A 54,974-nucleotide genomic window follows, 5' to 3' on the forward strand; every position below is an offset into this window, starting at 1 on the left:
ACTCACCGGTCTCCTCCAACCGGGCCGCGAAATCCCGCATGTACTGCACGTGCGCGGTGATCTCCTCCGGCGCCCACTGGTCCATCGGCACGTCGTTGACCGCCGCCGGAGCACCGCGGTAGTGCTTGAGCAGCAGATACTTCGCCATGATCGTCTCCTCGGTGTGGTGCGCCCATTCTGGCCGCGTTCGCACCGGGGACGGAGCCGATCGCGGGTTCTCGACACCGACGCCGATTTTTTCGGCGAACACGCGAAAGGCCCCCTCGCGCTGGGCGAGGGGGCCTTCCACAGGGGATCTACGGGGAGATCAGAACGCCGACTCCGGGACCTCCATGAGGTCGTTGTCGGCGGCCTCGACGACCGCGCGGCGCGCGGTCAGCTCGGGCAGCACCTGCTTGGCGAAGAACGACGCCACCGCGATCTTGCCCTGGTAGAACGCCTGGTCCTTGGCCGAGGCGCCGTCCAGCTTGGTCAGCGCGATCTCGGCCTGGCGCAGCAGCTGCCAGCCCACCAGCAGGTCGCCGGCCGACATCAGGAACCGGACGGTGTGCTGGCCGACCTTGTACAGGTTCTTGACGTCCTCCTGCGACGAGGTCAGGTAGCCGATCATCGAGCCGAGCATGCCCTGCACGTCCTCCAGGGCGCGCTTGAGCAGTTCACGCTCGTTCTTCAGCCTGCCGTTGCCCGCCTCGGACTCGATGAACTTGGTGATCTCGTTCGCGATGTAGCCCAGCGCCTGGCCCTTGTCGCGGACGATCTTCCGGAAGAAGAAGTCCTGCGACTGGATGGCCGTGGTGCCCTCGTACAGCGAGTCGATCTTCGCGTCGCGGATGTACTGCTCGATGGGGTAGTCCTGCAGGAAGCCGGAGCCGCCCAGGGTCTGCAGCGACTGCACGAGCTGCTCGGTGGCGCGCTCGGAGCCGACGCCCTTGACGATCGGCAGCAGCAGGTCGTTGACCCGCTCGGCCAGCTTCTGCGACTGCTCGTCGCCTTCGCCGGTCCACACCTGGTCCTGGAAGGACGCGGTGTAGAGGTAGACGGCGCGCAGGCCCTCGGCGTAGGCCTTCTGCAGCATCAGCGACCGGCGCACGTCCGGGTGGTGCGTGATGGTGACCCGCGGCGCCGTCTTGTCGGTCATCTGGGTCAGGTCGGCGCCCTGGACGCGCTCCTTGGCGTACTCCAGCGCGTTCAGGTAACCGGTGGACAGCGTGGCGATGGCCTTGGTGCCGACCATCATCCGGGCGTACTCGATGACCTGGAACATCTGCGCGATGCCGTCGTGCACCTCGCCGAGCAGCCAGCCCTTGGCCGGGATGCCGTGCTGGCCGAAGGTCAGCTCGCAGGTGGTGGAGACCTTCAGGCCCATCTTGTGCTCGACGTTGGTGACGAAGGCGCCGTTGCGCTCGCCCAGCTCACCGGTGTTGGTGTCGAAGTGGAACTTCGGCACGAGGAACAGCGACAGGCCCTTGGTGCCCGGCTTGGCCTCGATGCCCGGACCCTCGGGACGGGCCAGCACCAGGTGCATGATGTTCTCGGTCATGTCCTGGTCGGCGGAGGTGATGAACCGCTTCACGCCGTCCAGGTGCCAGCTGCCGTCCTCCTGCAGCACGGCCTTGGTGCGGCCGGCGCCGACGTCGGAACCGGCGTCCGGCTCGGTGAGGACCATCGTGGCGCCCCACGCGCGGTCGATCATGATCCGCGCCCAGCGCTTCTGCTCCTCGGTGCCGTTGCGGTCGAGGATCATCGCGAAGTTCGGGCCCGCCATGTACATGAACAGGGCCGGGTTGGCGCCGAGGATCAGCTCGGCCGCCGCCCACTGCACGGTCGGGGGCAGGCCGAGGCCGCCGAGGTCGTTGGTGAGGCCCAGCCGCCACCACTCGCCGTCCCAGAGCTGCTGGTAGCTCTTCTTGAACGACTCCGGCAGGGTGGCCGAGAACGTCTTGGGGTCGTACACCGGCGGGTTGCGGTCGGCGTCGGCGAAGGACTCGGCCAGCGGGCCGACCGCGAGGTTGTTGAGTTCCTGCAGCGCGCCGCGCGCGGTCTCCTCGTCGGAGTCCGCGAGGACCCCCTTGCCGAGGCGCTCCTGGACGTTCAGGACCTCGAACAGGTTGAACTCGAGGTCTCGCACGTTGGACTTGTAGTGGCCCATGTCGTCGCTCCGTTGTCGATCGGGTTTCCGGCTGGGCGCATGCTGGTCCCCTACTGGCCGGTAACATCAGGATATTACCTGTGGGTAACCGCGGCAAGCGAAACCAGCCTGTTGTGACACACGGATCGGCTAGCGGGAGCGGTACTCGACCACCCCGGGAGCCGTCGAACCGGGCGAAACCCGCTGCTCCGGGCCGTCGTCGGGCTGGGCCACCAGTATCCCGGCGCGGAAGGCGATCGTGACGGCGTGCGTCCGGTCACGGGCGGAGAGCTTGCGCAGGATGCTCTTCACGTGCGTGCGCACGGTCTCCACGGACAGGTAGAGGACCTTCGCGATGCCCGCGTTCTCCAGTCCCTCCGCGACGAGCTGCAGGACCTGGTACTCGCGGCGGGACAACGGCATCTGGGCGCGGCGCACCGCGGCGGCGCTGGCGGACTGGCGCGCCGCGGACACGAGGGTGGCCAGCGACGGGTCGACGTAGCGGCGGTCGAGGTAGGCGCGGCGGATGCCCTCGACCAGCCGGCGCGACTCGGCCGAGCGCGGGATGGCGGCGTGCACGCCGGCCGCGATGGCGTCGTGCAGGAACGCCGGGGTGCGGTTGGCCTCCCGGACCAGCGCGATCACGATCAGCGCGGGGTCGCCGGCGATCAGCAGCTTGCTGAGGTGCCCATGGGGGTCGAGTCCGGAGTCCACGAGGATGACGTCGGGGTGGATCTGCTCGGCGAGCTGCAGCGCGCCGTGCGGGTTGATGGCCTGTCCCGCCCAGTGCATCCCCTGCGTGCGCTGCACGAGCCCGGACAGGCCCTCGCGGTAGATGGGCACCGGGTCCACAGCGGCGACACCCACGCTGCGGCCGGCCGGCGGTCCCTGCGGCACCCTGCTGGGGTCGTTACTGCGCGTCATCACGAAAAGAACCTCGTCTCGGCAAGGCCGGCCGTGGGAGCAGCACCGCCAGGACGGTCCGCCCCCCTCGACGTCCGCCCGGGCTTCCGTGGCGCCTTGACCCGATCCTCCCTGCTGGAACCGGCCACGACCGACACCCGTCAATTGTCTGACCCGTCAGGGCCGTCCGCGTGACGCGGGTTCACCCGCTTGTGTCGCGCACTACTCTGAGTAAACCGAGTTCCGCAGTTCGGCGAATGCTTCGGCGAGTGTCGTCGGGGTCCAGTGTGCGTTGAGACCACTCGGATTGGGCAGCACCCACACGCGTGTTTCACCGAGCGGGTCCGGCTGGCGGCCCACTATCGCCTTCGGACGGTCGAACGCCGTCCGGAACGCGGTGATGCCGACGACCGCGAGCCAGCGCGGCCGGTACTCCGCGACCTTCGCGGCGAGCCGGACGCCGCCGGCGCGGAGCTCGTCGCCGGTCAGCTCGTCGGCGCGGGCGGTGGCGCGGTTGACGACGTTGGTGATGCCGAGGCCGAGGTCGAGCAGTTCGTCCTGCTCACTGGGGTCGAACCGGCGCGGGGTGAAGCCGGAGGCGTGCAGCGCGGGCCAGAAGCGGTTACCGGGGCGGGCGAAGTGGTAACCGGTGGCGCCGGAGTAGAGGCCGGGATTGATCCCGCAGAACAGCACGTCCAGGCCGGGCCGGAGGACGTCCGGGATGGTCGTCCCCGCCGCTGCGGCGAGCTGTTCTCTGGTGGGTCGGGAGGAAGCCATGCGAAGCCGGATACTAGCCGTCGCCGTCGACTGCCACGACGCCGAAGCGCTCGCGCGGTTCTGGTCGCGCGCGCTCGGCTACGAGGAGATCCGGCGCTGGCGGGACGACAAGGGCGTCGAGTACGTGAACGTCGGCTCGGACGACCAGGAGATGCTGGTGTTCCAGCCGGTCGGCGAGGACAAGGTCGTCAAGAACCGCCTGCACCTGGACCTGGCGCCGGAGGGCGGCAGCCAGGCCGACGAGGTCGCGCGGCTGGTGGAGCTGGGCGCGCGGGTGCTGTCGGACGACGACGGCCTGCCGTGGGTGGTGCTGGCGGACCCGGAGGGCAACGAATTCTGCGTGCTCCCGCCGCGCGAGGCGGGCTAGGCTGTCCGGGTGTTCTGCGTGTGCGTGGCCTTGGACTGGTGGGCGCCGTCCGTGTGACGGCCGTTGTGACACCCACTTCGAGCCGTCTTCGGACGGCCGTGCCCCCGAAGGCGGCTCCCTGCCCTGGAGCCTTCCGTGGAACCCCCGATCGAAGTCGGCGCCGACCTGCGCCCTGACGTAGCCGTCCGGCTGGCGTCGCAAGGTGTCCGCCTGCTGTGGCGCGACGATTTCCCGGCCGCCCGCCGCCTGCTCGCCGCCATGGGCAAGCGCTTGCCCGCGCGCTCGGCGGATTTCTACCGCTACCGCCAGTCCAGGCGGAACCGGGCGCGGGTGCTCGGCATGCTGCTGGTCGAACTCGGCCCCGACCTGCGGATCGACCTGCCGCGCGCGCCGGACGTGCGGGACGCGGTCCGGGCGGCCGGTGGCGCGCCGGGACTGGTGCCGCTGACCGAGCTGCTCGGCATGCTGAGCGCGCACGAGTGGCGGGTGAAGGGCGTGCCCGTGCCGGAGCTGGACGCGCGGATCCACCCGCACTACGGCGTGTTCTCGCCGACCCGCCAGGACTACGTCTCGCTGGTGGCCCGCGCGCCGCTGCCCGCGGTCCGCACCGCGTTCGACGTCGGCACGGGCACCGGGGTGCTCGCGGCGGTCCTGGCGCGCCGCGGGGTGCCGGAGGTGGTGGCGACGGACATCTCCCCGGTTGCCGTGGCGTGCGCCGAGGAGAACGTGCGGCGGCTCGGGCTGCCCCAGGTCCGCGTGGTGGAGGCGGACCTGTTCCCGGCGGGCCGCGCGGACCTCGTGGTCTGCAACCCGCCCTGGCTGCCCGGCGCGGCGCACTCCCCGCTGGACGCCGCCGTGTTCGACCCCGGATCGCGGATGCTGACGGGCTTCCTCGGCGGTGCGGCCGCGCACCTGGAGCCCGGTGGCGAGGCGTGGCTGGTCCTGTCCGACCTGGCGGAGCTGGTCGGCCTGCGCACCCGCGCCGAGCTGCTGACCCGGTTCGCCGCCGCGGGCCTCACCGTGGTGGACCGGCTGGACGCGCCGCGCCGGCGGTTCCCTGGCGGGGACCCGCTCGCGAAGGCGCGGTCCCGGGAGGTGGTGTCGCTCTGGCGCCTGCGGCCCTGACCGGCCGACACTGGCCGCATGGACGCCACCACCGCCGACGGCTCCCCGGTCGAGGTCTACCGCCTGCTGCCCCCGGCAGGCGAAGCGGAGATCGTGCACCGGGCGGCCCCGCCGGGCGCCGCGGTGCTCGACCTGGGCTGCGGCACCGGCCGCATCGCCCACCGGCTGGCCGAGCTGGGCCACCCGGTCACCGCGGTCGACGACTCGCCGGAGATGCTGGCGCACGTCCGCGGCGCCGAGACGGTCCAGGCGAACATCGAGGACCTCGACCTCGAGCGGCGCTTCCCGGTCGTCCTGCTGGCCAGCCACCTCGTGAACCAGCCGGACAGCGCCGCCCTGCTCGCGACGGTGGCGCGGCACCTGGCCGGTGACGGTGTCGCGCTCGTCGAGTGGCACCCGCCGTCCTGGTTCGACACGGTCACCGAGGGCGGCGGCCGGCTCGGCGAGGTGCTGGTCAGCCTCTCCGGCATCAGTCGCGACGGGCCGCTCCTGAGCGCGACTGTCCGCTACCAAGCGCGCGGACGGTCGTGGGAGCAGCCGTTCACGGCTCGCCGGCTGACCGAGTCCGAGCTGCGGGTCCGCCTCGCCGAAGCCGGTCTCCGCTTCTCCCGCTGGTGCACCCCGGACCACCGCTGGTTCGCCGCGAAACGGACGGAGGTGGCGGATTCACCACGACCCGAGTACGGTATGTGATCTGCCACACAAGCACGACGCCAAAGGAGGCGGCGTGGAATTCGCGATCGTCCTCGGGCTCGTAGTCCTGGTCTTCCTGGCGGCCGGCGTGGTCGTCACCTGGGAGGACCGCCGGGCGGCCAGGCGCAAGGCCCACCAGCGGGCCGCGGCCCTAGCGCGCCTCGGTGAGGTGGACCCGCTCGCGCCGCGCAGGCTCGCGGACCGGCTGGACGGCTGACCGCAGCACCAGGAACAGCGTGGCGGCGATCCAGCCGAGCGCGGCGCCCGTGGTGTTGGTGATCAGGTCGTCGACGTCGAAGATCCGGTACTGGAACGGCGCGGTCCCGAAGTTCGCGGTCAGCTGCGTGATCTCCACGGCAAGCGAGATCGCGAAGCCGAGCAGCACGCCCCCGGTGAACCCCCGCTTCCACAGCAGCCGCGCGAACAACCCCAGTGGCACGAACAGCAGCACGTTCAGGGTCATCTGCTCGAAGGCCGTCGTGGACAGCGCGTTGATCCCGTCCTCGACGGCCTCCCGCCGCGCGTCCGCGATCCACTGGAACGGCACCAGCTGGATGGTCTGGGCCAGCCGCCGCCCGCCTGCGTTCGGCAGCGGCAGGAACGTCACGGCGAGCGCGAACGACGCGTAGGCGATCAGCGTGGCGGTCGTCACGACGCGGCCCGGCACGATCCGCCCGAACCGGACGTGGTGCAGCACCAGTTGCGGGACCAGCACGGTCCCCCAGATGGCGAGGAACCCGATCAGTCCGAAGTGGAGTGCGTTGACCTGCGCTGTCGTCATGCTTCGACGTTATGGCGACCACCTGGCCCGCCGAATCGGCCGAGAAGCCCGGCGACGATCACCGGCATCGGCCGAACGGCCGACATTTCACCGGCCTTCCACCTTTCGGGCCTGGTGGTCGTTGCGCCGCGGAGGTTAGATCGCGCCGGTACGCCCCTGACCGGAGGAAAGATGTCCCCTTCACCTCGCGTGCTGCGACGCTGCGTAGCGGCCACCGCGGCGGCGCTGGCCGCCGTCGCGGTTTCGGCCGCGCCCGCATCCGCGGCCCAGCCGTCCGGCACCACCGACGTCCGGCTGATCACCTTCAACGACTTCCACGGCAACCTCGAACCGCCGTCCGGCTCGTCCGGCCGGGTCACCCTGCCCGACGGCTCGACGGTCAACGCGGGCGGCGCGGCCTACCTGGCCACGCACGTCAAGCAGCTGGAGAGCGAGGTCAAGAACTCGATCCTGCTGTCCGCGGGCGACAACGTCGGCGCCTCGCCGGTGGCCTCCGCGCTGTTCCACGACGAGCCGACGATCGAGTTCCTCAACGAGATGGGCGTGCGGGCCTCCGTCGTCGGCAACCACGAGTTCGACGAGGGCTACCAGGAACTGCAGCGCATGCAGTTCGGCGGCTGCCACCCGGCCGACGGCTGCCAGTTCCGCGACAGCTACGGCGGCGCGGACTTCCCGTTCCTCGGCTCCAACGTGTACTTCGACAACGGCGCGCCCGCGCTGCTGCCGTTCACCGTCGAGTTCTCCGGCGGCCAGCCGATCGGCGTCATCGGCGCCACGCTGAAGGACCTGCCGACGGTCGTCTCGGCCGAGGCCATCAAGGGCCTGAAGTTCGGCGACGAGGTCGAGGCCATCAACCGGACCTCCGGCTGGCTCGACCGGCTCGGCATCAAGGCCCAGGTCGTGCTGCTGCACCAGGGCGACAACACGCAGGGCGGCGGCCCGGACTCCTGCACCGTGAGCCCCGGCCCGGCCAGCCAGATCGCGAAGGGCGTCTCGGCGAGCGTCGACGCGATCTTCACCGGCCACAGCCACCAGCAGTACAACTGCTCGATCGCGGACCCGGCCGGCAACCCGCGCCCGGTGATCCAGGGCCTGTCGTTCGGCCGCCTGCTGTCGGTCGTCGACCTCAAGATCGACAAGCGGACCCGGGACGTCGTGCGCGGCGCGACGGTGGCGCACAACGAGATCGTCACCCGCGACGTCACGCCCGACCCGGCCGTGGCCAAGCTGGTCGACGAGGCCGTGACCAAGGCGGCGCCGATCGCGAACGAGCAGATCGGCGCCATCACCGGCGACCTGAAGGCGGCCGGCGCCGCCTCCGGCGAGTCGGCACTCGGCGACGTGATCGCCGACGCGCAGCTCGAAGCCACCGCCGCGAACGGCGCGCAGATCGCCATCACGAACCCGGGTGGCATCCGCGCCGACCTCAACTACGCGTCCTCGCCCGCGGGCGAGGGCGACGGCGTGGTGACCTACGGCGAGGCGTTCACCGTGCAGCCGTTCGGGAACATCATGCAGACCATCACGCTGACCGGCGCGAACCTGAAGAACGTGCTCGAGCAGCAGTGGACCGCCACCACCACGCGGATCCTGCAGATCTCGTCGTCGCTGCACTACACCTACTCGGCGTCCGCGCCGGTCGGGTCGAAGGTGCGGGACATCACGGTGAACGGCACGCCGGTCGACCCGGCGGCCACCTACCGGGTGTCGGTGAACAACTTCCTCGCCGGCGGCGGGGACGGCTTCACCGAGTTCACCAAGGGCACCGACCTCGCCGGCGGCCCGGTGGACCTGGACGCGCTGATCGCGTACTTCGGCGCGCACTCGCCGGTCACGCCGCCCCCGGCCGACCGGATCACCGTCGTCGCGTAGTCCCGTTGCCGGTGTGCGGCTCGGGTTGCCCGGGCCGCACACCGGTTTTCGCCCGTTCGACGTCAGGACTGCGGTACAGGACCTCCGGGATCTGGGCCAGTTCCGAGCGGCGCAGTTTCCCGCCGAGCCCGTAGAACTCCTGGAAGCTCATGATCAGCGGCCGCCACCGGTCCGGGTCGATCCGGTCGGTCGTGCCCGGCACGCGGATCTCGTCGTGCACGTGGACCTTCTGCACCCGCAGTTCGAAGCACAGGATGCTGCCGAGCTGCGCTTCGTCGTCCGCCGCGACCGGGTGGATCGCCTCCACGACCGCCTCCATGGCCACCGGGCACTCCGCGACGCGCGGCGGTGCCACGGTCGACGACGGCACCGCGGTCAGGCCGGCCACCCCGAACTTGTCCGCCTCGTAGCGGTATCCCCGGCGCAGCTTGGATTCCGGGACCTCGGCGGTGCCGGTGGTGCGGGCGAGCCGGTCGACCGCGTCGACCTCGCGCACGGACGGCAGGTTCAGCACGCACTCCCTGGTGCGTCGCAGGTTCCGGGCGGTCTGCGACCGGGCGCCGATGCCGATGATCGCGCGCCAGCCCAACCAGAACGCCGACGAGATCGGGGCGAGGTTGGGGGTGTCGCCGGCCGTGCTGACGAGCACCACCGGCGTGCCGAAGTACAGGATGTTCGGCTCGATCTCCACGTGTGTCACGGTTTCAGCTTCACGATCCACCGATGGCGCCGCTGGCGGGAAACGGACGCGTCGTTCGCCACGGAGAGCGATCCCCGGTCGTCCCATTGAGCGATATTCGTGTTGGCCCGTATCGATTGCTCAAGCCGCGCGTCTAACCAGACGACATGACTTGAATGACGGAGGTGGAACGGGTGACCTCGGAGCGGGCACGGCCGGACGAGACCGACCTGCTGAGCCTGCACGAGGCTATCGCGGAACTGCACGCCTCGCAGGGCGACTTCCGCACGGCCTACGAGCACCTGAGGACAGCGCTGGGCATCGCGCGCACCGCCCGTCCGCAGATCCCTGAGCAGTTGCGCCGTGAGTTCGACCGCCTCCGCCGCGAGCGCGCCCAGGCCCGTGAGGAAAGCCTGCGGGACGCGCTGACCGCGGTCTACAACCGCCGTTACCTGGACAACCGGCTCGCCGACCTGCTCGGGGACGCGCGGACCCCGTTGGCGGTCGCGTTGATCGACATCGATCTGTTCAAAAGCGTCAATGACACGTTCGGTCACTTGATCGGTGACCAGGTGTTGCGGCGGGTGGCCGAGTTGTTGCGCGAAGGCGTGCCCGCGCCGGGGTTTTGCGCGCGTTACGGCGGCGAGGAGTTCATGCTCGTGCTGCCGGAGGTCCAGCCGGGGACGGCGCTGCGGATAGCCGAGCACGCCCGGCGCCGGGTGGCGCAACACGCCTGGTCAGAGATTTGCCCCGGGCTCGGCGTGACGATCAGCGTGGGTGTTTCGCACGAGCCGGTGAGCGGCCCGGAGCAGCTGCGGATGGCCGACGACCTCCTTTACGCCGCGAAGCACGCCGGGCGCAACCGGGTCGCGTACCGCGAACGCGGCGGAGTCCGCGTGCTTGAGCACTGTCAGTAATTGGCGGCGGTCGTTTCCCCGTTTTGCCGGTGTGCGGCATCACCCCGTTTGTCGCACTCGGCCCGCTTTGGCGCACGCTATGTAAAAAAATCAGCAGGAGGGTGTCGTCAGGACCCGCGAGTATCTCTACGATAACGATGCTCGCCGTCCCGGCGATGATCACTGAGACGGTCCCCTCCCGGCGGGCCGGCGCGACCGAGGGAGAGGAGACCGGGTGCCAGACGACCACGCCGCAGGCCCCGGTCACAGAGCCGACGACGACGCCCCCAACGGCCGGCGACGCAGGCGTTCCCTGGACACGCACGGCGGCATCAACGTTTCGGATCTGGTAGCCCAGCACACCGGATACCGCCCGAGGTTTGATGGCGCCCGGTCGAACGCGCACACGGCGCCCGCGGACCAGGCGCCGGCGGTGGCGCGCCGGAGCGCACCCCCGGCCCGCCCGGAGCCGCGCGCGCCGGAGCCCCCACCGCAACGCCGCTCCCCGGCAACCGGCCGCACGGCAGGCGCGCCCCTGCCGCCCGCCCAGCAGCCCCGCCGGGCCGTACCCCCACGCCGCGGCGCGGCGCCGACTGGCGAGCCGTCACCCGAGACCCCGAACGGCTTCACCCCGAAGCCGCTACCCGGTGTCGCGGAGGCACCGGAGCCCTCGGGCCGGGCTGCGGCGCCGGGCCGCCACGCGGGTGGTTTCGCCGAAGCGCCAGAGCCATCGGGCCGGGCTGGGGCGCCGGGCCGCCACACCGGGGGCTCTGCCGAGGCGCCGGAGTCCTCGAACGGTGCCGCGCACCCGAGCGGTTTCACGAAAACCCCGCCCCGCACCGACGCACGGCACGCGAGTGGTTTCGCCGACGCGCCGGAGCCGTCGAGCAGGGCTGCTGCACCGGGCCGCCACGCGAACGGTTTCGCGGAGCCACCGAAGCCGAACGGCGTCGCGGCACCTGCCCGCCGCGCGCCCCAGCCCGAGCGCGCCGAGGTGCGGCATCCGAGTGGTTTCGCTGAAGCGCCGCAGCCTTCCGTTCGTGCGGAGGCCCCGCGCCGCCCGAGCGTGCCGAAGCCTTCCGGCGGTGCCGCTGCCCCGGTGCATCCGAGCGGCTTCACTGAGGTGCAGCCGTCCGGGCGTGCCGACGCCCCGGCCCACCCGAGCGGCTTCGTCGAAGCCCCGAACGGCGCGGCAGCTCGCCGTGCGCCCCAGCCCGAGCGCGCCGAGGTGCGGCATCCGAGTGGTTTCGCTGAAGCGCCGCAGTCGTCCGTCCGTGCGGAGGCCCCGCGCCGCCCGAGCGCGCCGAAGCCTTCCGGCGGTGCCGCTGCCCCGGTGCATCCGAGCGGCTTCGTCGAGGCCCCGAACGGCGCGGCGGCCCCTGCTCGCCGCGCACCCCAGCCCGACCGCGCCGACGCGCGGCACCCGAGTGGCTTCGCCGAAGCACCCCAGCCCTCCGGCCGCGCCGACGCCCCGGCCCACCCGAGTGGCTTCGTGGAGGCCGCGAACGGCGCGGCGGCCCCCGCCCGCCGCGCAAGCGCGCCCCAGCCCGACCGCGCCGACACCCGGCACCCCAGCGGCTTCGCGGAAGCGCCGCAGCCCTCCGGCCGCGCGGACGCCCCGCCCCGGCCGAGCTCTCCGCAGCCCTCGGCGCGTGCCGACGCCCCACCCCGGCCGAGCACGCCGCAGGCCGGCAACGCCGAGGCACCTCGCCCCAGCCCCACCCCTCCGCCCGCCAACCGGCGAGCCACCCCGGCCGACGAAGCGGAATCCGACGCCACCCAGCTCCGCGAGCCGGTCGAGCGGCCCGGTGGTCCGCGGCGCCCGGGGCGGGGGCGGTCGGTGAGCCCGGCGGACCGCCTGACGATGACCGACGAGCTGGAGCCCGTCGGCGATCACACCAAGGTCCGCCGCAAGATCGACAACACCCTGGCGCGCTTCGCGGCCGCCCATGAGGAGCTCGCCGCCGAGGAGGCCAAGCGCCAGGAGCGCCGCGAGCGCTTCATCGCGCGCCCGGTCGCGCTCATCGAGCAGACCCGCACCCGGCTGCAGCGCGTCGTCGCGCCGGTGAAGTCCGACGGGGACGACGAGAAGGCCGCGCCGCAGACCCGCCTGCAGGAAAAGAAACAACGCCGCAGCGACCGGTCGATCCGCATCACCCGCATCGCGTGCGCGGTGCTGGCCGGGCTGATCTTCCTCGCCACCGGCGCGCTGTGGGGCACCAAGACCTGGTTCAACAGCAAGTTCACCGAGATCGCCGCCCTCGACGAGAACTCCTCGGACATCCAGAACGCGGCAGGCCAGACCGGTGACGAGAACTTCCTCATCGTCGGCTCCGACACCCGCGCCGGCGCCACCGCCGAGGAGAACGTCGGCGACGCGGACACCGTCGGCGGCGCCCGCTCGGACACGATCATGCTGGCGCACGTCCCGGCCGACCGGAAGCGCGCGGTGATCGTGTCCTTCCCTCGCGACCTGGAGATCTCCCGGCCCGCCTGCGAACGCTACGACGCGGCCGCGGGCACCTACTCCAGCGAGATCGTCGCCGCGGCCACCAAGGTCAAGCTGAACACCGCGTACGCGGTCGGCGGGCCCAAGTGCCTCACCAAGTGGGTCCAGCAGCTCACCGGGCTGCGCGTCAACCACTTCGTCGGCATCGACTTCGGCGGCTTCAAGGAGATGGTCGACGCGGTGCACGGCGTGACCGTGCACGTCGACAGCCCGATCCGGGACACCACCCTCGGGATGGTGATCGCTGAAACCGGCGACGTGACGATCTCCGGCGACCAGGCGCTCAGCTTCGTCCGCGCCCGCCACGTGGTCGGCGACCCCACCTCGGACTACGGCCGCATCAAGCGGCAGCAGCAGTTCCTCACCGCGCTGCTGCAGAAGGCGATGTCGCAGGGCGTCATCACCGACCCGACGCAGCTCACGAACTTCGTGACCGCGTTCGCCCGCGCCACCTTCGGCGACAACATCGGCGTCGACCAGATGCTCACGCTGGCCCAGTCGATGAAGGGCCTGGACACCAGCAAGCTGAAGTTCCTCACCGTCCCGACCGTCGGCGAGCCGAACACCCGCGGCAACGAAGTGCTCCTGGAGACCAAGTCCAAGGAGCTGTTCCAGGCCATGATCGACAACACCCCGCTGCCCGGCACCCCCGAGTACGAGGCGGCGAAGGCGGCCGCGAGCGCGACGCAAACCCCGCCGCCCAGCTCGTCGAAGTCGTCGAAGTCGTCGAGTTCGACCTCGTCGGACTCGTGACAACTCGTTAGCGCCGGTTCATTCCGGGTTCACTTCGCGATGCGGCGATTGCCCCGAACGGGTCGTAGAGTGTGGCCATGCGCGAGGCTTACCACGTCGAACTCGAAGACCTGGCCGCGAACCTGGCGGACATGTCGCTCCAGGCCGCCGCGGCCATGAAGAAGGCGACCCAGGCACTGCTCGAAGCGGACCTGTCCCTGGCCGAGCAGGTGATCGGCGACGACCAGAAGATCGACGACGCTCGTGCCGAGAACGAGGAGAAGGCGTACGCCCTCCTGGCGCTGCAGGCGCCGGTCGCGACCGACCTGCGCACCGTGCTGGCCGTGATCCACGCCGCGGAGAGCCTGGAGCGGATGGGCGACCTCGCCCTGCACGTCGCGAAGGCGGCCCGCCGCCGCCACCCGCAGGCCACCCTGCCCGAGCCGGTCCGGAACTACTTCGCCGAGATGGGCGAGCTGGACGTCCGGCTGGCGGAGAAGGTCGCCGACGTCATCAAGAGCCGGGACGTCGAGGCGGCCCGCGCCCTCGAGGAAGAGGACGACCGCGTCGACGAGATCCACCGCCACCTCTTCACGGTGATCATGGACAAGGACTGGGAGCACGGGGTCGCGGCCGCCGTCGACATCACGCTGCTCGGCCGGTTCTACGAGCGGTTCGCCGACCACGCGGTGTCCGTCGGCAAGCGGATGGTGTTCGTGGCGACCGGCAAGATGCCCGGCTACGCCCACGACGAGGACCTCTGACGAACTAGGACGGGCCGCCCTGCAGCCGCTGGTGCAGGGCGGTCATCCGCGCGTCCAGGTCGGCCGCGGTTTCCGCGGCGGCGCGCAGCTCGTCGGCGAAGTCGGCCGGCGCGGTGCCGGCGTACTTGTAGAACAGCTTGTGCTCGACCGCGGCCCAGAAGTCCATGCCGACCGTGCGCATCTGGATCTCCACCTTGACCCGCTCGACCCGGTCGGACAGGAACACCGGGATCCGCACGATCAGGTGCAGGCTGCGGTACCCGTTCGGCTTCGGCTCGGCGATGTAGTCCTTGGTCCGCACGACCTCGACGTCGTCCTGGCGGCCCAGCATCTCGGCGACCAGGTAGACGTCCGGCACGAACGGGCACACCACGCGGATCCCGGCGATGTCCTCGATGTGCTCGCGGATCGCCTCGATGCTCGGCTCCAGGCCCTTGCGGGCCAGCTTGTCGAGGATCGCCTCCGGCGACTTGACGCGGCTCGCCAGGTGCTCGATCGGGTCGTGCTGGTTGGCGAAGTCGAACTCCTCGGACAGGATCCGCAGCTTGGTCATCAGCTCGTCGATGCCGAACTTGTAGACCATGAGTTCCCGCTGGAGCGCTCGAAGCAGCGCAGCTGAGTGGCCGACTTCGTCGAGCACGGTCATGCGACCAGCCTACCGAGGTCGATCAGGGCGCATCCCGCACCGAGCGGGTCGCCCCGATCGAGGCCGCGACGACGCAGCAGATCGCCAGCCACTGCAGCGGGTGCAGCGCCTCCCCGAGCACCAGCAGCCCGGACAGCGCCGCGACGGCCGGTTCGAGGCTCATCAGGATGCCGAACACGCGCGGCGGGATCTTGCGCAGCGCCTCCAGTTCGAGCGAGTACGGGACGACCGACGACAGCAGCGCCACCGCGAGCCCGATCAGCAGCACCCACGGCGACAGCAGGTTCGTGCCGCTCTCGACCACACCGGCAGGCATCGCCGCGACCGCGGCCACGGCCATGCCGAGCGCGAGCCCCTTGCCCTCCTCGGTGCGCTTGCCCAGTGACGCGCTGAGCAGGATGTAGAGCCCCCAGCAGGCGCCCGCGATCAGCGCGAACACGATGCCGAGCATCGACAGGTCGCCCCGCGTCTCGGCGAGCAGCACGACGCCGCCCGCCGCCAGCAGCGCCCACAGCACGTCGAGCCAGCGCCGGGACCCGGCCAGCGCCACCGCGAGCGGCCCGAGGAACTCGATGGTGACCGCGATGCCCTGCGGAATGCGCGCCAGCGCCTGGTAGAAGGTCAGATTCATGGTGCCCAGCACCACGCCGTAGGCGAGGACCACCGGCAGCGCCCGCCGGCCCATGCGCAGCACCGGGCGCCACACGAGCAGCAGCACCACCGCGGCGAAGAACAACCGCAGCGCGACCGTCCCGGCAGGCCCGGCGACCGCGAACAGCTGCTTGGCGAGCGAGGCGCCCACCTGCACGCTGACGATCCCGATCAGCACCTGCAGCGGCGGCGGGATGGCGCCGAGCGCCCGCCCGGCCGCCGCGACCGCCCGGGGCTTCGGCAGCCGCCCGCCGACACCGTCCACGTAAACCTGAACCACGTCCCCGACGCTAGCGGCACCCACCGACAGTTCCCACCGGATTTGCCTCACTGCCCGCTTGACCTCCACCAACGTGGAGGTTGCAGGCTCGTGATCACCGAGTCGGTGAGCGAAGAGGGAGCCAGCGGTGCGCGTGGTCCAGGTGGTCGGTTTCGGTGGTCCCGAAGTGCTGGTTCCCGGGGAGGCTGCGGACCCGGTGCCGGGAACGGGCCAGGTCGTGGTCGAGGTGGCGGTCGCGGGCCTGTCGTTCGTCGAGACCCAGATCCGCCGCGGCACCGACCGCTGGCACGAGCGGCCGCGGTTGCCGTACGTGCCCGGCAGCCTGGTCGCCGGTCGGGTGGACGCGGTCGGCGACCAGGTCGACCCGGCCTGGCTGGGCCGCCGGGTCGTGGCCGGCACGGGCGAGGCCGGCGGCTTCGCCGAGCGGGCCGTCGCGGCGGTGGCCGACCTGTTCCCGGTGCCCGACGACCTGGGGCTGCCGGAGGCCACGGCGCTGCACAGCGACGGCAGCACGGCGCTGGGCCTGGTCGAGAACGCCGGGATCGCCGCGGGCGAGTGGGTGCTGGTCGAAGCGGCGGCCGGCGGGGTGGGCAGCCTGCTGGTGCAACTCGCCCGCGCCGCGGGCGCCAGGGTCGTCGGCGCCGCCGGTGGCTCCCGGAAGCTCGAACTGGTCCGGGAGCTCGGCGCGGACGTCGTGGTCGACTACACGCAACCGGGCTGGGCCAAGGAGGTGCTCGACGCGACCGGCGGCGCGGGTGCCGACCTGGTGTTCGACGGCGTCGGCGGTGCGATCGGGCAGGCCGCGTTCGAGGTCACGCGCCGCGGCGGCCGGTTCTCCGTGCACGGCGCCGCGAGCGGCGAGCCCACGTCCGTCGATCCGGACGACGCGCGGGAGCGGGGCGTGACCGTGATCGGCATCGAGCAGCTCTTCGAGTTCCCGCCGAACGTGGCGCGGTGGGCCGGGCAGATGATGTCCCGCGCGGCCGCGGGGCTCGTCCGGCCGGTCATCGGGCAGACGTTCCCGCTGGAACGGGCCGCCGACGCGCACGCCGCGGTCGAGAACCGCACCACCGTGGGCAAGACCCTGCTGGTGCTCTGAAACGAAGCGACCCCCTCGGCGCGGGGCCGAGGGGGTCGCCGGGGAACGACGATCAGCCGAACCGGCCCGAGATGTAGTCCTCGGTCGCCTTCTCGTTCGGGTTGGAGAAGATCTTCTCCGTGTCGTTGATCTCGACGAGCCGTCCCGGCTGGCCGACGCCGGCCAGGTTGAAGAACGCCGTCTGGTCCGACACCCGCGCCGCCTGCTGCATGTTGTGCGTGACGATCACGATGGTGTAGTCCTTCTTCAGCTCGGCGATCAGGTCCTCGATCGCGAGCGTCGAGATCGGGTCCAGCGCCGAGCACGGCTCGTCCATCAGCAGGACGTCCGGCCGCACGGCGATGGCCCGCGCGATGCAGAGCCGCTGCTGCTGACCACCGGAGAGGCTGCCGCCCGGCTTGTTGAGCCGGTCCTTGACCTCGTTCCACAGATTCGCGCCGCGCAGCGCCCGCTCGGCGATCTCGTCGAGCTTCTTCTTGTTCTTCGTGCCCGCCAGCTTCAGCCCCGCCACCACGTTGTCCCGGATGGACATCGTCGGGAACGGGTTGGGTCGCTGGAACACCATGCCGATCGTGCGGCGGACCTGCACCGGGTCGACCGAGGACGCGTAGATGTCCTCGCCGTCGAGCAGGACCTCACCGTCGACCCGCGCGCCCGGGATGACCTCGTGCATCCGGTTCAGCGTGCGCAGCACGGTCGACTTGCCGCAGCCCGACGGGCCGATGAAGGCCGTGACGTTCCGCGGCGGCACGGACAGCGTGACGCTGTCGACGGCGTGGAACTTGCCGTAGTAAATGTCGAGGTCCTTGACGTCGATTCGCTTGGCCATAGCGGAACGCTCACTTCTTCTTCGGGGCGACCAGGCGGGAGACCACCGTGGCGATCAGGTTGATGAGGGCGATGATGATGACGAGGGTCAGCGCGGCGCCCCAGATCCGGTCGAATCCGACGCTACCCGGTTCCATGGAGTTCGTGGCCCGCTCGGTGTTCATCAGCAGCGGCAACGACGCCTGGTTGTCAGCGAACAGGTCCCAGTTGACGTAGGCGGAGTAACCGACCAGCACCAGCAGCGGCGCGGTCTCGCCCATGACGCGGGCCAGCGCCATCATGACACCGCTGATGATGCCGGACAGGGCCGTCGGCAGGACGATCTTCATGATCGTCTTCCACTTCGGCACGCCCAGCGCGTAGGAGGCCTCGCGCAGGTCGTCCGGCACGATCCGCAGCATCTCCTCGGCGGAGCGCACGACGACCGGGATCATCAGCAGCACCAGGGCCAGCGACACGGCGAACCCGCTGCGCGGCAGGCCGAACGTGGTGATCCACAGCGCGTAGATGAACAGCGCCGCCACGATCGAGGGGACACCGGAGAGGATGTCCACCATGAACGTGGTGACCTTGGCCAGCCTGCTGTCCCGCCCGTACTCCACCAGGTAGATGGAGACCAGCAGGCCGAGCGGCACCGAGATGACCGCGCACATCAGGCCCTGTTCGAGCGTGCCGATGATGGCGTGCAGGACACCACCGCCGACCTCGTCGGACAGCACCGAACCGAAGTCCTGGGCCCACCAGTTGCTGTACGGGATGCGCTTGATGCCGTTCGCGATCACCGTGTAGAGCACCCACACCAGCGGGGCGACGGCGATCAGGAACGACAGCCACACCAGCACCGTGGCGAGCGCGTTCTTGGCCTTGCGGGCCGTGCTGACCTGCTGGAACGCCGGCGGCGACGCCAGCCGCTCGGTCTCGGACAGTGTCGAGGTCATCAGTCCGCCTTCCGCTCGCCGATGATCGTCCGGGCCGCGAAGTTCACCGCGAAGGTCAGGACGAACAGCACGAGACCGGCCGCGATGTAGGCGCCGGCCGACGTGGGGTTGTTGAACTCCGCGTAGTTCGCGGCGATCTGCGACGCGAACGTCGCGCCACCGTCGAACACGCTCCAGTCGAAGAAGTGCCCGCGGGGGATGTACAGGATGACGGCCAGCGCGATCGTCTCACCGAGGGCGCGGCCGAGGCCGAGCATCGACGCGCCGACGTAGCCGGCCTTCCCGAACGGCAGCACCGTCGTCCGGATGACCTCCCAGCGGGTGGCGCCGAGCGCGAGCGCGCCCTCGATGTGGGCGGTCGGCGTGCGCTCGAACACCTCGCGGGACAGCGAGGTGATGATCGGCAGCAGCATCACCGCGAGCACCACGCCCGCCGTGAAGATCGTGCCCGAGTAGTTCGGGAACACGTTGCCGGTGCCGAAGATCGGGATGAAGCCCAGGGTCTCGTTCAGCCACTGCGAAACCGGCGCCATCTTCGGCGCCAGCACGAGGATGCCCCACAGACCGAAGATGATCGAGGGCACCGCGGCGAGCAGGTCGACGACGTAGGCGAACGGACGCGCCAGCCGGCGCGGGGCGTACTGGGTCAGGAACAACGCGATGCCCAGCGAGATCGGCATCGCGATGATCAGGGCCACCAGCGAGGTGTAGATCGTGACCAGCAGCAGGTCCAGGATGCCGAACCGCAGGTGGGTGGGGTCGCCGGTCTCCCAGATGCGGGAGGTGAGGAAGTTGATCTCGTTCGCGCTCAGTGCCGGAATCGCCTGCACCAGCAGGAAGATCCCGATCAGCGCGATGAGTGCGACGACGAAGATGCCCGCGCCGGTGCTCAGGTTCTTGAAGATGCGGTCACCCGGCCGCACCTTCGCGGTCTTGTTCGGTGAGGCCAGTGAGGGAGTTCGCTCAGTGGCCGGTGGTTGCGCCGTAATCGGGGGCCTCCGGGAGTGGTCTAGACGCAAGCGGACGCCCACCGGTGTCGCCGGTGGGCGTCCGCCTCGCGAGTGACTCGCTCATCAGTTACTCAGTGCAACCCGTTCTGGGGTGGCAGTCGATCGTCAGGAGATCGCGTTGATCGAGGTCAGCACCTTGTCCTGCAGGGACTGCGGGAGCGGCACGAAACCCTTCTCGGCGATCGGCTGCTGGGCGGTGGTGGCAGCCACGGTCAGGAACGCCTTCATCGCCTTGGCGGTGTCGGCGTCGTAGCCCTTCGAGCAGACGATCTCGTAGGTGGTCAGCAGCAGCGGGTACGCGCCCGGGGTGTTGCTGGCGTAGATGGCCTTGAGGTCCATGGCCAGGTCGTTGCTGCCCGGGGTGCGGAAGGTCGCGGCGTCGAGCGCCTTGGCCACGTTCTCCGGGGTCAGCTCGACGGCGCCGGAGCCGCTGTCCAGCTTGGCGGCGCTCAGGCCGTCCTTGACGTAGGACGACTCGATGTAGCCGATGGCGCCGTCGGCGGCGCGGATGCCGGAGGCGACACCGTTGGAGCCCTGGGCGCCGTTGCCGACGCCGCCCTTGAAGGCCTTGCCGGTGCCCTGCGTCCAGGCGCCCTTCGAGGCGGCCTCGAGGTAGGTCTGGAAGTTGTCGGTGGTGCCCGACTCGTCCGACCGCGAGAACACCTGGATCGGCTTGTCCGGCAGGTTGACGCCCGCGTTGAGGGCGGCGATGGCCGGGTCGTTCCACTTGGTGATCTGGCCGTTGAAGATCTTGGCCGTGACCTCGCCGTTCAGCGTGAGCGAGGAGACGCCGTCCAGCTTGTAGGCGATGGCCACCGGGCCGACGACCAGCGGCAGGTTCCAGGCCTCGCCGCCGGCGCAGCGCTCGTTGGCCTTGGTCTGCTCGTCGCCGGTCTTCAGCGGCGAGTCCGAGCCGCCGAAGTCGACCTGCTTCGCGGTGAACTGCTTGACGCCCGAGCCGGAGCCGGTCGCGTTGTAGTTCACGATCTGGCCGGCGCAAGCCTTGGTGTACTGCTGGGCGAAGATGTCCACCGCGGTCTTCTGGGCCGTCGAACCCTCGCCGGTGAGCGGAGACTTGCCACCGCACTCGACGTTCGCGGTCGCGGTCGGCGCGGTCGCCGCACCCGAGAGCTGGGTGTTGCCCGTCGACGCCGGGTCGGTGCCACAGGCCGCGAGCACGAGGGCAGCGCTCGCCGCGATGCCGAGAGCACCCATCGGCCGCATGATCTTCACTTCATGTCCTCCAGCTAGTGATAGCCATTCGTCGCAACCGGACATTAGGCAGCACGGGTGGACGCGCCCCTCTGTACAGGTGAACGCAAAGTGAACAAGGCCGCCAATGTGAGCGGGACTACTTCACCCGACCGGGTGCCGTGTCCGGGCCGTGACCTGCAGGTTCGCGATCCGTGATGAACCATTGGCGGAGGGTTAACGTAACGGAACGGTGATCACCGTTCGTACTGGACGTCGACCTCGTGGCGGGCGAAGCCGAGTCGCGAATAAACGGCGATCGCGGGCGCGTTGTCGCCTTCCACGTACAAGATCACCTGGGGCAGGCCGCGGTCCCGGAGGTACCGCAGGCCGGCCAGCGTCAGGGCCTTGCCCAGCCCGCCGCCCTGCGCGCCCGGGTCGACGCCGACGACGTACACCTCGCCGGTCTCCCGGCCGCCGAACCGGCGCGGGTTGGCCGGGTGCACCTTCGTCCAGTGGAAGCCGAGCAGCTTGCCCGTGCTGTCCTCGGCGAGGAAGAACCCGTCCGCGTCGAACCAGTCCGCCGACTCCTCGGCGCGCAGGTCGTCGACCGTGAGCCTGCCCTGCTCGGGGTGCCAGTCGAAGGCGCGGGCGTTGACCTCGATGACGGCCTGCTCGTCCCGGCCGGGCACGAAGGTGCGCAGCGAGACGCCCTCGGGCAGCCGGGGCTCGGGCCAGTCCGGGTCGACCGGGGTGTGCATGACCAGCAGCTCGCGGGCGCGCGAGAAGCCCGCTCGTTCGGCAAGGGCGGCGGCGCCGGGGTGGTCGCCGTGCGCCCAGATGCGCAGCGGAGCGTCGCCGGCGCGGTCGACGAGCGCGGACAGCACCTCGGTGCCCACACCCTGGCGCCGGTGGTCCGGCCGCACGATCAGCTCGGCCACCTGGCGGCCGAACGCGTCACCGGAGGTGTCCAGGTGCGCGTAGCCGGCGAGCACGCCGTCGGCGCGGGCCAGCAGGTGCGGCCCGGACGCGAACTCGCCCGGCAACGGCTCGCCGGGCGAGATGTCCGGTCGCCCGTCCACCTCGCGGGCGGCGAGCAGCAGCTCACGCACCTCGCGGGTGGTCGTCTCGTCCAGTTCGTCGACCCACACCACAGTCAGCACGGATTCACGCTATCCCTGATCAGGGGGTGGAGAACTCCGTGGACAGCTCGCCGGGCTCGAAGTTGAGCGAAGTCACGCCGGGCTTGGCGCCCGCCTTGGCGGGGCGCTCGAACTTGTAGCCGACGTTGCGCACGGTGCCGATCATCTGCTCGTGCTCGGGGCCGAGCTTGGCGCGCAGGCGCCGGACGTGCACGTCGACGGTGCGGGTGCCACCGAAGAAGTCGTAGCCCCAGACCTCCTGCAGCAGCTGGGCGCGGGTGAACACCCGGCCCGCGTGCTGCGCGAGGTACTTGAGCAGCTCGAACTCCTTGTAGGTGAGTTCGAGGGTGCGGCGGCGCAGCCGTGCGGTGTACGTCGCCTCGTCGATCACGAGGTCGCCGACGCGCAGCTCGGTGTCCACCTGGGTGGCGCCGCCGTCGCGGGTGGTCGCCAGCCGCAGCCGGGCGTCGACCTCGGCCGGGCCCGCGGTGGGGAGCAGGATGTCGTCGGTGCGCCACTCGGCGCTGACCGCGACGAGGCCGCCCTCGCCGATGACCGCGATGATCGGCGTGCTGCCCTCGTCCTCGCCGGTGCCCTTCAGCAGGCGGCAGAGGCTCTTGGCCGACGCGAGATCGGTGCGCGCGTCCAGCAGGATGACGTCCCGGTGGCCGGCGTCGAGCAGCGCGGTGACCTCCGGCGCCCGGACGCGTACCGTGTGCGGCAGCAGGTCGAGAGCTGGGAGGACTGCGGTGGCTTCCGCCTCGGAAGTGAGTACGAGCAGGTCCAGGCTCATCGCCACACCGCCTTCTTGCTAGTCCGTAGCCTTGAGCGCCCCTGGTCTTAGCGGACAAGACTAGCGGGTGAACAGGCGGAAACCACCTGCTCTGCAGCCACCGTCACACTGACGTCACACTGGTGACCCATAGCCTCGGGCTGTCCAGAAGCCGGACACGAGACAGATCGGACACGAAGAGTGAGCAGACCTGCGACCCAGGACCGAGCCGTGCCACCAGCGGGATCGCGCCGCCGTGGACGCCGAGCCCGCCGCATCGTCATCAGTCTCGTCGTGCTGCTCGCGCTCCTGGTCGGGGCCGATTTCGGGCTCGCCGCGTACGCCGAGCACACGGTGTCGCAGAAGGCCCGCGAGCAGCTGAAGCTGAGCGACGACCCGTCCGTGACGATCCACGGTTTCCCGTTCACCACGCAGGCGATCGGCGGCGACTACGGGCACATCTCACTGTCCGCGTCCGGGGTGCCGATCAAGGACCTGCAGGACGTCGGTGTGACGGCCGACCTCTACGACGTCACGGCGCCGCTGTCGGACCTGGTGAACGGCAACACCGACGCGATCGACATCGGACGCCTGGAGGCCCAGGTCACGATCAAGGCCAGCGACATCAACAAGGTGGACCCGCTGACCAAGGTCGACGACCTGCGGATCGAGCCGTCGAGCATCGAGTACGTGGAGACCGGCCAGGACGCCGAGAGCGGCACGGACAGCGGCTCCGGCGGCGACCAGCAGGGCCAGGACGGCACGACGGAGGAGGAGCAGGACAAGTCCAGGGCCGGCATCCGCATCTCCGGGTACGTGCAGATCGCGGGCCAGCAGCTGGAGATCTTCTGCTTCGCGATGATCGAACTGCACGGCACGGCGATCGACATCGTGCCCAAGCGGCTGCAGTACGGGAATGACAAGGAGACGACCGTTGTTCCCGAAGCTGTGCAGCAGGCCCTGCTGCCGAACTTCAAGGCCACGATCGACACCGGCAACCTCCCGTTCGAGGTCACCCCGACGGCGGTACAGGTGAACAGCGGTTCGGTCACCATCAAGGGCGAGGCCAAGAACGTGACGTTCAGCGGGGCGACCAGCTCTACCGGAGGGTGAGGCGCGGATGACGGGCGTGTGGGTCGTGCTCGGCACGCTGGTGGTCGCGGCGGTCGCCGGCGGGCTGCTCAAGGCGCGCAACGGTCGCGTCCGGGCGGCTCGCCGGGCGCCCGCGGCCGGGCTGCCCGAGCCGGTCGCGGCGGTGCTCGACACCGGCGCCCGCGTCACCCTGGTGCAGATCTCCACCACGTTCTGCACCCCGTGCCGGCACACCCGCGCCCTGCTCGGCCCGCTGGCCGAGCGCACCGACGGCCTGAACCACGTCGAGCTGGACGTGACGAACCAGCCGGAGGTCGCGCAGGCGCTGGGTGTGCTGCGCACGCCGACCACGATCGCCTACGACTCCGACGGCACCGAGCTGCTGCGAGTCGGCGGCGTGCCGAAGGCGCCCGCGCTGCTGGAGGCCCTCGCGCCGCACCTCCCGGCGCGGGTGACGGACTGACACGCCGCTGAGCTGGGCTGAGTGGGCCCTCGCGCCTTCCGGCGGGTGTGATCGGCTGACACGCCGCCGGCTGCGCTGAGAACGCCCACATGCCGCGCCGTCCGGCGCGGTTGGTGGAGAGACATGCCGCTGGGTGCGCTGAGGGTGCCCTCGCGCCGCATCTCCCGGCGAGGGTGGCGAGAGACATATCGCTGGCTGCGTTGAGGGTGTCCTCGCGCCGCACCTCCCGGCGGGTGTGGCGGATTGACTTGCCGCTGGCCGCGCTGCCGGTGGCCCTGGTACTGCACCTTCCGGCCCGCGTCGCGGAGCCACCTGCCGCTGGTCGGGCTGTTGGTGACCCTCGCGCCGCACCTCCCAGCGCGGTAACGGACTGCCACGCCACTGGCCTGCGCTGAGAACGCCCACGTGCCGCGCCGTCCGGCGCGGGTGGCGGAGTGACCTACCGCTGGCTGCGCTGAGGGGCCCTCGCGCCGCGCCTTCCGGCGGGTGTGACTGGATTGACACGCCCGCTGGCCGCGCTGTTGGAGGCCCTCGCGCCGCACCTCCCATCGCGGTAACGGACTGACACGCCACTGGCCTGCGCTGAGAACGCCCACGTGCCGCGCCGCCCGGCGCGGGTGGCGGAGTGACCTACCGCTGGCTGCGTTGAGGGTGCCCTCGCGCCGCGCCTTCCGGCGGGTGTGGCGGATTGACTTGCCGCTGGCCGCGCTGCTGGTGGCCCTGGTGCTGCACCTTCCGGCCCGCGTCGCGGAGCCACACGCCGCTGGCCGGGCTGTTGGTGACCCTCGCGCCGCACCTTCCGGCCCGCGCGACGGAGCGACAAGCCGCCGACCACGCTGCTCCCGGCCCCCACGCCGCCCCTCCCGGCGTGCGTGACCCAGTCACACACCGCTGACCTGGGCCGAATTTCTTTCTTGGATCGTGGGAATGCTCTCACTGGGTGGACGCCACTCCCACTTTCAGGGACGTCCGGGTAGCCTGACGCTCGTGTGCAGGCTGCCCCTCACTCTGCTGACGCAACGTCGCGCGGTCGACTTCTGCCGCGTGCGCAGCAGCCTGTGTCTGCCCTAGCGGGTCCGCCTCAGCCGTACCCGCTTCTCCCCCCGCCGGAAAAACCCATTCCGACGCGCGCTCACGCGCGCCCCGCCAGGGAGGTGACATGTCAGCAGGCCCAGCCGTAGACCCCCGTGGACCGCGCTTCGCGGCCGTCATCACGACCGTCGTGCTCGCGGTGGTCCTGATCACGGGCTGGTGGCCGTTGCTGGCCGTCCAGACGGTCGTGTTCGCGATCGGCGCGTTCATCGGGCTCAAGCCGGCCCCGTACTCGCTGCTCTACCGCTACCTCGTGGCGCCCCGGCTCGCGCCGACGTCCGAGCGGGAGGACGCGGCGCCGCTGCGGTTCGCCCAGGCGGTCGGGTTCGTGTTCGCGCTGGTCGGCACCATCGGCTACGCCACCGGGGTCACCGCGCTCGGCATCGTCGCGACGGCGTTCGCGCTGTTCGCGGCGTTCCTCAACGCGGCCTTCAACTTCTGCCTCGGCTGCGAGATGTACCTCCTGATCCGGCGCGTGGCGCCGAGCCAGGCTTCCTGACAGTCCACCCACGAGAAGAAGAAAGCGAGTAGTGCTCTCATGAGCCGTGAAGACGTCCTGGTCACCACGCAGTGGGCCGAGGAGAACCTGAACACCCCCGGCGTGGTCTTCGCCGAGGTGGACGAGGACACCACCGCCTACGACGGCGGCCACATCCGCGGCGCGGTCAAGATCGACTGGAAGACCGAGCTGCAGGACCCGGTCCGCCGCGACTTCGTCGACAAGGCGGGCTTCGAGGCCCTCCTGTCGGAGAAGGGCATCTCCAACGACGACCTGGTCGTCCTGTACGGCGGCAACAACAACTGGTTCGCCGCCTACGCGTACTGGTACTTCAAGCTGTACGGCCACGACAAGGTCAAGCTGCTCGACGGCGGCCGCAAGAAGTGGGAGCTGGACGGCCGCGAGCTGACCTCCGACGAGGTCAAGCGCGAGCGCACCAACTACGCCGCCAAGGAGCCGGACACCTCGATCCGCGCCTTCCGCGACGAGGTCGTCGACGCGATCGGCACCAAGAACCTGGTCGACGTCCGCTCGCCCGACGAGTTCTCCGGCAAGCTGCTGGCCCCGGCGCACCTGCCGCAGGAGTCGGCGCAGCGCGGCGGCCACATCCCGACGGCGCTGAACGTGCCGTGGGCCAAGACCGCGAACGAGGACGGCACCTTCAAGACCGCCGAGGAGCTCATTGAGCTCTACAACGAGGCGGGCCTGGACACGTCCAAGGCGACCATCGCCTACTGCCGCATCGGTGAGCGCTCCAGCCACACCTGGTTCGCGCTGCACGAGCTGATCGGGCTCGAGGACGTGAAGAACTACGACGGTTCGTGGACCGAGTACGGCTCGCTGGTCGGCGTGCCGATCGAAACCGGAACGGGGAAGTGACGATGAGTGCTGACGGTTGCGGCGCGCCGGTCCAGACGGCTACGCCCGCGGACATCGACACCAACGGTCAGGTCGTGGTGGCCGGCAAGGTCGTCGGCGGCGACGGCCCGGTCGGCGGCGCCTACGTGCGCCTGCTGAACGGTGACGGCGACTTCGCCGGCGAGGTCCAGGCCTCCCCGGAGGGCGACTTCCGGTTCTACGCCGCGCCCGGCGCCTGGACGGTGCGTGCCCTGCACCGCTCGGGCAACGGCGAAGCCTCGGTGACCGCCGAAGGCCCCGGCCTGCACCAGGTCGCGATCTCGGTCGGCTGATTCCACCCTCGACGGCCACCCCCGCGCACGCCGCGGGGGTGGCCGTCGTCGTACCCGGACGAACCCGGCGCCGGGCGTGGTGCTCACCACGCGGGTGCGGGGCGAGCGAACCCCCTGCCGGCGGCTATCCTGCTGGACGTGGAGATCCTGTTTACGACGCTGCTGGTGCTCGCCGGCATCGCGATCCTCTGGTTCACCGTGTACGTCGTCTACCGGCTGTACGCCGACCAGCGCTGACCGATGACATCCGGCGATGACGCCGTCGCAGCCGCCGCCGAACGGGCCGAGTCGACGCGCGGGCGCAACCTGCCGCAGTTCGACGACCTGCCGATCCCGGTGGACACCGCGAACCTGCGCGAGGGCGCGAACCTGAACGACGCCTGCCTGGCGCTGCTGCCGCTCGTCGGCGTGTGGCGCGGGGAGGGCGAGGTCAACTACCCGACCATCGAGGGTCCGCGGCGGATCGCGCAGCAGCTCACCATCGCGCACGACGGCCGCCCGTTCCTCTACCACGAGGCCCGGTCCTGGCTGCTCGACGACGACGGCAACGTGGTCCGCGCCGCCGCCCGCGAGGTCGGCTGGTGGCGCCCGCAGGCCGACGACACGATCGAGCTGCTGCTGGCCCACAACACCGGCATCATCGAGGTCTTCTACGGCAAGCCGCGCACCCAGACGTCCTGGGAGCTGGGCACCGACGCGGTCGTGCGCACCTCCACGGCCAAGGAGGTCACCGGCGCACAGCGGCTCTACGGCCTGGTCAACAACGGCGACCTCGGTTACGTCGAGGAGCGCGCGATGGTCGGCGAGCCCATGCAGCCGCACGTGTCCCTCTACCTGAAGCGCGTGGTCGGCTGACCTCGTGCGCTGGCTGCGCTACGGCCCGGACGCCGCGCTCGTCGAGTGCGAGTCGCTCGCCGAGATGAGCGCCGTCCGCGCCGCCGTGGTCGCCGCGGGACTGCCCGATCTGGTCGAGGTCGTGCCGGGGGCGCGCACGGTCCTGATCGCCGCCCGGCCGGGCACACGCGCGCTCGAGCAGGCCCGCAGGCTCGTGGAATCGGCCGACCTGGACGGCGGGGACGGCGGCGAGCCGCGGGAGATCACCATCGACGTCCGCTACGACGGCGAGGACCTCGACCTGGTCGCACGCACCGCGGGCATCACCGCCGCCGAGGTCGTCGAACTGCACACCGGCGCCACCTACACCGTCGCGTTCACCGGGTTCGCCCCCGGCTTCGGCTACCTCACCGGGCTGCCCGAACCGCTCCGCCAGTCGCGTTTGGACACTCCACGCACGCGCGTCCCGGCCGGGTCGGTCGCCATCGCGGGCGAGTTCACCGGCGTCTACCCGCGCTCGTCGCCCGGCGGGTGGCGCCTGCTCGGGCACACCGACGCCGTCCTGTTCGACAGCCGCGCCGAGCGGCCCGCCCTGCTCGCGCCCGGCGACCGCGTGCGGTTCCGGAGGATCGGGTGAGCCGCGCGCTGGAGGTCGTCGCGACCGGTCCGCTCGCGCTCGTGCAGGACCTCGGCCGCCCCGGGCACGCGCACCTCGGCGTGCCGCCGTCCGGCGCCCTCGACGTCCCGGCACTGCGGCTGGCGAACCGGCTCGTCGGCAACCCGGAGGGCGCGGCCGGGATCGAGGCGCTGCTCGGCGGGCTCACCGTGACGGCCCGCGCGTCCTGCACGGTCGCGGTCACCGGCCCGCCAGTCGCCGTCGCCGTCGACGGCCGCCCGGCGGGCTCGCACGTGCCGGTCCACCTCGCCGCCGGGCAGACCCTGACCATCGGGCGGCCGGACACCGGCCTGCGCTGCTACCTCGCCGTCTCCGGCGGCATCGACGTCGAACCCGAGCTGGGCAGCCGCTCGCGCGACGTGCTGTCCGAGATCGGGCCGCCGCCACTGGAGCCGGGTGACGTGATGCCGCTGGGCGCGCCTGCCGGGATCCCGGACGGCGCGGACACCGTCACCGCCCCGCCGAACCCGCCCGCCCTGGTCGTCCCGGTCGTGCTCGGCCCGCGCGACGACTGGTTCGGCGACGCCGCCCACCAGCTGTCCGTGCCGTGGACCGTGACCAGTGAGTCCAACCGCGTCGGCCTGCGCCTGGACGGTCCCGCGCTGCGGCGCACCGGCGCGCGCGAGGGCGAGGAACTGCCCAGCGAGGGCGTGATCACCGGCGCGATCCAGGTGCCGCCGAACGGCCTGCCGGTGGTGTTCCTCGCCGACCACCCGACCACCGGCGGCTACCCGGTGATCGCCGTCGTCGTGCCGCGGGCGCTGCCCGCGCTCGCGCAGGCCCGGCCGGGCACGACCATCCGCTTCCGCCCCTACGCGTAGAGGGCTTCGTAGGCCTGCGCCAGCTCGGCGTGGATCGCCGAGGAGTCGCGCAGCGGCTGGTGGTCCAGGGTGTGCACGCGGGTCAGCTTGCGCACCGACGACGCGAGGAACACCCCGTCGGCGGTGTGCAGGTCGGGCGTCCGGATCATCTCGATCTTGGTCGACCAGCCCGCCCGCTCGGCGGCGCGGAACACCGCCGCCTGCGTGGTGCCGGGCAGGATGCCGATGCCGGCCGGCGGCGTGTAGAGCGTCCCGCCGCGCGCCACGATCACGTTCGACGTCGGGCCCTCCAGGACGGAGTTCAAGTCGCTGGCGGTGAAGATCACGTCGTCCGCGCCGCGGCGGGCGGCCTCCCGCACGGCGGCCATGTTGACCGCGTAGGACAGCGACTTCGCGCCCAGCAGCAGCCACGGCGCGCGCTCGGCCAGCCCCGCGTCGATGCCGCGTTCCAGGGTCACCACGGCGACCCCCTCGTCGCGGGCGCGCAACACCTTCGGGTCGATTTCGATCCCGAGCGCGAAGGCCGTCGGCTCCCCCTCGGGGTCGGTGCCGCGGGTGTAGACGAGCTTCAGCGCGAACTCACGGCCGCCTGCCCAGTTGTCGATCACCGCCTGCGCGGCCCGCTGCCACGCCGCGTCGTCCGGCTCCGGCAGATCCAGCATGGACGCCGACCGCGCCATCCGGTCCAGGTGCGGGCGCAGCTCGCGTGCCTTGCCGTCGGCTACCAGGACCGTTTCGAAGACGCCGTCGCCGCGCATCAGGCCGAGGTCTTCGACCCGGATGTGCGGTTCGTCCGGATCGGCCAGGTTCCCGTTCAGGAAAGCGAGTACGCGCATGCGGTCACCGTACTCACCTAACATCGGGGTATGCCGCTCGTTTCTCCGCTCCTCGCCGCGCCGGGCGCCATCGCGCCGCCGGACGACCACCCCGAGCAGGGCGTGCCCTGGCACTGGGGCGACCCGTTCGCCGAGCAGCGCACCGCCGCGCGCAGCGTCGCCGTCGTCGACCGCTCGCACCGCGAGGTGCTGGAGGTGACCGGCCCGGAGCGGTTGTCCTGGCTGCACCTGGTGATCTCGCAGCACGTCACCGAGCTGGCCGAGGGCACCGGCACCGAGGCGCTGGTGCTGGACAGCCAGGGGCACGTCGACACCCACATGGTCCTCGCGCACGTCGGGGAGGCCGTGTACCTGGACACCGACCCGGGGCCGGAGGCGACCAGCGCGCTGCCCAAGGGCGGCAAGCAGACCCTGCGCGAGTACCTCGAAGCGATGAAGTTCTGGTCCCAGGTGGAGATCAAGGACGTCAGGGACGAGCTGGCGATCCTAACCGTGCTCGGCCCGGAGGCGGGCCGGGTGCTGTCCGCTTTGGACATCGAGCTGGGCGCCGAGCCGTACTCCGTCGTGCCGGTCGGCCGCGGCTTCGCCCGGCGCATGCCCTGGCCCGGACGGTCCAGCGTGGACCTGGCCGTGCCGCGCGACGAGCTGGCCGACTGGTGGCGCCGCATCACCGACGCGGGCGCGCGCCCGGCGGGCACGTGGGCGTTCGACGCGTTGCGGGTCGAGTCGCTGCGGCCGCGGCTGGGTGTGGACACCGACGCGAAGACGATCCCGCACGAGGTGAACTGGATCGGCAGCGCCGCGCACGTCGCCAAGGGCTGCTACCGCGGGCAGGAGACCGTGGCGAAGGTGTTCAACGTCGGCCGCCCGCCGCGCCGGATGGTGCTGCTGCACCTGGACGGCTCGCCGGAGATCTACCCGGAGACCGGGGACCCGGTGAAACTCGGCGACCGGGTCGTCGGGCGGGTCGGCAGCGTCGCGCAGCACCACGAGCTGGGCCCGATCGCGCTGGCCCTGGTCAAGCGGTCCGCGCCGGTGGACGCCGAGCTGCTCGCCGGGGACGAGGACCGGGTCGTGCAGGCCGCGGTCGACCCCGATTCGGTGCCCGCCGAGGGCGCCGCGCCGGGCCGGGAGGCCGCCGCTCGCCTGCGCGGGTGATAACGCACCCGCCCTGGCGCCGGGGCCCGGCATGGAGCACTATGTCCCGGTGATCGAAGTCCGGCCGGGCGGACGCCGTCGCATCGACCGTGTCCTGGACCCCGCCTACGTGCGGGGTCTCGCCGACCTGTCGCTCGGGCAGCTGCGTGAGCGCCGGGACGAGGCTGCCCAGGAGGAGACCGATCTCTCCTACCTGCGGCGGCTGCTGCACGCGCGGATCGACATCGTGCGGGCCGAGCAGGAGCGGCGGCGCTCCGGCGGCGAGAGCATCGTGGACCAGCTCGCCACGATCCTGTCCGACAACGCGCTGCGCCCGGCGCGCGGCTCGGGGCGGTACCAGCAGCTGGAGCCCTCCCGCGCCGGCGAGTACCGGCGCCAGGCCGAGGCGCTGGTGGGCAACGCCGACCTGACCGACGTGGGCGCGCTCTCGGACGAGAAGCTGGCCGCGACCCTCGACGACTACCGGGGCGAGGAGGCGTCGGTGTCGCAGCGCCGTCGCGAGGTGCAGGCCGTGGTGGACCAGCTGAACGCCGAGATCGCCGCCCGCTACGCGAAGGGCTCGGCCAACGTGGACGACCTGCTGGCCGCCGAACGCGCCGACGACGCCTGACGATCGCCCCGGTTCACCGGGGCGTCCCGCGGCCCGCAGCGACCACGACGGCGCCGGCAAGGTGGTCGCCGAGATCACCCGGGCCGGTGGCCGCACCGCCGCCGACGTGACCGACCCCGCCGGGGCCGACCGGCGGCAGATCACCGTGCACACCGTGGGCGACGTCGCCTACCGGGCCGGGGTGCCGCTGGGGCGGCCCGGCGAGCCCGACGACGTGGCCGCCTGGTTTCCGGCGACGTCCGGTTCGTCACCGCGGTGCGGTCGTCCTAGTTGAAGTGCTCCCGGGCCGCCAGCTCGCTCCAGTAGTCACGCAGGTCGGTGAACAGCTCGGCGATCTGCTCGACGTCGCCGGAGCGCAGGGCGTCCATGATGCTGTGCACCTCCTCCGCGCTGGTGTCCGACTCCAGCACCGGGTCGGCGATCAGCTGCACCAGCCCGCCGTAGTCCAGCTCGACCGCCGACGCCGGGTCGAAGTTCGTCAGCCACCGGGCGGTCTCCGCCAGGATCCGCGCCGGGCCGGAGTCGCCGAGGGTCTCCTCCACCAGCTCCCGCGCCTCGGCCACCCGCTGGGTCGCGTCGCCCATCGCCACGCGCCAGGAGACCTCGCGCTCCGGGTCGTCCGGGCCCGAGCCCAGGTTCAGCCTGCGGTGCTTGGGGTCGACCAGCGCGAACCACGGCAGCGGCACGGTCCAGGTGGTGGACAGGACGTGCACGGCGGCCTGCGGCAGATCACCGAGCGCCGAGCTGGCCCTGGCCTTCAGCTTCTCCTCGCTCACCCCGGTCGAGTCGATCACCGCGGCGTGCAGCGACGGGTGCGCGTCGCCGAGGAAGCTCACCAGCGCCGCGGCGGAGCGGGCCCGCACCTCCAGCGGGCACACGAGCGGGCCGGGCCCGACCTTCGCGCCGGTGTCGGTGGGCACCTCGGCCGGGTCGAGCACCAGCACGTCGGAACTCGGCAGCGCGCGCCCGCCGGGCAACTCGCCCGGCAGCAAACGGACGGGACTCGTGGTCTGTGACTTCAGCCACATGAGCTGTTCCCGCTCGGCGGCGGCCGCGCGGCTCAGCTGGGCCTGTTCGACGGCTTTGCGCAGCCCCGCGGGGGGAGGGTCGCCGAACGCGGACAGGGGCTCGTACACCCGGAGGTAGGCCACGAACGGTCGGAGCACCGTTGAATCGTGGCACGTCGCCGCCCGGTCGCGACCACCGACCGGCGCAATCCCCGACACTGTCGTGACAAGCACACGAAGCCACGTCGCATTGGACCCCTCGGACAGGGTACGGTGTCACCAGGAACCAATTGTCGAGACGATGCGGGGCCGCCGATTCCCCCGGCCGCCCCGTTCCCTGTGCGAGGGGGTCGAGCCATGGGGCGCGGCCGGGCCAAGGCCAAGCAGACGAAGGTGGCGCGAGAGCTCAAGTACAGCACTCCCGACACAGATTTCGCTGCGCTTCAGCGCGAGCTGTCAGGACAGTCCTCCAATTCTCATCCTCGTGAAGAGGACGAGAAGTACGAGGACCCGTACGACCCGTACGCCGACGAGTACGACGACTACCGTCGTTGACGTCTGACCAGCACACGAGGGTGGGTCCGGTCGTGACCGGAACCCGCCCTCGTGTGCTGTGTCATGCGTCGTCGGGCGCCGGAACTGGAGAGGTGCGATGGCGGACATCCAGCGAGTAGGCGTGGTCGGAGCCGGTTTGATGGGCTCCGGGATCGCCGAGGTGCACGCGCGTGCGGGTGCGGACGTGACGATCACCGAGGTGAACCAGCCGGCGCTCGACGCCGGTCGCGCGCGCATCGAGAAGTCGCTGCAACGCGCGGTAAAGGCGGGCAAGCTGAGCGCCGAGGACGCCGACGCGGCGCTCGGGCGGCTCACCTTCACCACCGACATCGCCTCCTTCGCCGACCGCGACCTCGTGATCGAGGCCGTGATCGAGCAGGAGCAGGCGAAGGTCGAGGTGTTCCGCTCGCTCGACAAGATCGTCGAGCGGCCGGACGCGGTGTTCGCCTCCAACACCTCATCCATCCCGATCATGAAGCTGGGCATGGCGACGAGCCGTCCGCAGCAGGTGATCGGCATCCACTTCTTCAACCCGGTCCCGGTGCTGCCGCTGGTCGAGCTGGTGCCGTCGCTGCTGACCGGTGAGGACACCGTGAAGCGCGCGGACGAGCACGTCACCGGCTCGCTCGGCAAGACCGTGATCCGGTCGCAGGACCGCGCCGGGTTCATCGTGAACGCGCTGCTCGTGCCGTACCTGCTGTCGGCGATCCGGATGATCGAGTCGGGCTTCGCCTCGGCCGAGGACATCGACCGCGGCATGGAGCTGGGCACCGCGCACCCGATGGGGCCGCTGCGCCTGTCCGACCTGATCGGTCTGGACACGATCAAGGCGATCGCGGAGTCGATGTACGAGGAGTTCAAGGAGCCCCTCTACTCGCCGCCGCCGCTGCTGCTGCGCATGGTCGACGCCGGGCTGCTGGGCAAGAAGAGCGGCCGCGGCTTCTACTCCTACTCCTGATCGTGGACGAACCGCTGCGCGTCGGGCTGGTCGGCGCGGGTCCATGGGCCCGCACCGTGCACGCGCCCGGCCTGGCCGACCACCCGTCGACGCGGTTGAGCGCGGTGTTCACGCGCCGCGAGGAGGCCGCGCGGGAGCTGGCGCAGCCGTACGACGCCGAGGTGTGCACCAGCCTGGACGACCTGCTCGGCCAGGTCGACGCCGTCGCCTTCGCGGTGCCGCCGTCGACGCAGGCCGAGCTGGCGGTCGAGGCGGCCAAGGCGGGCAAGCACGTCATCCTGGAGAAGCCGATCGCCGCGGACGTCGCGGGCGCCGAACGGCTGGCCGACGCCGTGGACGGCGCGGGCGTGGCGAGCCTGGTGATGCTGACCCTGCGCTACGCCACCGCGACGCGGGACTGGCTGGCCGGTCTCGCCGCGGCTGGCGGTTGGAGCGGCGGTGGCGTGCGGTGGTTGTCCGGCGGTCTGCTTGGCGGCGCGTACGCGGCTTCGCCGTGGCGGCAGGCGGACGGCGGCACGCTGGCCGACGTCGGGCCGCACGCCTTCGACCTGCTCGACGCCGCGCTCGGCACGATCGAGCGGGTGCGCTCGGCGCATCGCGGGCCGAGCGACCTGTGGCACGTGGTGTTCGAGCACGCGGGTGGCGCGCTGAGCTCGGCGACGTTGTCGTTGCGGTTGCCGATGCGGCCGACGGTCGTCGAGTTCGCGGTCTACGGCGAGCACGGCTACCGCACGCTGGGCCGCAAGGAGGGCGGCGCCGCCCAGTCCTACACCGCGATGCTGGACGACTTCGCGGCGATGGTCGACACCGGCACCACCTCCCACCCGTGCGACGTGCACCGCGGCCTGCACATCCAGCGGCTGCTGGAAAGCGCCCTGTCACTCGCGCGCTGACACACGATCCGGACCTGCCGTTTTCCCGTCACGATCATCGGCGGTCCGTCCGCCCTGTTCGCGTGGCGGTTCCCGGCCTGCCGGCGGAGCCCGCCGCGTCAGTCCGCGCCCGGCAAGCGCCCGGTGGGGGTCTGAGGCTCCCCGGCCATCGCGGCGACGCGTTCGGCGAGCCGGGCCGCGGCCTCGCGCAGCTGCGGCGGTTCGAGGATCTCCGCCTCGTAGCCCAGCCGGGCCACGTGCACGGCCAGCCAGTCCAGCTGGTCACCGCCCGCGACGAGCAGGCACCACCCGTCCCGGTCCTCCTCGACGCGCCCGACCTGCGGCGGCACCAGGTCCCGCACCTCCTCGGCGCTGGCCCGCAGCCGCACCTTGGCGAGGTAGCGGTACGGCGCGGCGCTGACCGACCGCTGCACGTACGCCACCGGGTCGGGGTGCTCCCGCGGTCGGAAGCGCCAGGTCGTCGCCGTCACCTCGCGCATCCGGTCCAGCCGGAAGGTGCGCCAGTCGTCGCGGTCGAGGTCCCAGGCCATCAGGTACCAGCGGCGGTTTGTGGCGACCATGCGCACCGGCTCGACCGTGCGCTCCAGGTCCTCGCTGCCCCGGCTGGAGTACCGGAACCGCACCCGCACCGCGTCCCGGCACGCGCGGGCGAGCGTGACCAGCAGTTCCGCGTCGATCTCGATGCCGGCCACCAGCGTTTCGGTGGCGCCGTGCACCGCCCGCACCTCGGCACGCAGCCGGGGTGGCATGACCTGGTCGAGCTTCGCGAGCGCCCGCAGTGCCGCGTCACCTGCCCCGGCGACCGTGCCGCCGGAGGCCAGCCGGAGCGACACGGCGGTCGCGATGGCCTCTTCGTCGTCGAGGAGCAGCGGCGGCAGCCGGGTGCCCGCGCCGAGCTGGTAACCGCCGCCGACACCCGCGGTGGCGTGCACCGGGTAGCCGACCGCGCGCAGCCGTTCGACGTCACGCCGCACCGAGCGATCGGTGACGCCCAGCTCGGCCGCGAGTTCGGCGGCGGTCCAGGACGGCCGCCGCTGCAGCAGCGCCAGCAGCCGCAACACCCGCTCGACGGTGGCTTCCACGCTCATGCCGGAATGGTTCCACAGATCGCGGAAGGAACCTGTCCGCTATTGGTTGCATGCTGTCGCCATGAACCTCAACCGACTGCTCCGCGACCAGATCGACTGGCACTGGACCCACCAGCTGCGTGACCGCCTCGCCGGCCTCACCGACGACGAGTACTTCTGGGAGCCCGCGCCGGACAGCTGGAACGTGCGCCCGCGTGGCACCGGCACCGCGCCGCTGCAGGCCGGGTCCGGGTCGGTGACCATCGACTTCGCGTTCCCGGAACCCGACCCGGCCCCGATCACGACGATCGCCTGGCGCCTCGGGCACGTGATCGTCGGCGTGCTCGCGATGCGCAACGCCGCCCACTTCGGCCGCACCCCCACCGATTACCAGTCGTTCAAGTACGCGCCGACCGCCGCCGAGGCGCTCGCCCAGCTCGACGCCGAGTACGCGATGTGGATGAAGGGTGTGGAGTCGCTCGGCGAAGAGGGCCTCGCGCGCCCGTGCGGCGAGGCCGAGGGGCCGTACGCCGAGTGGCCGATGGCCGCGCTGGTCCTGCACATCAACCGCGAGCTGATCCACCACCTGTCCGAAGTGTCGCTGCTGCGCGACCTGTACCTGCACACCCGGATCCGCCAGGAGGCGAACTGACATGGCCCGCGAAATCCAGGTCACCTTCGACTGCGCCGACCCGGCCGCGGTCTCCGCGTTCTGGGCCGAGGCGCTCGGCTACGAGCTGCAGGCCCCGCCCGCCGGGTTCGACTCGTGGGAACAGGCGCTGGAGGCGATGGGCGTGCCACCGGAGCGGCGCAACGACGCGTCCGCTGTGGTTGACCCGGACGGCAAGGGCCCGCGGCTGTTCTTCCAGAAGGTGCCGGAGGGCAAGACGGTGAAGAACCGGGTGCACCTCGACGTGCGCGCGGCCCCCGGCCTCCAGGGCGACGAGCGGATGGCAGCGCTGGAAGCGGAAGCCGAACGACTGACCACCCACGGCGCGAAGCGGATCCACCGCCACGAGCCCGCGCCGCCGATGGCGTTCGGGCACATCGTCATGGCCGACATCGAGGGCAACGAGTTCTGCCTGGACTGAGTGCTGGACGAGTTCGCCCGGGCAGCGGGTGCTCGCGGTCGCCGGGCGCCGGCCGTGACGCGGGACGGGCGAGCCGGACCCTAATACTCGAACCTTCCGCGACGGCCGCGCTTGACGTCGCCCCGGCGCTTCTTCTCCGCCAGCCGTCGCTCCTTGGCACCACGCGACGGCTTGGTGGGGCGGCGCGGCGGCGGGGGTGGCGCGGCCGCCGCGCGCAGGACCGCGACCAGCCGCTCGCGGGCGGCTTCGCGGTTGGCCAGCTGCGCGCGGTGCTCGCCGGCCGCGATCGTCAGCACCCCGTCGACCAGGCGCGACCGCAACCGCTCCAGCAGCCGCGGCCGCAGGTCGTCCGGGATGGACGGCGACCCGGCCACGTCGAACGACAGCTCGACCCGCGAGTCCGTGGTGTTCACGCCCTGACCGCCCGGCCCGGACGAGCGGGAGAACCGTTCGCGCAGCTCGGCGGCCGGGATCACCAGCCGCCGGGAAACCTGCAGGTCAGAACCGGGGGTGGTCACCGGTCAGCACCGCGCGCGGGGCCTCGGTGTCCTCGGTCGTGCGGATCTCGCCCAGCACCCACGCCGGCACGTGCCGCGCGGTCAGCACGGCCAGCGCCCGGTCGACGTCCTCGGACCCGACCACCGCGACCATGCCGACGCCCATGTTGAACGTCTTCTCCATCTCGGCCCGCTCGACCTTGCCGCGCTGCTGGATCAACGCGAACACCGGCGCGGGCGTCCAGGTGCTGCGCTCCAGCTCGGCGCGCAACCCGGCCGGGATGACCCGCGCCAGGTTGGCCTCCAGCCCGCCGCCGGTGATGTGCGCGAACGTGCGCACGTCGGCCTCGGCGGCCAGCGCCAGGCAGTCCTTCGCGTAGATCCGGGTGGGCTCGAGCATCTCCTCGCCGAGGGTGCGGCCGAACTCCTCGACGTGCCCCTCCAGCGGCATCCGCGCGATCTCCAGCAGCACGTGCCTGGCCAGCGAGTAACCGTTGGAGTGCAGCCCGGACGCGCCCATGCCGATGACCACGTCACCGGGGCGCACCCGCTCCGGCCCGAGCACCTCGGACGCCTCGACCACGCCGACCCCAGTGGCCGAGATGTCGTAGTCGTGCTCGCCCATCAGGCCGGGGTGCTCGGCGGTCTCGCCGCCCAGCAGCGCGCAGCCCGCCTGGACGCAGCCCTCGGCGATGCCCGCGACCAGCGCGGCGATCTTCTTCGGCACGACCCGGCCGACGGCGATGTAGTCCTGCAGGAACAGCGGCTCGGCGCCGGTGACGACCAGGTCGTCCACGACCATCGCGACGAGGTCGATGCCGACCGTGTCGTGCTTGTCGAGCGCCTGGGCGACCGCGATCTTCGTGCCGACGCCGTCGGTGGACGACGCGAGCACCGGCTCCTTCCACCGGTCCAGCTTGAGGGAGAACAACCCGGCGAACCCGCCGACCCCGCCAAGCACCTCGGGCCTGCTCGCGCGCTCCGCGTGCGGTTTCAGCAGCTCGACCGCCTGGTCACCGGCTTCGATGTCGACGCCGGCTGCGGCATAGGTTGCGCTCGTGGACTCGCTCACGGCAAGCGGACTCCTGAACTCGACTGGACTCACGGACGCCGGACGGCATCCTCAGCACCGTACCCGGCCTGGGTGACGGTCCTGGCATCCGCCGGGTCGAGCCCTTCCAGCACGTACTTGCCGATCAGCGCGTCGTCGGGCAGCGGGATCGGGTACTGGCCGTCGAAGCAGGCCGTGCACAGCCGGGTCTTCGGCTGCTCGGACGCGGCGACCAGGCTGTCCAGCGACACGTAGCCCAGCGAGTCCGCCCCGATGAGGCGGCGGATGCCCTCCAGGTCGGCGCCGTTGGCCACCAGCTCGGCCCGGGAGGCGAAGTCGATGCCGTAGAAGCACGGCCAGCGCACCGGCGGCGACGCGATCCGGACGTGCACCTCGAGCGCGCCGGCCTCGCGCAGCATCCGCACCAGGGCGCGCTGGGTGTTGCCGCGGACGATCGAGTCGTCCACCACGACCAGCCGCTTGCCGCGGATCACGTCGCGCAGCGGGTTGAGCTTGAGGCGGATGCCCAGCTGGCGGATGGTCTGCGAGGGCTGGATGAACGTGCGGCCGACGTAGCCGTTCTTGACCAGGCCCTGGCCGTACGGGATGCCGCTGGCCTGCGCGTACCCGATCGCCGCGGGCGTGCCGGACTCCGGCACCGGGATGACCAGGTCGGCCTCCACCGGGTTCTCCGCGGCCAGCCGCTTGCCGATGTCCACGCGGGTGGCGTGCACACTGCGTCCGGCGATGGAGGTGTCCGGGCGGGCCAGGTAGACGTACTCGAACACGCAGCCCTTGGGCTCCGGGCTCGCGAAGCGCGAGGACCGCAGGCCTTCGGCGTCGATGGCGATCAGCTCGCCCGGCTCGACCTCGCGGACGAACGACGCGCCGACGATGTCCAGCGCCGCGGTCTCGCTCGCGACGACCCAGCCGCGCTCCAGCCTGCCCAGCACCAGCGGGCGCACGCCGTGCGGGTCGCGGGCGGCGTACAGCGTCGACTCGTCGGCGAAGACCAGGCAGAACGCGCCGCGCAGGGTGGGCAGCAGGTCCAGCGCGGCGGCCTCGGTGCCCTTGTCCGCGGCGGCGTCCGCGAGCAGGCCGACGACCAGGTCGGAGTCGCTGGAGGAGCCGGTCAGCTCGCGGTGCGGTTTGAGGCCCGCGGCGCGGGTGCGGTCCCGCAGCTCGGCGGTGTTGACCAGGTTGCCGTTGTGGGCGAAGGAGATGCCGCTGCCGGTCGCCGTGTGGCGGAACATCGGCTGGGCGTTCTCCCAGGTCGAGGACCCGGTGGTGGAGTAGCGGCAGTGGCCGACCGCGATGTGCCCCTGCAGCGAGGAGAGCACCTGCTCGTCGAACACCTGGCTGACCAGTCCGAGGTCCTTGAAGACCACGATCTGCTTGCCGTCCGAGACCGAGATGCCGGCGGCTTCTTGCCCACGGTGCTGGAGCGCGTACAGGCCGTAATAGGCCATCTTCGCGACTTCTTCACCGGGGGCCCAGACACCGAAGACACCGCACTCTTCTCGCGGTTCGCGCTCGGGCTGGTCGTCGATGTGGTGGGAAACCACGAAAGTGCTCCCTGGAGACGAGGGCAGGCCTACTCAAGTGTAGGTCGTGGACGATCGAAGTGACGCCCAGTGGTCAGTGGCGCTGGCCACTGACCACTGGGCGCCGACTCCCCCTCACGGGAGCGGCTCGCGGGTCAGCTCGCGGCGAGCCAGGTGGAGCGGCCGGTGCCGGTGGGCACCCAGCAGCCGCCGCGACCGGCCGAATCGTCCGACGGCGCCGCGGCATCGTCCGGCAGGGCGAGCAGTTCGTCCAGCACCGGAGCGGCCTCGCCCGTGGTGCGCCACAGCACCGTCCGCGGGGCGAGCACGTCGTCCTCGTCGCCGGGGATGCGGGTGGCGACCACGTCGTCCTCGGCGTTGAGGCGGACGACGTCGATCACCGCGTCGTGCGCGCGGACGCCGACCACCGCGATCACGGCGCCCTTCGCGTCGCGCGGGTGCACGAACTGGTATCCGCGGGCGATCAGGTCCTGCAGCAGGTCGTCGACGGACTTGGCCGTGTCAGTTGAGGACATCGTCGAACTCGCCGTCCTTCGCCCCCGCGACGAACGCGGCCCATTCGTCGCGGGTGTAGATGAGCGCGGGGCCTTCGGGGTAGCGGGAGTTTCTGACGGCGTACCGGTCCGTGGACAGCTGGGCGAACTCGACGCAGTTGCCGTTGGCTCCGCTGCGTGCGCTCTTGCGCCAGGACGCGCCGGTGAGGGCGCCGGCGGGCATGCCATTCACGAACTGCTCAGCCATACTTCCCCAACCTTCCGGGTCAGTGCATCTGCGCGGTGCAAATGCACGTGCACTGGCCTTGTGGCGATCACGCTACCACTGGTTACTGCACGGGTAAATGCACGTGCACGGCCGAGAGTAATCCCAGATCGGAGGGTGAGGAATGGTGCGGGGCGTGTAATTCGATCGGGTGACAAAAACTGGCCTGGATGGCCTCGTTGCGACTACTCGTCGTCACCCATTTCGCCTAAAGCTCTTCCCGCTTCTTCAACAGCATCTGCCGCGTCCGATCGGGTGTTTCCGCGTCGACGGCGAGCCGGTCGAAGGCGCGGCCGTAGACCTCCAGGTCCTCCGGCTTCTCCAGGTACTGCGCGCCGTTGAGGTGCTCGACGTAGGCGATGTTCGGCAGGTCCGGCTCGGCGAACTGCAGCAGCGAGAAGGCGCTTTCCGCGGCGAACCCGCTCATGTCGAACGGGATGACCTGGATGGTCACGTTGGGCAGCTCGATGAGCTCCAGCAGGTGGCTGATCTGCTGCTTCAGGACACCGGCGCCGCCGAACGGGCGCTCCAGCACGGCCTCGTCGAGCACCGCCCACAGCCGCGGCGGCTTCGGCCCGGTGAGCAGCTTCTGGCGGCGCATCCGCAGGCCCACCTTGCGCTCGACGCCCTCGTCCCGGCTGTCCGGGTCGCCGTGGCTGATCACCGCACGCGCGTAGCGCTCGGTCTGCAGCAGGCCGGGCACGAACATCAGCTCGTACGTGCGGATCCGGGAGGCCGCCTCCTCCAGGCCGATGTAGTTGTCGAACCAGCCGGGCACGAGGTCGTTGTAGGGGTGCCACCAGCCGGGCTGGTTGGACTCCTTGACCATCTTGACGGCCCACTCCCGCTCGGTGGGGTCGTGGACGCCGTACATGGTCAGCAGGTCGGTGACGTCGCGTTCCTTGAAGCCGACGCGGCCCAGCTCCATCCGGCTGATCTTCGACTCGGACGCGCGGATCTCCCACGCCGCCTTGGCGCGTGTGATGCCGGCTTTTTCGCGCAGGCGGCGGAGCTGGGTGCCGAGGATCATCCGCCGAGCCGTCGGGCCGGTGGCCTGTTCGGAGCCGGGGAGGTCGATGGGAGCCATCAAAGACCCTTCCTCGCAGAAATCACCAGTCATCCAACTTACAGCGCGGTGGGCCGCAGTCAAGCGCGGTGTGGATTTACCGGGCGCGGCACGCCCCTTACCCTACGTGGGTCCGACAATTCCATTCACATTCGATACGCCCGGGAGACCGCGATGTCCGGTGCCACCGCTCCCTATCCGAGTGCAGTTCCCGTAGGTGTGGACCCGACCAGGGCGAGCATCGCGCGCGTGTACGACGCCGCGCTCAACGGCAAGGACAACTACGAGATCGACCGGCAGGTGCTGGCGCAGGTCCGCACCGTCGCCCCGCAGGTCAACGACCTGGCCTGGGCCAACCGGGACTTCCTGATCCGCTCCTGCCGGTTCCTGGCCATGCAGGCGGGCATCGACCAGTTCCTCGACCTCGGCTCCGGGCTGCCGACGGCCGAGAACACCCACCAGGTCGTGCAGCGGGTGCACCCGGAGGCGAAGGTCCTCTACGTCGACAACGACCCGGTGGTGCTCGCGCACGGCCGCGCGCTGCTCGAAGAGAACGACCGCACCCACTTCGTCGCCGCGGACATCTTCCAGCCGGAGCAGATCCTGGAGCACCCGGAGATCCGCGAGTTCCTCGACTTCTCCCGGCCGATCGCGCTGCTGCAGATCGGCACCTGGCACCACTACCTCGGCGACGACGGCGGCGAGAAGATGGCCACCTACATCGACGCGCTGGCCCCCGGCTCGTACGTCTCCATCGCCCACTTCTACAACCCGGGCACGCCGGAGCACGCCGAGCTGGCCGCGAAGATGGAGGAGAAGTTCGTCCACAGCCCGATGGGCAGCGGCCGGTTCCGGACCAGGGAGGAGATCCAGGCCCTGTTCCCCGGCCTGGAGATGGTCGAGCCGGGCCTCGTCCTGTGCGACGACTGGTGGCCGGACGGCCCGCGGTTGCAGCCCCTGAACCTCGTCCGCCAGTGCATCGCGGGCGGTGTCGGCCGCAAGCCTTGACCAAGAGTGGCGGCTTGCTTGGCGGTGCGAGCTGCGTCGGTGGTCCTACAGACGCACGAGCGGCAGCCAGTGCGAGAGGTCGGCCCGGGTCCCGGACGCGGTGACCCGGCCCTCCCGCACCGCGTCCGTCCATTCGAGACGGCCCGTGGCCAGTTCCAGCCACGTCCGCGGGTCCGTCTCGACCACGTTCGGCGGCGTGCCGCGGGTGTGCCGCAGCCCCTCGACGCACTGCACCGCCGCGAAGGGCGGCACCCGCACCTCGACGCTCTTGCCGGGGGCGTCCTGGGCGAGCGTGCGCAGGCTCAGCCGGACGGCCGCGGCGAGCTCCGGGCGCGCCGGCCGGTCGGCTTCTCCGCTCAACCAAGCCGAAACGACCTGCAGCGCGGCTCTCAACTCAGCGGGGTCAACCGGACGCGGTGCGGGCATGGTCAAACAGTAGAGTGCACAGCAGCAGACGTGAGCAAGGTGACGCGGAAACACGGGGTTCGCACATGGCGCAGCGGGACGAGGCGGATCGCCTTCTACCCAATCCTCAGCCCGAGCACAAGACTGGCAAGCCCAAGATCACCGAGGAGATGCGCGCCAACGCCAGGGCGAACCCGAACAGCTGGCTCTACGTGATCGACGAGGCGTTCGACCCCAACGGGCCGGTGCCGTCGTGGGCCGTCGTCGGCGCGTACCCGGTCAACGGCAGCGGCAACATCGTGGAGGACTTCCACCCCAACGACCGCTACCGGCCGTCGCCCAAGGCGCTCGGGTTCCCGGAGCCGCGCAACGACCTGGAGCGGCTGCTGCAGCTGGTCCGGACCAACCACCGGCCGGCGAGCGACCTGCCGCCGGTGATCCTCGACTCGACGCTGTTCGTCTACGCGCTCGCGCCCATGCAGCGCACCGTCATCGGGTTCCACAACACCGACGGCCGCGTCCTGGTGCCGGCCTACACGTCGAAGTCGCTGGTGCCGCCGGAGTGGCCGCACGCGCGGGCGGTTCTCGGCCGCGACATGGTGCCGCTGCTCGCGGGTCACGCGGTGGCGATCAACCCGCACGACGTGGTGACCGCGGTGGTGCCGGCCGAGCACCTGGTGGCCGCGCTCGAGCAGGAGCAAAAAGACTAAACATTCCGCACGGTTAAGCCAGTCGCATCACGCTTTCGAGCTAAGCCGACTCGCAAAAAGGGCTCCATCGAGGCATGGTGACGACCATCGGAGGATGGGAGTCGCCGTGCAATTCTGGAGTTCGAAACTGCGCCTGGGCACGCTGCTCGTGTCCGTGGCGCTGGGGACGACCGCCGTCTGCGGAGCGGGGTCGTCCGCCGCGTCCACACCGGACTACTCGAAGGCGGAAAGCACTTTCGCCGGTTCGCAGATCGCCGCCGTCGAGGGCAAGGGCGATCCGCCCCGGTACAACGCGGATTCCGGCGCGCTGGGGCACGACGTCAGCGGGCACCAGGGTGACGTGAACTGGCCGAGCGCCTGGGGCGCCGGTGGCCGGTTCGTCTACGTCAAGGCCACCGAGGGCACCGGGTTCATCAACAAGCGTTTCACCCAGCAGTACAACGGTTCCTACAACATCGGGATGATTCGCGGCGCCTACCACTTCGCGCGCCCGGACGTCTCCGGCGGCCGCGAGCAGGCCGAGTACTTCCTCGCACACGGCGGCGGCTGGACCCCGGACGGGCGGACGCTGCCCGGGGCGCTCGACGTGGAGTACAACCCGTACGGCGAGGCCTGCTACGGCCTCGACCCGAAGCGCATGGGCGAGTGGATCCGGGACTTCTCGGACGCCTATCACGCCCGCACCGGCCGCTTCCCGGTCATCTACACCTCGACGAACTGGTGGAACAAGTGCACCGGGAACAACGCGGGGTTCGGGCAGAACAATCCGTTGTGGATAGCCCGCTACCAGCCGACCGTCGGCCCGCTGCCCGCCGGGTGGTCGCGCCAGTTCATCTGGCAGTTCGCCGACTCGGGGGTGCTGCCGGGCGACCAGAACCTGTTCAACGGGCCGCTGGACCAGGTCAAGGGTTTCGCCACCAACAACTGACGTCGTAATCCGGTCGAGTTACTACGAAAGTCGGTCCGTCGCCGACGACATGCGGGAATCACCCACCTGTCATCCGAAATTCACGGGATTTGGTGACAAAGCGGCAAGTCGTCATCAAGAATCACGGCCTGGACGGTCTCCCTGCAACCAAGACCGTCCTCCGCGAGGGCAATGGAAAGGACTCGGGTATGTCTGCTCCACGCAAGAGATGGTGGCGGTTCGCCACGTCCGCCGCCGCCGCGTCGGTCGCCGTGCTCGTGCTCGGCGCCCTGGCCCCGGCCGGCGCGGCTCCGGCCACCGTCGACGGGATGCCGGTCGACGACTACGTCGCTCGTTACGATCACCCGATGGGTTCGCAGATCGCGCGCGTCGAGGGCGATCACTCGACCGCGGAGACGCAGGCCGCCGCCGCCGGCGACACCGCGGCGGCGGCGACGGTGGAGGGCATCGACGTCAGCGGCCACCAGGGCAACGTCGACTGGGCGAACTACTGGGGCCAGGGCAAGCGGTTCGCCTACGTCAAGGCGACCGAGGGCACGTACTACACCAACCCGTACTTCGCGCAGCAGTACAACGGCTCCTACAACATCGGCATGATCCGCGGCGCCTACCACTTCGCCACCCCGGACACCGCGTCCGGCGCCGCGCAGGCCAACTACTTCGTCGACCACGGCGGGGGCTGGTCGGCGGACGGCAAGACGCTGCCGGGCGCGCTGGACATGGAGTACAACCCGTACGGCTCGACCTGTTACGGGTTGTCGAAGAGCGCGATGACCGCGTGGATCAAGGACTTCAGTGACACCTACCACGCCCGCACCGGGCGGTACCCGGTGATCTACACCAGCACGAACTGGTGGAGCCAGTGCGTCGACGGGGCGTTCGCGGCGACGAACCCGCTGTGGATCGCGCGCTACGCCTCGACGGTGGGAACCCTGCCGCACAACTGGAGTTTCCACACGTTCTGGCAGTACTCGTCGAGCCCGATCGACCAGAACACCTTCAACGGCGCGTACGACCGGCTGCAGGTGCTCGCCACCTCGAAGGGCTGACCGCGAGGGGGCTCCCGCCCGTCCGTGGTGGGAGTCTCCTTCGCTTTTGTCGGAGTCGCCAGGCACAATGCCCGTGATCAGTGCGATGTCCGGGCGTGGGGGAACCAGGTTCGGCGCCGATACGTCCGAGCAGGGCGTAGCGATCCAGGAAGGGCGACGTCGATGACCTACCCACCGCAGCCGGGACAGCCGGATTACGGTCAGCAACCAGATCCGTACGGCCAGCAGCAGGGCGGCTACCCGCAGTCCGGGGGCTTTCCGCAGCAGGGTGGGCAGTACGGCGGCCAGCAGTACCCGGGCCAGCAGCCCTACGGCCAGCCCGAGTACGGCCAGCAGCCCGGTTACGGGCAGCAGCCGGGCTACGGCCAGCAGTACCCGGGCTACGACCCGAACTACCCGCAGACCGCGCAGTTCGGTTACGGTGGCCCGCCGCCCGGTGGTGGCGGCAGCAAGAAGGGCCTGTGGATCGGCCTGTCGGTCGGTCTCGTCGTCGTGCTGGCGGCGCTGGGCATCACCGGGTTCTGGGTGCCGGGCTTCTTCCTCGGCGACAAGGAGGAGGGTCCCCAGGCGGTCGCCCAGCAGGTGATCGACGGGATCAAGAACCACGACAAGAACGCGCTCAACGCGTTGAAGTGCGCGGACGCGGACCGGTCGGTCACCGCGGCGATCGAGGACGTCAACGACGTCGACAGCATCACGATGGGCAAGGTCACCGAGAACGGCGACACCGCGACCGTCGAGTTCACCGCGACCGCGGGCGGCGAGGACGGCACCGGCACCGGCACGCTGGCCAAGGTCAACGGCAAGTGGTGCTGGAAGGACCTGGAGACCAGGGCGTCCGGCAGCGGCGGTTCGACCCGCACGTCCACCTCGCGCTCGTCGAGCAGCCGCACCCCGACGTCGTCCAGCAGCTCGTCGTCGACCGGGGGCACCGGCGGCAGCAACGGCAAGGCGATGGTCGAGGACTTCCTGGCCAAGATGGCTGCCGGCGACGTCAACGGCGTGACCTCGCTGGTCTGCTCCGACGCCACGCAGGACAACAAGGACGACGCGCGGGAGGCGGCCGAGAAGCGCGCCAACGTGACGCCGACCTACGACAGCGCCACGGACACCATGGTGTCCGGCGACCTGACCGGCACGCAGCAGGGCGAGCAGGTCACCGGCCTGTTCTTCGCGGAGAACTTCGACGGCGAGGGCTTCTGCGTCTCGGTGTTCGGGGTGTTCTAGCCGGATCTGCGGCCGAGGCCGGGGCGCCTCGGCCGCATGATCAGCGCCGCGACGTAGTACGTGCAGGGCGTCGCGGCGTGGTTGGCGTAGGAGAGGGTGACGTCTGCCGGCAGGTAGAGGCTGTCACCCTCTTCCAGTTCCAGGGTGTCCTCGTCGATCGTCAGCGTGAGGACGCCGGACTGCACGTAGATGAACTCGTGCGAGCCCGCCGCGTAGGGCGGGTAGGTGCCGGCCTCGCAGCCGGCGGGCAGCGTCGAGCGGATCCACTCGAAGTTCACCCCCGGCACGACGGGGGTGAGGATGGTCCGCTGCCACCCGCCCGGCTCGTCGACCACGTCCTGGTCCGCGGCCCGGCGCACGATCATCCGCGGCGGCTCGGTGAGCAGGTCCGACAGCGGCAGCCCGAGCCCCTGCGCGATCCGGTCCAGCACCACGACGGTCGGCGCCTTCGAGCCGCGTTCGACCGCGGACAACATGCTGACGCTGACCCCCGACCGGTCGGCGAGCCCCTGCAGGGTCATCCCGCGGCCGGTGCGGGTGGTCTGAATGCGCCTGCCCAGCGCGCCGAGATCCATGTACCCTATAGTAGTGCTCGATTCTCCTATAGTGAAAGCAGCGGGGGTGGCCGACCTGCCGGCGATCGCCGCGATCTACGAGGGTTACGTGCGCACCAGCACCGCGACGTTCGAGCTGGAGCCGCCGGACCTGGCCGAGTGGACCCGCCGCTTCACCGCGATCGCCGACGCGGGCCTGCCGTTCCTGGTGGCCGAAGTGGACGGCCGCGTCGCCGGCTACGCGTACTGCTCGCCGTGGAAGACCCGACCGGCCTACCGCCGCACGGCGGAGAACTCGATCTACCTCGCCCCGTGGTCGACGGGCCGCGGCGTGGGCGGCGCACTGCTGGACGCGCTCCTGTCCCGCTGCCGGGAAAACGGAATCCGCGAGGTGATCGCGGTGATCGCCGACCCGGAGCGCAACCCGGCCTCACCCGCGCCGCACCGCCGCCGCGGCTTCGCCGACGTCGGGGTGCTGCGCAACGTCGGCTACAAGCACGACCGCTGGCTCGACACGCTCCTGCTGCAGAAGAGCCTGATCTAGAGTTCCGATGCTGGGGGCCGCTGCGCTGGCGTGGTTCTGCCGCCCGTGGCGAACGCGGTGCGGCTGAACGACACGCGGGTCGGGGAACGGTCTGGGGGGCCGACGCGGCGCCGGTTGGAGCTGCGCCGAACGCCGTCATGGTTTCGTCGAGTCGGTGAAACTCCGCGGCGACGAAACCGACGAGCCCGAGGCCCGACGGGAGGAGGTGGTCCGGGTCGCCGCGCAGCGGCTCATCCGGGACCTGCTCCCGAAGCGCGCCGACGCGGCGCCGACGTTCGACCTCGACCTGTCCGGGGCCAAGACGAACCGCCTCGACCTTTCCGGCCGGGTCATCGGGCGGCTGCTGATGCAGCGCGCGCAACTACTGCACCGCACGGACTTCAGCGGCACCGAGTTCCGCGGCCGCGTCTACTTCACCGGCGCGGAACCGCGCGGCCCGGTCACCTTCGCCAGCGCGGTCTTCCGGGAACGCGCCGGGTTCGACGGCATGCGCTCGGCGAACGAGGTGGACTTCACGCACGCCGAGTTCCGGCGCGGCGCGACCGTCGACCGTGCCGAGTTCGCGGGCGCCACCGCCTTGCGGCAGTAGCGCCCGCTGAACCGTCAGTCGAACAGCTTCGGGAGCGTGCTCTCGAACGCGTCGCGCAGTTCTTCCATCCCGAAGGTCGCCACGCCCTGGATCTCCAGGCCGCCCGCCTCCGGGTCCACGACGCCCGCCTTGCGCCAGGGGAGCCCGCGGGCCGTGCACATCTCCGTGAACCGCAGTTCCTCGGTCCGCGGCACCGCCACCAGGACCCGCCCGGTGGACTCCGAGAACAGCTGCACGAACGGGTCGGCGTCCTCGTCGAGCAGGGCCCGCGCGCCGCACTGGCCGATCAGCACCATCTCCACCAGGGCCTGCGCCAGGCCGCCGTCGGACAGGTCGTGTGCGGCCGAGATCATCCCGTCCCGCGAACCGGCGACCAGGATCTCCGCCAGCAGCCGCTCGCGCTCCAGGTCCACCTTCGGCGGCAGCCCACCCAGGTGCCCGTGGATCACGTGCGCCCACGCCGAACCGCCGAACTCGTCGTGCGTCTCGCCGAGCAGCAGCAGCGTCTCGCCCGCCTCGGCGCCGATCCCGGTCGGGATGCGCCGCCGCACGTCGTCGATCACGCCGAGCACACCGACCACCGGCGTCGGCAGGATCGCCGTCTCACCGGTCTGGTTGTAGAAGCTCACGTTGCCGCCGGTCACCGGGATGCCGAGCTGCGCGCAACCGTCGGCGATGCCGTGCACGGCCTGCTCGAACTGCCACATCACACCCGGGTCCGTGGGCGCGCCGAAGTTCAGGCAGTCCGTCACCGCCAGCGGGGTGGCGCCCGTCGTCGCCACGTTGCGGTACGCCTCGGCCAGCGCGATCTGCGCCCCTGCGTACGGGTCGAGGTACACGAACCGGCTGTTGCAGTCCGTCGACACCGCGACACCGCGCCCGGTCTCCTCGTCGATGCGGATCATGCCGCCGTCCGACGGCTGCGACAGCACCGTGTTGCCGCGCACGTACCGGTCGTACTGGTCGGTCACCCACTCCTTCGACGCCTGGTTCGGCGACGAGACCACCTTCAGCAGCGTCTCCCGCAGCTCGTCCGGAGTGGACGGACGGTGCAGCTTCTCCGGCGTGTCCGCCTGCAGCTCGTCCTGAGTGGACGGACGGGCGACCGGCCGGTCGTACACCGGGCCCTGGTGCGCCACGGTGCGCGGCGGCACGTCCACCACGGTCTCGCCGTGCCAGGTGACCACCAGGTGGTCACCGTCGGTGACCTCGCCGATGACGGTGGCGATGACGTCCCACTTCGCGCACACCGCGAGGAAGGCGTCCACCTTGGACGGTTCGACGACCGCGCACATCCGCTCCTGCGACTCGCTGGAGAGGATCTCCGCCGGGGTCATGCCCTCGGCGCGCAGCGGCACCTTGTCCAGCTCGACGTGCATGCCGCCGTCGCCGGCCGCGGCCAGCTCCGACGTCGCGCAGGACAGGCCCGCGCCGCCGAGGTCCTGGATACCCACCACGAGCTTCTGCTGGAACAGCTCCAGGCAGCACTCGATGAGCACCTTCTCGGTGAACGGGTCGCCGACCTGGACGCTCGGCAGCTTCTTGCGGCCGCCGGAGTTCTCGTCGCCGGAGAAGGTGTCGCTGGCCAGCACCGACACGCCGCCGATGCCGTCCAGACCGGTCCGCGCGCCGAACAGGATGATCTTGTTGCCGGTGCCTGACGCGAACGCCAGGTGCAGGTCCTCGGTGCGCATCGCGCCCACGCACAGCGCGTTCACCAGTGGGTTGCCCGCGTAGCTGGCGTCGAAGGCGACCTCGCCGCCGATGTTGGGCAGGCCGAGGCAGTTGCCGTACCCGGCGACGCCGGCCACGACACCCGGCAGCACGCGGCGGGTGTCCGGCGCGTCGGCCGGGCCGAAGCGCAGCGAGTCGGCCACCGCGAGCGGCCGCGCGCCCATCGCCAGGATGTCGCGCACGATGCCGCCGACACCCGTCGCGGCGCCCTGGTAGGGCTCCACATAGGACGGATGGTTGTGGCTCTCGACCTTGAAGGTGACCGCCCAGCCGTCACCGATGTCGACGACACCGGCGTTCTCGCCGATCCCGGCGAGCATCTTCGAGCGCATCTCCTCGGTGGTGGTCTCGCCGAAGTAGCGCAGGTGCTTCTTCGACGACTTGTACGAGCAGTGCTCGCTCCACATCACCGAGTACATGGCCAGTTCGGCGTCCGTCGGCCGCCTGCCCAGGATCTCGCGGATGCGCGCGTACTCGTCGTCGGCGAGCCCGAGCTCGCGGTAGGGCTGCGGGAGGTCCGGCGTTTCCGCGGCCCGCTCGGTCGTGTCGATGGCCAGGGTGTCGGTCACGGCCTCCAGGGTACTTGCAGCGCTCTGACCGGCAGAAAATCGGTCGCGTGAGGTGAGCTGGGGCACTTACCGTCTGTTGTCATGCGCCTCCCGTCCCGGCTCACGCCACTGCGATTCCTGGGCGCGCTCCTGCGGGCGCGGCCGTGGCTCGCCGTGTCCGCGTGCGTCCTGGGCGCGCTGTGGTTGCTGCCCGGCGCGCTGCTGCCGCTCGTGATCGGCGGGGTGGTCGAGGACATCCGCGCGGGCGAGGAGCTGCTCGGCGGGGTCGGTCTGGTCGTGTTGCTCGGCGTGGCGCAGGCGGTGTGCGCAGGCGCGCTGATCTTCGCCGTGCACACCATGTGGATCCACGGCGCGGCGATGACGCAGCGTGCGGTCGTCGAGCACACCGCGCGGCTCGGCGCGTCGCTGCGCCCGCAGGCCGGGACCGGTGACGTGATGGCGGTGTCCTCCTCGGACATCAACCACATCGGCAACGTGTTCGAGGTGACCGGCCGGCTGTTCGGCTCGGTGGTGGCCTTCCTCACCGTGAGCCTGGTGCTGATCGGCATGTCGCCGCTGCTGGGCGTGATCGCGTTGGTCGGGGTCCCGCTCGCGACGCTGAGCATGGGCAAGCTGGTCGCGCCGCTGCAGCGCCGCAAGGGCGTGCAGCGCGAGGAGCTGTCCAGCGTGAACGCGCTGGCCGCGGACATCGTGTCGGGCCTGCGGATCCTCCGCGGCGTCGGCGGCGAGCAGCAGTTCCTCGGCCGGTTCCGCGGTGCCAGCCAGCGCGTCCGGCGAGCCGGGGTCGAGGTGGCGCGCAGCGAGTCGTGGCTGGTGGGCGCCGAGGTGCTGCTGCCCGGCCTGGTCACCGTGGCGATCACCTGGGTCGGCGCGCGGTTCGTCGCGGCGGGCACGATCAGCGTCGGCGAGCTGGTGGCGTTCTACTCCTCGTCGGTGTTCCTGGTGGTGCCGGTGAGCACGGCGACCGAGTTCACCGCCGCGTTCTCCTCGGCGATGGTGTCGGCGAAGAAGGTCTGCGGCGTGCTGAGCCTGCGGCCGCTGCTGTCCGAGCCGGACGCGCCGGTCGCGCTGCCGGACGGGCCGCTGGAGCTGCACGACACGACCTCCGGTTTCACCGCGGTGGCCGGGAAGCTGACCGTCGTGGACGCCGGGCCGGAGGCCGAGGCGCTGGCCGCACGGCTGGCCCGGTTCGCCGACCCGGAGCCCGGCGAGCGGGTGCTCGTGTCCGGCGTGCCCGCCGACCACGTTACGCTGGCCGAACTCCGGGCGCGCGTGGTCTACGCGCACAACCAGGACCTGTGGTTCTCCGGCATCCTGCGGGACCAGCTGGTCCCGGCCGAGCGGGCGGAGGTCGCGCTGTGGGCCGCCGACGCCGAGGACATCGTCGAAGGCCTGCCGAACGGGCTCGACGAGCTGATCGGCGAGCGGGGCCGCGAGGTGTCCGGCGGCCAGCGGCAGCGGCTGAACCTCGCCCGCGCGCTGGCACTGGACGCCGACACCCTGCTGCTCGACGAACCGACCTCGGCCGTCGACGCGCACACCGAGGCCCGCATCACCGAGCGGGTCACCGAGCTGCGCCGCGGCCGCACGACCGTCGTCTTCACGGAAAGTCCACTGTGGAAAGCGGTGGCGGACGAGGTGATCACATGCGTTTCAAGCTAGTGCTCGCGACCGGCGCCGAGGCCCGGCGCTGGGCGCGGGACCTGCTGCGCGTGAACCGCCGCGAGTTCGGCGTCGTGATCGGGCTGTTCGGCCTGGCCACGATCGCCGGGCTGGCCGGCCCGCAGATCCTCGGGCGCCTGGTGGACCTCGCGGTGGCCGGGGACAGCCGGATCGACCTGCTCGCGCTCGCGTTCGTGGTGATCCTGGTGGTGCAGGCGGTGCTGAAGCGGCTCGCCCGGTTCCGCGCCGGGATGCTCGGCGAGCGCGTGCTGGCCGAGACCCGCGAGGGGTTCGTCGAGCGCGCGCTGCGGCTGCCGCTGGGCACGGTCGAGGCGGCAGGCACCGGTGACCTGATCAGCCGCGCGACCACGGACGCCGACCGGATCGACTTTTCGGTCCGCAACGCGATCCCAGAGATCTCGATCGCGCTGATCACGATCGTGCTGACGGTCGCGGGGATGGTCGTCACCTCGCCGCTGCTGTCGCTCGGGCTGCTGGTCGCGGTGCCGATCGTGGTGCTCACGATGCGCTGGTACGTCCGGCGCGCGCCGCGGATCGTCGAGGAGATGCTCGACCAGTGGTCGGAGGTGCAGTCGAGCCTGCACGAGACCACCGAGGGCGCGCGCACGGCGGAGGCGCTCGGGCTGACCGGGCGGCGGATCGCGCTCGGGAACCGCACGCTGGCCGGGGCGATCCGCGGCGAGCAGCGGCTGCGCGGGGTGACCGTCGGTTGGCTGCCATGGATGCAGATCGCGCAGGTCACGCCGGTGGCGGCGGTGCTGCTGCTCGGCGGCTGGGCGTACGGCGAGGGCTTGGTCGGGCTGGGCACGATCACCACGATGGTGGTGTACGTGCAGGCGCTGGCCGGGCCGCTCGAAGAGGCGATGTGGTGGGTCGAGGACCTGCAGGTGTCCGGCACCGCGCTGCGCCGGGTTCTGGGAGTTCGCGGTGAGGCTGAGCGGGCCGGCGGACCGGAGCCGCGTGGTCAGGAGATCGTGGTGCGCGACGTGCACTACGGCTACTCGGCAGGCCGCGAGGTGCTGCACGGCATCGACCTGCGGGTGCCGCCGGGGCAGCGGCTGGCGATCGTCGGCCCGTCCGGTGCCGGCAAGTCGACGCTCGGCAGGCTGCTGGCCGGGGTCGCCGCGCCCGGTTCGGGTTCGGTGACGATCGGCGGCGCGGAGGTGTCCGAGCTGGCCGAGGACGTGCTGCGCGGCGAGGTGCTGCTGCTGACCCAGGAACACCACGTGTTCTCCGGGACGCTGCGGGAGAACCTGACGCTGCCTGCGGGTTCGTGGCCGGACGAGGAGCTGGTGCGCGCGCTGGCCGCGGTCGGGCTGCGCGACTGGTTCGGCGGGCTGCCGGACGGCCTGGAGACGAAGCTCGGCTCGGGCGCGCTGGCCGTGCCCGCCGCGACCGCGCAGCAGCTCGC

Annotated in this window: 59 protein-coding genes and 1 pseudogene (1 of these 60 running past the window's edge); 34 read left to right on the forward strand and 26 right to left on the reverse strand. The window is 71.2% G+C overall.

Annotated elements, in window-relative coordinates:
* From L2C96_RS45510 to mug, 4 genes and pseudogenes are all read right to left on the reverse strand, one after another.
* Positions 1 to 148: pseudogene (locus L2C96_RS45510) on the reverse strand (YciI family protein); the annotation flags it as partial.
* Between the two features lie 159 nt (positions 149 to 307).
* Positions 308 to 2,149: an acyl-CoA dehydrogenase gene (locus tag L2C96_RS31915; protein WP_020422228.1), complete on the reverse strand. Its 1,842-nt coding sequence runs from the start codon at positions 2,147 to 2,149 to the stop codon at positions 308 to 310.
* Positions 2,150 to 2,278: 129 nt separating this feature from the next.
* On the reverse strand, positions 2,279 to 3,052 hold the full coding sequence (locus L2C96_RS31920) for a response regulator transcription factor (RefSeq protein ID WP_237338854.1): 774 nt from the start codon (positions 3,050 to 3,052) through the stop codon (positions 2,279 to 2,281).
* A gap of 201 nt (positions 3,053 to 3,253) precedes the next feature.
* A complete protein-coding gene (mug, locus tag L2C96_RS31925) occupies positions 3,254 to 3,808 on the reverse strand; it encodes a G/U mismatch-specific DNA glycosylase (RefSeq protein WP_237338855.1) in 555 nt (184 codons plus the stop codon).
* Between mug and L2C96_RS31930 the strand changes: the two genes are divergently transcribed.
* The 4 genes from L2C96_RS31930 (at position 3,807) to L2C96_RS31945 (ending at position 6,210) form a co-directional block, all read left to right on the forward strand.
* Positions 3,807 to 4,175 carry a VOC family protein gene (locus L2C96_RS31930; RefSeq protein WP_020422225.1) on the forward strand — a complete coding sequence of 123 codons (369 nt, stop codon included), beginning with the start codon at positions 3,807 to 3,809 and terminating at the stop codon, positions 4,173 to 4,175. The two genes, mug and L2C96_RS31930, sit on opposite strands and share 2 nt — an antisense overlap.
* 135 nt (positions 4,176 to 4,310) lie before the next feature.
* Positions 4,311 to 5,300 (forward strand): class I SAM-dependent methyltransferase, encoded by a 990-nt coding sequence (locus L2C96_RS31935; RefSeq protein ID WP_237338856.1) that lies wholly within the window; start codon positions 4,311 to 4,313, stop codon positions 5,298 to 5,300.
* A gap of 18 nt (positions 5,301 to 5,318) precedes the next feature.
* A complete protein-coding gene (locus L2C96_RS31940; protein ID WP_237338857.1) occupies positions 5,319 to 5,993 on the forward strand; it encodes a class I SAM-dependent methyltransferase in 675 nt (224 codons plus the stop codon).
* A 34-nt stretch (positions 5,994 to 6,027) separates the two neighbouring features.
* Complete coding sequence (locus L2C96_RS31945; RefSeq protein ID WP_020422222.1) at positions 6,028 to 6,210, forward strand: hypothetical protein; 183 nt, start codon at positions 6,028 to 6,030, stop codon at positions 6,208 to 6,210.
* On the opposite strand, the gene L2C96_RS31950 is transcribed toward L2C96_RS31945, so the two are convergent.
* Positions 6,145 to 6,774: a VanZ family protein gene (locus L2C96_RS31950; RefSeq protein ID WP_237338858.1), complete on the reverse strand. Its 630-nt coding sequence runs from the start codon at positions 6,772 to 6,774 to the stop codon at positions 6,145 to 6,147. The two genes, L2C96_RS31945 and L2C96_RS31950, sit on opposite strands and share 66 nt — an antisense overlap.
* 171 nt (positions 6,775 to 6,945) lie before the next feature.
* On the opposite strand from L2C96_RS31950, the gene L2C96_RS31955 reads away from it, so the two are divergent.
* Positions 6,946 to 8,646 (forward strand): bifunctional metallophosphatase/5'-nucleotidase, encoded by a 1,701-nt coding sequence (locus L2C96_RS31955; protein ID WP_237338859.1) that lies wholly within the window; start codon positions 6,946 to 6,948, stop codon positions 8,644 to 8,646.
* On the opposite strand, the gene L2C96_RS31960 is transcribed toward L2C96_RS31955, so the two are convergent.
* Complete coding sequence (locus L2C96_RS31960) at positions 8,630 to 9,346, reverse strand: flavin reductase family protein (RefSeq protein ID WP_372491288.1); 717 nt, start codon at positions 9,344 to 9,346, stop codon at positions 8,630 to 8,632. The two genes, L2C96_RS31955 and L2C96_RS31960, sit on opposite strands and share 17 nt — an antisense overlap.
* 155 nt (positions 9,347 to 9,501) lie before the next feature.
* On the opposite strand from L2C96_RS31960, the gene L2C96_RS31965 reads away from it, so the two are divergent.
* From L2C96_RS31965 to phoU, 3 genes are all read left to right on the forward strand, one after another.
* Positions 9,502 to 10,242 (forward strand): GGDEF domain-containing protein, encoded by a 741-nt coding sequence (locus tag L2C96_RS31965; RefSeq protein ID WP_020422218.1) that lies wholly within the window; start codon positions 9,502 to 9,504, stop codon positions 10,240 to 10,242.
* A gap of 1,312 nt (positions 10,243 to 11,554) precedes the next feature.
* Positions 11,555 to 13,483: an LCP family protein gene (locus tag L2C96_RS31970; protein ID WP_308191197.1), complete on the forward strand. Its 1,929-nt coding sequence runs from the start codon at positions 11,555 to 11,557 to the stop codon at positions 13,481 to 13,483.
* 77 nt (positions 13,484 to 13,560) lie between these two features.
* Positions 13,561 to 14,226: a phosphate signaling complex protein PhoU gene (phoU, locus tag L2C96_RS31975; RefSeq protein ID WP_020421447.1), complete on the forward strand. Its 666-nt coding sequence runs from the start codon at positions 13,561 to 13,563 to the stop codon at positions 14,224 to 14,226.
* A 4-nt stretch (positions 14,227 to 14,230) separates the two neighbouring features.
* On the opposite strand, the gene L2C96_RS31980 is transcribed toward phoU, so the two are convergent.
* Positions 14,231 to 14,872: a GTP pyrophosphokinase gene (locus tag L2C96_RS31980; protein WP_020421446.1), complete on the reverse strand. Its 642-nt coding sequence runs from the start codon at positions 14,870 to 14,872 to the stop codon at positions 14,231 to 14,233.
* A gap of 22 nt (positions 14,873 to 14,894) precedes the next feature.
* Positions 14,895 to 15,788 (reverse strand): EamA family transporter, encoded by an 894-nt coding sequence (locus L2C96_RS31985; RefSeq protein WP_020421445.1) that lies wholly within the window; start codon positions 15,786 to 15,788, stop codon positions 14,895 to 14,897.
* A 142-nt stretch (positions 15,789 to 15,930) separates the two neighbouring features.
* Here L2C96_RS31985 and L2C96_RS31990 point away from each other — a divergent pair, with 142 nt between their 5' ends.
* A complete protein-coding gene (locus L2C96_RS31990; protein WP_237338860.1) occupies positions 15,931 to 16,902 on the forward strand; it encodes a zinc-binding dehydrogenase in 972 nt (323 codons plus the stop codon).
* Between the two features lie 52 nt (positions 16,903 to 16,954).
* Here the strand turns inward: L2C96_RS31990 and pstB are convergent, their stop codons facing one another.
* The 6 genes from pstB to L2C96_RS32020 all read right to left on the reverse strand — a co-directional run bounded on the left by pstB (position 16,955) and on the right by L2C96_RS32020 (position 22,804).
* The gene (gene pstB / locus L2C96_RS31995) at positions 16,955 to 17,731 is read right to left on the reverse strand and encodes a phosphate ABC transporter ATP-binding protein PstB (protein WP_020421443.1); all 777 of its coding nucleotides are present in this window, start codon (positions 17,729 to 17,731) and stop codon (positions 16,955 to 16,957) included.
* Positions 17,732 to 17,741: 10 nt separating this feature from the next.
* Entirely contained in the window at positions 17,742 to 18,668 is a 927-nt protein-coding gene (pstA, locus tag L2C96_RS32000) for a phosphate ABC transporter permease PstA (RefSeq protein WP_237338861.1), read from the reverse strand.
* On the reverse strand, positions 18,668 to 19,591 hold the full coding sequence (gene pstC, locus L2C96_RS32005) for a phosphate ABC transporter permease subunit PstC (RefSeq protein WP_020421441.1): 924 nt from the start codon (positions 19,589 to 19,591) through the stop codon (positions 18,668 to 18,670). Before pstC ends, pstA begins: the two co-directional genes overlap by 1 nt.
* Positions 19,592 to 19,783: 192 nt before the next feature.
* Positions 19,784 to 20,911: a phosphate ABC transporter substrate-binding protein PstS gene (gene pstS / locus L2C96_RS32010; protein WP_020421440.1), complete on the reverse strand. Its 1,128-nt coding sequence runs from the start codon at positions 20,909 to 20,911 to the stop codon at positions 19,784 to 19,786.
* Between the two features lie 215 nt (positions 20,912 to 21,126).
* A complete protein-coding gene (gene mshD, locus L2C96_RS32015) occupies positions 21,127 to 22,032 on the reverse strand; it encodes a mycothiol synthase (RefSeq protein ID WP_237338862.1) in 906 nt (301 codons plus the stop codon).
* A gap of 19 nt (positions 22,033 to 22,051) precedes the next feature.
* Positions 22,052 to 22,804, reverse strand: a complete 753-nt coding sequence (locus L2C96_RS32020; RefSeq protein ID WP_020421438.1) for a winged helix-turn-helix transcriptional regulator — start codon at positions 22,802 to 22,804, stop codon at positions 22,052 to 22,054.
* A gap of 210 nt (positions 22,805 to 23,014) precedes the next feature.
* On the opposite strand from L2C96_RS32020, the gene L2C96_RS32025 reads away from it, so the two are divergent.
* The 8 genes from L2C96_RS32025 to L2C96_RS32060 all read left to right on the forward strand — a co-directional run bounded on the left by L2C96_RS32025 (position 23,015) and on the right by L2C96_RS32060 (position 29,450).
* Complete coding sequence (locus L2C96_RS32025) at positions 23,015 to 23,896, forward strand: LmeA family phospholipid-binding protein (RefSeq protein WP_237338863.1); 882 nt, start codon at positions 23,015 to 23,017, stop codon at positions 23,894 to 23,896.
* Positions 23,897 to 23,903: 7 nt separating this feature from the next.
* On the forward strand, positions 23,904 to 24,338 hold the full coding sequence (locus L2C96_RS32030; protein ID WP_020421436.1) for a TlpA family protein disulfide reductase: 435 nt from the start codon (positions 23,904 to 23,906) through the stop codon (positions 24,336 to 24,338).
* 1,159 nt (positions 24,339 to 25,497) lie between these two features.
* Positions 25,498 to 25,929, forward strand: a complete 432-nt coding sequence (locus L2C96_RS32035) for a DUF4395 domain-containing protein (RefSeq protein WP_237338864.1) — start codon at positions 25,498 to 25,500, stop codon at positions 25,927 to 25,929.
* Positions 25,930 to 25,968: 39 nt separating this feature from the next.
* Positions 25,969 to 26,808, forward strand: a complete 840-nt coding sequence (locus tag L2C96_RS32040; protein ID WP_237338865.1) for a sulfurtransferase — start codon at positions 25,969 to 25,971, stop codon at positions 26,806 to 26,808.
* Positions 26,809 to 26,810: 2 nt separating this feature from the next.
* Positions 26,811 to 27,119, forward strand: a complete 309-nt coding sequence (locus L2C96_RS32045) for a DUF1416 domain-containing protein (RefSeq protein WP_026153631.1) — start codon at positions 26,811 to 26,813, stop codon at positions 27,117 to 27,119.
* A 240-nt stretch (positions 27,120 to 27,359) separates the two neighbouring features.
* Complete coding sequence (locus L2C96_RS32050) at positions 27,360 to 27,974, forward strand: heme-binding beta-barrel domain-containing protein (RefSeq protein WP_020421433.1); 615 nt, start codon at positions 27,360 to 27,362, stop codon at positions 27,972 to 27,974.
* A 4-nt stretch (positions 27,975 to 27,978) separates the two neighbouring features.
* Positions 27,979 to 28,590 (forward strand): 5-oxoprolinase subunit PxpB, encoded by a 612-nt coding sequence (gene pxpB, locus L2C96_RS32055; RefSeq protein WP_020421432.1) that lies wholly within the window; start codon positions 27,979 to 27,981, stop codon positions 28,588 to 28,590.
* A complete protein-coding gene (locus tag L2C96_RS32060) occupies positions 28,587 to 29,450 on the forward strand; it encodes a 5-oxoprolinase subunit C family protein (protein ID WP_237338866.1) in 864 nt (287 codons plus the stop codon). Before pxpB ends, L2C96_RS32060 begins: the two co-directional genes overlap by 4 nt.
* Here the strand turns inward: L2C96_RS32060 and L2C96_RS32065 are convergent.
* The gene (locus L2C96_RS32065; RefSeq protein ID WP_237338867.1) at positions 29,441 to 30,286 is read right to left on the reverse strand and encodes an aminodeoxychorismate lyase; all 846 of its coding nucleotides are present in this window, start codon (positions 30,284 to 30,286) and stop codon (positions 29,441 to 29,443) included. The two genes, L2C96_RS32060 and L2C96_RS32065, sit on opposite strands and share 10 nt — an antisense overlap.
* Positions 30,287 to 30,316: 30 nt before the next feature.
* On the opposite strand from L2C96_RS32065, the gene ygfZ reads away from it, so the two are divergent.
* The 3 genes from ygfZ (at position 30,317) to L2C96_RS32080 (ending at position 32,328) form a co-directional block, all read left to right on the forward strand.
* Positions 30,317 to 31,444 (forward strand): CAF17-like 4Fe-4S cluster assembly/insertion protein YgfZ, encoded by a 1,128-nt coding sequence (gene ygfZ, locus L2C96_RS32070; protein WP_237338868.1) that lies wholly within the window; start codon positions 30,317 to 30,319, stop codon positions 31,442 to 31,444.
* Between the two features lie 49 nt (positions 31,445 to 31,493).
* Positions 31,494 to 32,054, forward strand: a complete 561-nt coding sequence (locus L2C96_RS32075) for an RsiG family protein (RefSeq protein ID WP_027936357.1) — start codon at positions 31,494 to 31,496, stop codon at positions 32,052 to 32,054.
* 61 nt (positions 32,055 to 32,115) lie between these two features.
* Positions 32,116 to 32,328 carry a hypothetical protein gene (locus L2C96_RS32080; RefSeq protein ID WP_237338869.1) on the forward strand — a complete coding sequence of 71 codons (213 nt, stop codon included), beginning with the start codon at positions 32,116 to 32,118 and terminating at the stop codon, positions 32,326 to 32,328.
* Here the strand turns inward: L2C96_RS32080 and L2C96_RS32085 are convergent.
* Entirely contained in the window at positions 32,321 to 33,220 is a 900-nt protein-coding gene (locus tag L2C96_RS32085) for a DUF8083 family protein (RefSeq protein ID WP_020421426.1), read from the reverse strand. The two genes, L2C96_RS32080 and L2C96_RS32085, sit on opposite strands and share 8 nt — an antisense overlap.
* A gap of 198 nt (positions 33,221 to 33,418) precedes the next feature.
* Between L2C96_RS32085 and L2C96_RS32090 the strand changes: the two genes are divergently transcribed.
* The 3 genes from L2C96_RS32090 to L2C96_RS32100 all read left to right on the forward strand — a co-directional run bounded on the left by L2C96_RS32090 (position 33,419) and on the right by L2C96_RS32100 (position 35,467).
* Positions 33,419 to 33,616: a DUF3073 domain-containing protein gene (locus L2C96_RS32090; RefSeq protein WP_017985773.1), complete on the forward strand. Its 198-nt coding sequence runs from the start codon at positions 33,419 to 33,421 to the stop codon at positions 33,614 to 33,616.
* Positions 33,617 to 33,713: 97 nt separating this feature from the next.
* Positions 33,714 to 34,574, forward strand: a complete 861-nt coding sequence (locus tag L2C96_RS32095) for a 3-hydroxybutyryl-CoA dehydrogenase (protein WP_084022707.1) — start codon at positions 33,714 to 33,716, stop codon at positions 34,572 to 34,574.
* A gap of 2 nt (positions 34,575 to 34,576) precedes the next feature.
* Entirely contained in the window at positions 34,577 to 35,467 is an 891-nt protein-coding gene (locus L2C96_RS32100; RefSeq protein ID WP_237338870.1) for a Gfo/Idh/MocA family protein, read from the forward strand.
* Positions 35,468 to 35,565: 98 nt separating this feature from the next.
* On the opposite strand, the gene L2C96_RS32105 is transcribed toward L2C96_RS32100, so the two are convergent.
* Complete coding sequence (locus L2C96_RS32105) at positions 35,566 to 36,555, reverse strand: helix-turn-helix transcriptional regulator (RefSeq protein WP_237338871.1); 990 nt, start codon at positions 36,553 to 36,555, stop codon at positions 35,566 to 35,568.
* Between the two features lie 61 nt (positions 36,556 to 36,616).
* Between L2C96_RS32105 and L2C96_RS32110 the strand changes: the two genes are divergently transcribed.
* Positions 36,617 to 37,186 carry a DinB family protein gene (locus L2C96_RS32110; RefSeq protein WP_237338872.1) on the forward strand — a complete coding sequence of 190 codons (570 nt, stop codon included), beginning with the start codon at positions 36,617 to 36,619 and terminating at the stop codon, positions 37,184 to 37,186.
* A gap of 1 nt (position 37,187) precedes the next feature.
* Positions 37,188 to 37,625 carry a VOC family protein gene (locus L2C96_RS32115; protein WP_237338873.1) on the forward strand — a complete coding sequence of 146 codons (438 nt, stop codon included), beginning with the start codon at positions 37,188 to 37,190 and terminating at the stop codon, positions 37,623 to 37,625.
* Between the two features lie 80 nt (positions 37,626 to 37,705).
* Here the strand turns inward: L2C96_RS32115 and arfB are convergent, their stop codons facing one another.
* The 6 genes from arfB to L2C96_RS32145 form a co-directional block, all read right to left on the reverse strand.
* Entirely contained in the window at positions 37,706 to 38,143 is a 438-nt protein-coding gene (arfB, locus tag L2C96_RS32120; RefSeq protein WP_237338874.1) for an alternative ribosome rescue aminoacyl-tRNA hydrolase ArfB, read from the reverse strand.
* Positions 38,124 to 39,194, reverse strand: a complete 1,071-nt coding sequence (gene purM, locus L2C96_RS32125; RefSeq protein WP_237338875.1) for a phosphoribosylformylglycinamidine cyclo-ligase — start codon at positions 39,192 to 39,194, stop codon at positions 38,124 to 38,126. Before purM ends, arfB begins: the two co-directional genes overlap by 20 nt.
* Positions 39,195 to 39,223: 29 nt before the next feature.
* Positions 39,224 to 40,738 (reverse strand): amidophosphoribosyltransferase, encoded by a 1,515-nt coding sequence (purF, locus tag L2C96_RS32130; RefSeq protein WP_020421419.1) that lies wholly within the window; start codon positions 40,736 to 40,738, stop codon positions 39,224 to 39,226.
* 134 nt (positions 40,739 to 40,872) lie between these two features.
* Positions 40,873 to 41,253 (reverse strand): hypothetical protein, encoded by a 381-nt coding sequence (locus tag L2C96_RS32135; protein WP_237338876.1) that lies wholly within the window; start codon positions 41,251 to 41,253, stop codon positions 40,873 to 40,875.
* Positions 41,240 to 41,479, reverse strand: coding sequence for a DUF397 domain-containing protein (locus tag L2C96_RS32140; protein ID WP_020421417.1), 240 nt, complete (start codon positions 41,477 to 41,479; stop codon positions 41,240 to 41,242). Before L2C96_RS32140 ends, L2C96_RS32135 begins: the two co-directional genes overlap by 14 nt.
* 226 nt (positions 41,480 to 41,705) lie before the next feature.
* Positions 41,706 to 42,584: a Sco1979 family transcriptional regulator gene (locus L2C96_RS32145; RefSeq protein WP_020421416.1), complete on the reverse strand. Its 879-nt coding sequence runs from the start codon at positions 42,582 to 42,584 to the stop codon at positions 41,706 to 41,708.
* A gap of 153 nt (positions 42,585 to 42,737) precedes the next feature.
* Between L2C96_RS32145 and L2C96_RS32150 the strand changes: the two genes are divergently transcribed.
* Positions 42,738 to 43,571, forward strand: a complete 834-nt coding sequence (locus L2C96_RS32150) for an SAM-dependent methyltransferase (RefSeq protein ID WP_027936356.1) — start codon at positions 42,738 to 42,740, stop codon at positions 43,569 to 43,571.
* 45 nt (positions 43,572 to 43,616) lie between these two features.
* Here the strand turns inward: L2C96_RS32150 and L2C96_RS32155 are convergent, their stop codons facing one another.
* Positions 43,617 to 43,997: a sterol carrier family protein gene (locus L2C96_RS32155; protein ID WP_039791850.1), complete on the reverse strand. Its 381-nt coding sequence runs from the start codon at positions 43,995 to 43,997 to the stop codon at positions 43,617 to 43,619.
* Positions 43,998 to 44,062: 65 nt separating this feature from the next.
* Between L2C96_RS32155 and L2C96_RS32160 the strand changes: the two genes are divergently transcribed.
* The 4 genes from L2C96_RS32160 to L2C96_RS32175 all read left to right on the forward strand — a co-directional run bounded on the left by L2C96_RS32160 (position 44,063) and on the right by L2C96_RS32175 (position 47,890).
* Positions 44,063 to 44,686: a type VII secretion system-associated protein gene (locus L2C96_RS32160; protein ID WP_020421413.1), complete on the forward strand. Its 624-nt coding sequence runs from the start codon at positions 44,063 to 44,065 to the stop codon at positions 44,684 to 44,686.
* Between the two features lie 94 nt (positions 44,687 to 44,780).
* Positions 44,781 to 45,614, forward strand: coding sequence for a lysozyme (locus tag L2C96_RS32165; RefSeq protein WP_354709685.1), 834 nt, complete (start codon positions 44,781 to 44,783; stop codon positions 45,612 to 45,614).
* A gap of 188 nt (positions 45,615 to 45,802) precedes the next feature.
* A complete protein-coding gene (locus tag L2C96_RS32170; protein WP_020421411.1) occupies positions 45,803 to 46,663 on the forward strand; it encodes a lysozyme in 861 nt (286 codons plus the stop codon).
* A 162-nt stretch (positions 46,664 to 46,825) separates the two neighbouring features.
* Positions 46,826 to 47,890 (forward strand): hypothetical protein, encoded by a 1,065-nt coding sequence (locus L2C96_RS32175; protein ID WP_020421410.1) that lies wholly within the window; start codon positions 46,826 to 46,828, stop codon positions 47,888 to 47,890.
* On the opposite strand, the gene L2C96_RS32180 is transcribed toward L2C96_RS32175, so the two are convergent.
* A complete protein-coding gene (locus tag L2C96_RS32180) occupies positions 47,887 to 48,465 on the reverse strand; it encodes a helix-turn-helix domain-containing protein (RefSeq protein WP_237338878.1) in 579 nt (192 codons plus the stop codon). The two genes, L2C96_RS32175 and L2C96_RS32180, sit on opposite strands and share 4 nt — an antisense overlap.
* A gap of 46 nt (positions 48,466 to 48,511) precedes the next feature.
* On the opposite strand from L2C96_RS32180, the gene L2C96_RS32185 reads away from it, so the two are divergent.
* Together L2C96_RS32185 and L2C96_RS32190 are read left to right on the forward strand one after the other, a co-directional pair.
* Positions 48,512 to 48,988, forward strand: coding sequence for a GNAT family N-acetyltransferase (locus tag L2C96_RS32185; RefSeq protein ID WP_237338879.1), 477 nt, complete (start codon positions 48,512 to 48,514; stop codon positions 48,986 to 48,988).
* A gap of 154 nt (positions 48,989 to 49,142) precedes the next feature.
* The gene (locus L2C96_RS32190) at positions 49,143 to 49,577 is read left to right on the forward strand and encodes a pentapeptide repeat-containing protein (RefSeq protein WP_237338880.1); all 435 of its coding nucleotides are present in this window, start codon (positions 49,143 to 49,145) and stop codon (positions 49,575 to 49,577) included.
* A 14-nt stretch (positions 49,578 to 49,591) separates the two neighbouring features.
* On the opposite strand, the gene purL is transcribed toward L2C96_RS32190, so the two are convergent.
* Positions 49,592 to 51,880 carry a phosphoribosylformylglycinamidine synthase subunit PurL gene (gene purL, locus L2C96_RS32195; protein WP_020421406.1) on the reverse strand — a complete coding sequence of 763 codons (2,289 nt, stop codon included), beginning with the start codon at positions 51,878 to 51,880 and terminating at the stop codon, positions 49,592 to 49,594.
* Positions 51,881 to 51,961: 81 nt separating this feature from the next.
* Between purL and L2C96_RS32200 the strand changes: the two genes are divergently transcribed.
* A complete protein-coding gene (locus tag L2C96_RS32200; protein ID WP_237338881.1) occupies positions 51,962 to 53,542 on the forward strand; it encodes an ABC transporter transmembrane domain-containing protein in 1,581 nt (526 codons plus the stop codon).
* Positions 53,527 to 54,974, forward strand: partial view of an ABC transporter ATP-binding protein gene (locus tag L2C96_RS32205; RefSeq protein ID WP_237338882.1) — the 5' portion only. It continues 280 nt past the right edge of the window; the window shows 1,448 of its 1,728 coding nt (coding positions 1-1,448); its start codon is at positions 53,527 to 53,529; its stop codon lies beyond the right edge, outside the window. Before L2C96_RS32200 ends, L2C96_RS32205 begins: the two co-directional genes overlap by 16 nt.

Source organism: Amycolatopsis tucumanensis (assembly GCF_021654135.1).
GTDB lineage: Bacteria > Actinomycetota > Actinomycetes > Mycobacteriales > Pseudonocardiaceae > Amycolatopsis_E > Amycolatopsis_E tucumanensis.

Bases quoted from the DNA above. Each gene is read 5' to 3' on its own strand.
- L2C96_RS32180 (WP_237338878.1), bottom strand. From the start codon at position 48,465: ATGGATCTCGGCGCGCTGGGCAGGCGCATTCAGACCACCCGCACCGGC.
- L2C96_RS31920 (WP_237338854.1), bottom strand. From the start codon at position 3,052: ATGACGCGCAGTAACGACCCCAGCAGGGTGCCGCAGGGACCGCCGGCC.
- pstA (WP_237338861.1), bottom strand. From the start codon at position 18,668: ATGACCTCGACACTGTCCGAGACCGAGCGGCTGGCGTCGCCGCCGGCG.
- L2C96_RS32020 (WP_020421438.1), bottom strand. From the start codon at position 22,804: ATGAGCCTGGACCTGCTCGTACTCACTTCCGAGGCGGAAGCCACCGCA.
- L2C96_RS32065 (WP_237338867.1), bottom strand. From the start codon at position 30,286: ATGCGCGTACTCGCTTTCCTGAACGGGAACCTGGCCGATCCGGACGAA.
- L2C96_RS31930 (WP_020422225.1), top strand. From the start codon at position 3,807: ATGCGAAGCCGGATACTAGCCGTCGCCGTCGACTGCCACGACGCCGAA.
- L2C96_RS31915 (WP_020422228.1), bottom strand. From the start codon at position 2,149: ATGGGCCACTACAAGTCCAACGTGCGAGACCTCGAGTTCAACCTGTTC.
- L2C96_RS32140 (WP_020421417.1), bottom strand. From the start codon at position 41,479: ATGGCTGAGCAGTTCGTGAATGGCATGCCCGCCGGCGCCCTCACCGGC.
- L2C96_RS32095 (WP_084022707.1), top strand. From the start codon at position 33,714: ATGGCGGACATCCAGCGAGTAGGCGTGGTCGGAGCCGGTTTGATGGGC.
- L2C96_RS32050 (WP_020421433.1), top strand. From the start codon at position 27,360: ATGACATCCGGCGATGACGCCGTCGCAGCCGCCGCCGAACGGGCCGAG.
- L2C96_RS31955 (WP_237338859.1), top strand. From the start codon at position 6,946: ATGTCCCCTTCACCTCGCGTGCTGCGACGCTGCGTAGCGGCCACCGCG.
- L2C96_RS31965 (WP_020422218.1), top strand. From the start codon at position 9,502: ATGACGGAGGTGGAACGGGTGACCTCGGAGCGGGCACGGCCGGACGAG.
- L2C96_RS32145 (WP_020421416.1), bottom strand. From the start codon at position 42,584: ATGGCTCCCATCGACCTCCCCGGCTCCGAACAGGCCACCGGCCCGACG.
- L2C96_RS32155 (WP_039791850.1), bottom strand. From the start codon at position 43,997: ATGCCCGCACCGCGTCCGGTTGACCCCGCTGAGTTGAGAGCCGCGCTG.
- L2C96_RS32165 (WP_354709685.1), top strand. From the start codon at position 44,781: ATGGGAGTCGCCGTGCAATTCTGGAGTTCGAAACTGCGCCTGGGCACG.
- L2C96_RS32200 (WP_237338881.1), top strand. From the start codon at position 51,962: ATGCGCCTCCCGTCCCGGCTCACGCCACTGCGATTCCTGGGCGCGCTC.
- L2C96_RS31980 (WP_020421446.1), bottom strand. From the start codon at position 14,872: ATGACCGTGCTCGACGAAGTCGGCCACTCAGCTGCGCTGCTTCGAGCG.
- L2C96_RS32035 (WP_237338864.1), top strand. From the start codon at position 25,498: ATGTCAGCAGGCCCAGCCGTAGACCCCCGTGGACCGCGCTTCGCGGCC.
- L2C96_RS32110 (WP_237338872.1), top strand. From the start codon at position 36,617: ATGAACCTCAACCGACTGCTCCGCGACCAGATCGACTGGCACTGGACC.
- L2C96_RS32105 (WP_237338871.1), bottom strand. From the start codon at position 36,555: ATGAGCGTGGAAGCCACCGTCGAGCGGGTGTTGCGGCTGCTGGCGCTG.
- mug (WP_237338855.1), bottom strand. From the start codon at position 3,808: ATGGCTTCCTCCCGACCCACCAGAGAACAGCTCGCCGCAGCGGCGGGG.
- phoU (WP_020421447.1), top strand. From the start codon at position 13,561: ATGCGCGAGGCTTACCACGTCGAACTCGAAGACCTGGCCGCGAACCTG.
- L2C96_RS31940 (WP_237338857.1), top strand. From the start codon at position 5,319: ATGGACGCCACCACCGCCGACGGCTCCCCGGTCGAGGTCTACCGCCTG.
- ygfZ (WP_237338868.1), top strand. From the start codon at position 30,317: ATGCCGCTCGTTTCTCCGCTCCTCGCCGCGCCGGGCGCCATCGCGCCG.
- pstB (WP_020421443.1), bottom strand. From the start codon at position 17,731: ATGGCCAAGCGAATCGACGTCAAGGACCTCGACATTTACTACGGCAAG.
- L2C96_RS32160 (WP_020421413.1), top strand. From the start codon at position 44,063: ATGGCGCAGCGGGACGAGGCGGATCGCCTTCTACCCAATCCTCAGCCC.
- L2C96_RS32170 (WP_020421411.1), top strand. From the start codon at position 45,803: ATGTCTGCTCCACGCAAGAGATGGTGGCGGTTCGCCACGTCCGCCGCC.
- L2C96_RS32135 (WP_237338876.1), bottom strand. From the start codon at position 41,253: ATGTCCTCAACTGACACGGCCAAGTCCGTCGACGACCTGCTGCAGGAC.
- L2C96_RS32090 (WP_017985773.1), top strand. From the start codon at position 33,419: ATGGGGCGCGGCCGGGCCAAGGCCAAGCAGACGAAGGTGGCGCGAGAG.
- L2C96_RS32045 (WP_026153631.1), top strand. From the start codon at position 26,811: ATGAGTGCTGACGGTTGCGGCGCGCCGGTCCAGACGGCTACGCCCGCG.
- L2C96_RS32040 (WP_237338865.1), top strand. From the start codon at position 25,969: ATGAGCCGTGAAGACGTCCTGGTCACCACGCAGTGGGCCGAGGAGAAC.
- L2C96_RS32175 (WP_020421410.1), top strand. From the start codon at position 46,826: ATGACCTACCCACCGCAGCCGGGACAGCCGGATTACGGTCAGCAACCA.
- L2C96_RS31950 (WP_237338858.1), bottom strand. From the start codon at position 6,774: ATGACGACAGCGCAGGTCAACGCACTCCACTTCGGACTGATCGGGTTC.
- L2C96_RS32115 (WP_237338873.1), top strand. From the start codon at position 37,188: ATGGCCCGCGAAATCCAGGTCACCTTCGACTGCGCCGACCCGGCCGCG.
- L2C96_RS32150 (WP_027936356.1), top strand. From the start codon at position 42,738: ATGTCCGGTGCCACCGCTCCCTATCCGAGTGCAGTTCCCGTAGGTGTG.
- L2C96_RS32030 (WP_020421436.1), top strand. From the start codon at position 23,904: ATGACGGGCGTGTGGGTCGTGCTCGGCACGCTGGTGGTCGCGGCGGTC.